The organism is Agromyces sp. CCNWLW213 (assembly GCF_037199545.1).
GTDB lineage: Bacteria > Actinomycetota > Actinomycetes > Actinomycetales > Microbacteriaceae > Agromyces.
Genome location: NZ_JBBBDX010000004.1, coordinates 55103 through 112773 on the forward strand (window position 1 = coordinate 55103; position 57671 = coordinate 112773).

General features: G+C 73.2%; 47 protein-coding genes (1 of these 47 cut by a window edge). 23 read left to right on the forward strand and 24 right to left on the reverse strand.

Annotated features, from left to right (window positions below):
* Positions 1-47 precede the first annotated feature (47 nt).
* Genes WBQ80_RS09640 through WBQ80_RS09655 form a run of 4 tightly spaced genes read left to right on the forward strand, consistent with a single transcriptional unit; the run spans position 48 to position 4482 of the window.
* Positions 48-1094, forward strand: coding sequence for a LacI family DNA-binding transcriptional regulator (locus tag WBQ80_RS09640; RefSeq protein ID WP_336570852.1), 1047 nt, complete (start codon positions 48-50; stop codon positions 1092-1094).
* Between the two features lie 27 nt (positions 1095-1121).
* Positions 1122-2357 carry a sugar ABC transporter substrate-binding protein gene (locus WBQ80_RS09645; RefSeq protein ID WP_336570733.1) on the forward strand — a complete coding sequence of 412 codons (1236 nt, stop codon included), beginning with the start codon at positions 1122-1124 and terminating at the stop codon, positions 2355-2357.
* 2 nt (positions 2358-2359) lie between these two features.
* Positions 2360-3571, forward strand: coding sequence for a carbohydrate ABC transporter permease (locus tag WBQ80_RS09650; RefSeq protein ID WP_336570732.1), 1212 nt, complete (start codon positions 2360-2362; stop codon positions 3569-3571).
* Positions 3568-4482 carry a carbohydrate ABC transporter permease gene (locus tag WBQ80_RS09655; protein ID WP_336570731.1) on the forward strand — a complete coding sequence of 305 codons (915 nt, stop codon included), beginning with the start codon at positions 3568-3570 and terminating at the stop codon, positions 4480-4482. The genes WBQ80_RS09650 and WBQ80_RS09655 overlap by 4 nt, the downstream gene beginning before the upstream one ends.
* A 67-nt stretch (positions 4483-4549) precedes the next feature.
* Here the strand turns inward: WBQ80_RS09655 and WBQ80_RS09660 are convergent, their stop codons facing one another.
* From WBQ80_RS09660 to WBQ80_RS09695, 8 genes are all read right to left on the reverse strand, one after another.
* Positions 4550-4966, reverse strand: coding sequence for a hypothetical protein (locus tag WBQ80_RS09660; RefSeq protein ID WP_336570730.1), 417 nt, complete (start codon positions 4964-4966; stop codon positions 4550-4552).
* Positions 4963-7203, reverse strand: a complete 2241-nt coding sequence (locus tag WBQ80_RS09665) for a multicopper oxidase family protein (protein ID WP_336570729.1) — start codon at positions 7201-7203, stop codon at positions 4963-4965. The genes WBQ80_RS09660 and WBQ80_RS09665 overlap by 4 nt, the downstream gene beginning before the upstream one ends.
* Positions 7204-7339: 136 nt before the next feature.
* Positions 7340-8248: a serine hydrolase gene (locus WBQ80_RS09670; RefSeq protein ID WP_442892664.1), complete on the reverse strand. Its 909-nt coding sequence runs from the start codon at positions 8246-8248 to the stop codon at positions 7340-7342.
* Positions 8249-8341: 93 nt separating this feature from the next.
* Complete coding sequence (locus WBQ80_RS09675) at positions 8342-10333, reverse strand: M13 family metallopeptidase (RefSeq protein ID WP_336570727.1); 1992 nt, start codon at positions 10331-10333, stop codon at positions 8342-8344.
* Between the two features lie 69 nt (positions 10334-10402).
* Positions 10403-11110 (reverse strand): potassium channel family protein, encoded by a 708-nt coding sequence (locus tag WBQ80_RS09680; RefSeq protein WP_336570726.1) that lies wholly within the window; start codon positions 11108-11110, stop codon positions 10403-10405.
* Positions 11103-12479 carry a TrkH family potassium uptake protein gene (locus WBQ80_RS09685; protein ID WP_336570725.1) on the reverse strand — a complete coding sequence of 459 codons (1377 nt, stop codon included), beginning with the start codon at positions 12477-12479 and terminating at the stop codon, positions 11103-11105. The genes WBQ80_RS09680 and WBQ80_RS09685 overlap by 8 nt, the downstream gene beginning before the upstream one ends.
* A 90-nt stretch (positions 12480-12569) precedes the next feature.
* A complete protein-coding gene (locus WBQ80_RS09690) occupies positions 12570-13250 on the reverse strand; it encodes a response regulator transcription factor (protein WP_336570724.1) in 681 nt (226 codons plus the stop codon).
* Positions 13247-15727 carry a DUF4118 domain-containing protein gene (locus WBQ80_RS09695; protein WP_336570723.1) on the reverse strand — a complete coding sequence of 827 codons (2481 nt, stop codon included), beginning with the start codon at positions 15725-15727 and terminating at the stop codon, positions 13247-13249. Before WBQ80_RS09695 ends, WBQ80_RS09690 begins: the two co-directional genes overlap by 4 nt.
* Positions 15728-15847: 120 nt before the next feature.
* On the opposite strand from WBQ80_RS09695, the gene WBQ80_RS09700 reads away from it, so the two are divergent.
* From WBQ80_RS09700 to WBQ80_RS09710, 3 genes are all read left to right on the forward strand, one after another.
* The gene (locus WBQ80_RS09700; protein ID WP_336570722.1) at positions 15848-16222 is read left to right on the forward strand and encodes a YccF domain-containing protein; all 375 of its coding nucleotides are present in this window, start codon (positions 15848-15850) and stop codon (positions 16220-16222) included.
* A gap of 50 nt (positions 16223-16272) precedes the next feature.
* Complete coding sequence (locus WBQ80_RS09705; RefSeq protein ID WP_336570720.1) at positions 16273-17658, forward strand: MATE family efflux transporter; 1386 nt, start codon at positions 16273-16275, stop codon at positions 17656-17658.
* A 146-nt stretch (positions 17659-17804) separates the two neighbouring features.
* Positions 17805-18527, forward strand: coding sequence for a head GIN domain-containing protein (locus WBQ80_RS09710; RefSeq protein WP_336570719.1), 723 nt, complete (start codon positions 17805-17807; stop codon positions 18525-18527).
* A gap of 113 nt (positions 18528-18640) precedes the next feature.
* Here WBQ80_RS09710 and WBQ80_RS09715 read toward each other — a convergent pair whose 3' ends face one another.
* The 3 genes from WBQ80_RS09715 to tdh form a co-directional block, all read right to left on the reverse strand.
* On the reverse strand, positions 18641-19717 hold the full coding sequence (locus tag WBQ80_RS09715; protein WP_336570717.1) for a LacI family DNA-binding transcriptional regulator: 1077 nt from the start codon (positions 19715-19717) through the stop codon (positions 18641-18643).
* 116 nt (positions 19718-19833) lie between these two features.
* Positions 19834-21027 carry a glycine C-acetyltransferase gene (locus WBQ80_RS09720; RefSeq protein WP_336570716.1) on the reverse strand — a complete coding sequence of 398 codons (1194 nt, stop codon included), beginning with the start codon at positions 21025-21027 and terminating at the stop codon, positions 19834-19836.
* A 2-nt stretch (positions 21028-21029) separates the two neighbouring features.
* Positions 21030-22073, reverse strand: coding sequence for an L-threonine 3-dehydrogenase (gene tdh / locus WBQ80_RS09725; RefSeq protein ID WP_336570715.1), 1044 nt, complete (start codon positions 22071-22073; stop codon positions 21030-21032).
* A 472-nt stretch (positions 22074-22545) separates the two neighbouring features.
* Between tdh and dacB the strand changes: the two genes are divergently transcribed.
* From dacB to WBQ80_RS09755, 6 genes are all read left to right on the forward strand, one after another.
* Positions 22546-24138: a D-alanyl-D-alanine carboxypeptidase/D-alanyl-D-alanine endopeptidase gene (gene dacB / locus WBQ80_RS09730; protein ID WP_336570714.1), complete on the forward strand. Its 1593-nt coding sequence runs from the start codon at positions 22546-22548 to the stop codon at positions 24136-24138.
* A 152-nt stretch (positions 24139-24290) separates the two neighbouring features.
* Complete coding sequence (locus tag WBQ80_RS09735) at positions 24291-25640, forward strand: MFS transporter (protein WP_337282532.1); 1350 nt, start codon at positions 24291-24293, stop codon at positions 25638-25640.
* A gap of 54 nt (positions 25641-25694) precedes the next feature.
* Positions 25695-26180 (forward strand): hypothetical protein, encoded by a 486-nt coding sequence (locus WBQ80_RS09740; protein ID WP_336573096.1) that lies wholly within the window; start codon positions 25695-25697, stop codon positions 26178-26180.
* Between the two features lie 101 nt (positions 26181-26281).
* Positions 26282-26977, forward strand: a complete 696-nt coding sequence (gene nucS / locus WBQ80_RS09745; protein ID WP_336573097.1) for an endonuclease NucS — start codon at positions 26282-26284, stop codon at positions 26975-26977.
* A 92-nt stretch (positions 26978-27069) separates the two neighbouring features.
* Positions 27070-27762: an HAD hydrolase-like protein gene (locus WBQ80_RS09750; RefSeq protein ID WP_336573098.1), complete on the forward strand. Its 693-nt coding sequence runs from the start codon at positions 27070-27072 to the stop codon at positions 27760-27762.
* A 217-nt stretch (positions 27763-27979) separates the two neighbouring features.
* The gene (locus tag WBQ80_RS09755) at positions 27980-30772 is read left to right on the forward strand and encodes an immune inhibitor A domain-containing protein (RefSeq protein WP_337282533.1); all 2793 of its coding nucleotides are present in this window, start codon (positions 27980-27982) and stop codon (positions 30770-30772) included.
* 57 nt (positions 30773-30829) lie between these two features.
* On the opposite strand, the gene WBQ80_RS09760 is transcribed toward WBQ80_RS09755, so the two are convergent.
* Positions 30830-31537, reverse strand: a complete 708-nt coding sequence (locus tag WBQ80_RS09760; RefSeq protein ID WP_336573100.1) for a TetR/AcrR family transcriptional regulator — start codon at positions 31535-31537, stop codon at positions 30830-30832.
* A gap of 143 nt (positions 31538-31680) precedes the next feature.
* On the opposite strand from WBQ80_RS09760, the gene WBQ80_RS09765 reads away from it, so the two are divergent.
* The 3 genes from WBQ80_RS09765 to WBQ80_RS09775 all read left to right on the forward strand — a co-directional run bounded on the left by WBQ80_RS09765 (position 31681) and on the right by WBQ80_RS09775 (position 35846).
* The gene (locus tag WBQ80_RS09765; RefSeq protein ID WP_336573101.1) at positions 31681-32619 is read left to right on the forward strand and encodes a PfkB family carbohydrate kinase; all 939 of its coding nucleotides are present in this window, start codon (positions 31681-31683) and stop codon (positions 32617-32619) included.
* A 258-nt stretch (positions 32620-32877) separates the two neighbouring features.
* Positions 32878-34596 (forward strand): hypothetical protein, encoded by a 1719-nt coding sequence (locus WBQ80_RS09770; RefSeq protein WP_336573102.1) that lies wholly within the window; start codon positions 32878-32880, stop codon positions 34594-34596.
* Between the two features lie 83 nt (positions 34597-34679).
* A complete protein-coding gene (locus tag WBQ80_RS09775; protein ID WP_336573103.1) occupies positions 34680-35846 on the forward strand; it encodes a hypothetical protein in 1167 nt (388 codons plus the stop codon).
* A gap of 6 nt (positions 35847-35852) precedes the next feature.
* Here WBQ80_RS09775 and WBQ80_RS09780 read toward each other — a convergent pair whose 3' ends face one another.
* On the reverse strand, positions 35853-36389 hold the full coding sequence (locus tag WBQ80_RS09780; RefSeq protein ID WP_336573104.1) for a DedA family protein: 537 nt from the start codon (positions 36387-36389) through the stop codon (positions 35853-35855).
* Positions 36390-36532: 143 nt separating this feature from the next.
* Positions 36533-37477: a cation transporter gene (locus tag WBQ80_RS09785; RefSeq protein ID WP_336573105.1), complete on the reverse strand. Its 945-nt coding sequence runs from the start codon at positions 37475-37477 to the stop codon at positions 36533-36535.
* A gap of 162 nt (positions 37478-37639) precedes the next feature.
* Between WBQ80_RS09785 and WBQ80_RS09790 the strand changes: the two genes are divergently transcribed.
* Complete coding sequence (locus WBQ80_RS09790) at positions 37640-39376, forward strand: MFS transporter (RefSeq protein WP_336573106.1); 1737 nt, start codon at positions 37640-37642, stop codon at positions 39374-39376.
* Positions 39373-40908, forward strand: coding sequence for a leucyl aminopeptidase (locus WBQ80_RS09795; RefSeq protein WP_336573107.1), 1536 nt, complete (start codon positions 39373-39375; stop codon positions 40906-40908). Before WBQ80_RS09790 ends, WBQ80_RS09795 begins: the two co-directional genes overlap by 4 nt.
* 28 nt (positions 40909-40936) lie before the next feature.
* Here WBQ80_RS09795 and WBQ80_RS09800 read toward each other — a convergent pair whose 3' ends face one another.
* The 9 genes from WBQ80_RS09800 to WBQ80_RS09840 form a co-directional block, all read right to left on the reverse strand.
* Positions 40937-41815: a MurR/RpiR family transcriptional regulator gene (locus WBQ80_RS09800; RefSeq protein ID WP_336573108.1), complete on the reverse strand. Its 879-nt coding sequence runs from the start codon at positions 41813-41815 to the stop codon at positions 40937-40939.
* Between the two features lie 52 nt (positions 41816-41867).
* The gene (locus WBQ80_RS09805; protein ID WP_336573109.1) at positions 41868-43118 is read right to left on the reverse strand and encodes a M20 family metallopeptidase; all 1251 of its coding nucleotides are present in this window, start codon (positions 43116-43118) and stop codon (positions 41868-41870) included.
* Position 43119: 1 nt separating this feature from the next.
* Positions 43120-43926, reverse strand: coding sequence for an amino acid ABC transporter ATP-binding protein (locus WBQ80_RS09810; protein WP_336573110.1), 807 nt, complete (start codon positions 43924-43926; stop codon positions 43120-43122).
* Positions 43923-44918 carry an amino acid ABC transporter permease gene (locus tag WBQ80_RS09815; RefSeq protein ID WP_336573111.1) on the reverse strand — a complete coding sequence of 332 codons (996 nt, stop codon included), beginning with the start codon at positions 44916-44918 and terminating at the stop codon, positions 43923-43925. Before WBQ80_RS09815 ends, WBQ80_RS09810 begins: the two co-directional genes overlap by 4 nt.
* Before the next feature lie 35 nt (positions 44919-44953).
* On the reverse strand, positions 44954-45931 hold the full coding sequence (locus WBQ80_RS09820) for an ABC transporter substrate-binding protein (RefSeq protein WP_336573112.1): 978 nt from the start codon (positions 45929-45931) through the stop codon (positions 44954-44956).
* A gap of 266 nt (positions 45932-46197) precedes the next feature.
* Positions 46198-46734, reverse strand: a complete 537-nt coding sequence (locus WBQ80_RS09825; protein WP_336573113.1) for a glutathione peroxidase — start codon at positions 46732-46734, stop codon at positions 46198-46200.
* A gap of 99 nt (positions 46735-46833) precedes the next feature.
* Entirely contained in the window at positions 46834-49791 is a 2958-nt protein-coding gene (locus WBQ80_RS09830) for a helix-turn-helix transcriptional regulator (RefSeq protein WP_336573114.1), read from the reverse strand.
* A 122-nt stretch (positions 49792-49913) separates the two neighbouring features.
* Entirely contained in the window at positions 49914-50123 is a 210-nt protein-coding gene (locus WBQ80_RS09835) for a hypothetical protein (RefSeq protein WP_336573115.1), read from the reverse strand.
* 360 nt (positions 50124-50483) lie between these two features.
* Positions 50484-51161, reverse strand: coding sequence for a pyridoxamine 5'-phosphate oxidase family protein (locus tag WBQ80_RS09840; RefSeq protein WP_336573116.1), 678 nt, complete (start codon positions 51159-51161; stop codon positions 50484-50486).
* 89 nt (positions 51162-51250) lie between these two features.
* On the opposite strand from WBQ80_RS09840, the gene pdxR reads away from it, so the two are divergent.
* The 5 genes from pdxR to WBQ80_RS09865 all read left to right on the forward strand — a co-directional run bounded on the left by pdxR (position 51251) and on the right by WBQ80_RS09865 (position 57402).
* A complete protein-coding gene (gene pdxR / locus WBQ80_RS09845) occupies positions 51251-52708 on the forward strand; it encodes a MocR-like pyridoxine biosynthesis transcription factor PdxR (RefSeq protein WP_337282534.1) in 1458 nt (485 codons plus the stop codon).
* A gap of 147 nt (positions 52709-52855) precedes the next feature.
* On the forward strand, positions 52856-53269 hold the full coding sequence (locus WBQ80_RS09850; protein ID WP_336573119.1) for a LysM peptidoglycan-binding domain-containing protein: 414 nt from the start codon (positions 52856-52858) through the stop codon (positions 53267-53269).
* The gene (locus WBQ80_RS09855; RefSeq protein WP_336573120.1) at positions 53266-53673 is read left to right on the forward strand and encodes a hypothetical protein; all 408 of its coding nucleotides are present in this window, start codon (positions 53266-53268) and stop codon (positions 53671-53673) included. The genes WBQ80_RS09850 and WBQ80_RS09855 overlap by 4 nt, the downstream gene beginning before the upstream one ends.
* Before the next feature lie 96 nt (positions 53674-53769).
* Positions 53770-55908 carry a S9 family peptidase gene (locus tag WBQ80_RS09860; protein ID WP_337282535.1) on the forward strand — a complete coding sequence of 713 codons (2139 nt, stop codon included), beginning with the start codon at positions 53770-53772 and terminating at the stop codon, positions 55906-55908.
* Between the two features lie 177 nt (positions 55909-56085).
* A complete protein-coding gene (locus WBQ80_RS09865; RefSeq protein WP_337282536.1) occupies positions 56086-57402 on the forward strand; it encodes an FAD-binding oxidoreductase in 1317 nt (438 codons plus the stop codon).
* Positions 57403-57548: 146 nt separating this feature from the next.
* Here the strand turns inward: WBQ80_RS09865 and WBQ80_RS09870 are convergent, their stop codons facing one another.
* On the reverse strand, positions 57549-57671 hold the 3' portion of the coding sequence (locus WBQ80_RS09870; protein ID WP_336573437.1) for a DUF1349 domain-containing protein. The gene runs 522 nt beyond the window's last position; only the last 123 of its 645 coding nucleotides appear in the window; its start codon lies beyond the right edge, outside the window; its stop codon occupies positions 57549-57551.

Below are 57671 nucleotides of genomic sequence, written 5' to 3' on the forward strand. Positions count from 1 at the left end.
TCATCGCAGACGATCCGCACGAGGCCAAGGGAGGCGCAGTGTCACGGATGCCGACCGTCGACGACGTGGCCCAGGCCGCCGGGGTCTCGCGCCAGACGGTGTCGAACGTGCTGAACAGCCCCGACATCGTGCGCGACGCGACCCGCGAGCGCGTGCTCGAGGCGATCGATCGGCTCGGCTACCGGCCGCACGCCTCCGCCCGCCGGCTGCGCACGCGCAAGTCGGCCACGATCGGCATCCGCATCGATCCGTGGCGCGACGGCATTTCCGGCGCCGTGCTCGACCGCTTCCTGCACAAGCTCACCGAGCACGCCGACGCGCGCAGGCTCCGCGTGATGGTCTTCTCGGCCGACGACCCGGCCGACGAGCTCGCCCGGATCCGCCGCCTCCGGGAAGGCTCCGACGTCGACGCCTTCGTGCTCACCGCGACCACGCACGGCGACGAGCGCATCCGAACCCTCACCGAGCTCGGCGTGCCCTTCGTGTCGTTCGGCCGCCCCTGGGACCCGGAGACGCGGGCCGTGCCCCACCGCTGGGTCGACGTCGACGGCCGCGCCGGCGTCGCCGCCACCGTGCGGCACCTCCGCGGCCAGGGCGCCGGGCGCGTGGGCTGGATCGGCTGGCCCGACGGCTCCGGGACGGGCGACGAGCGGCGGGCCGGATGGGAGGCCGAGTGCGGCCTCGACACCGGAGCCCGCGAACGCCTCAGCCGGCACACCGAGGACGGCGTCACCGAGGGCTCGCGCGCCGCCGCCGAGCTGCTCGCGCTCCCCGAGCCGCCCGACGCGATCGTGTGCGCGAGCGACTCCCTCGCGCTCGGCGCGATGATCGCCGCCCGCACCGCCGGGCGACCGGCACTGCCCGTCGTCGGATTCGACGACACCCCCGTGGCCGCGGCCGTGGGGCTCTCGAGCATCGAGCAGCCCCTCGACGACGTCGTCGCCGCGGCACTCGACCTGCTGTTCGGGCCCGAGGGCGACGACGTTCGCCCGAACCCGAGCAGCGACGAGGAGCCGGCGAACCGGCTCCTCGCGCCCCATCTCGTCGAGCGACGGCCTGGACACCTGGCGCTCGACGCGATCCCCGGCACCTGAGGCCGGCAATCACAGAAGGGATACATCGTGAGGACATCACAATGGAGCGCCGCCGCACTGGCGACGGGACTCGTCATCACCCTAGCCGCCTGCTCCCCGGGAGGCGGGGACGGCGACGGCGGCGGTGAGGCGAGCGGACAGGACCTGACGATCCTGATCGGCTCGTCCGGCGACGCCGAGACCACCGCGGTCACCGAGGCCGCCGAGGCGTGGGCCGAGGAGTCCGGCAACACCGTCGAGGTCGTCGCCGCGAACGACCTCGTGCAGCAGCTCGGCCAGGGCTTCTCGGGCAACAACCCGCCCGACCTGTTCTACATGCCCTGGGACCAGTTCCAGACCTACGCGGCGCAGGGCTTCATCGAGCCGTACGCCGAGGACCTCGAGAACGCCGACGACTTCCTGCCGGCGCTGCGCGAGCAGTTCAGCTACGAGGACCAGTTCTACTGCGCGCCGAAGGACTTCTCGACGCTCGCTCTGCAGATCAACACGGCCGCGTGGGAGGCCGCCGGCCTCACGGACGCCGACGTGCCGACCGACTGGGACGGCCTCCAGGCGGTGGCGGAGCAGCTCACGACCGGCGAGCAGGTCGGGCTCTCGATGGGCCGTGAATACCAGCGCATCGGCGCGTTCATGGGACAGGCGGGCGGCGGCGTCTACGCGGACGGCGAAGTGACCGCCGACTCCCCGGAGAACGCCGAGGCGCTGGAGTACCTGCAGGGCATGATCGACGCGGGCGCGCTCGCGTACCCGCAGGACCTCGAGGCCGGCTGGGCCGGTGAGGCCTTCGGCCTGGGAACCGCCGCCATGGTGATCGAAGGTCCGTGGATCAACGGCGCGATGGTCAACGACTACCCGGACCGCGAGTTCATCAGCGTCGAACTGCCCGAGGGCCCCGGCGGTCCGTCGACGTTCGCGTTCAGCAACTGCTGGGGCATCCCGGCCGGTTCCGAGACGCGCGACGCTGCGGTCGACCTCGTCGAGTACTTCACGGCCGACGAGCAGCAGCTGGCGTTCGCCGAGGCGTTCGGCGTGATCCCGTCGACCGAGTCGGGCTCCGCCGCGTACGCCGAGCAGTTCCCGGAGAACGAGGCCTTCGTGGCCGGCGTCGAGTACGCGCAGAGCCCGGTGGCCTTCGCGGGCGCCGCCGCGGCGGTGGCGGACTTCAACTCGTCGCTCGAGACGCAGGGGCTCGCCGACCCGGCGGCCGTGCTCGGGCCGTTCCAGGAGAACCTCCAGGCCGCCGCCGACGAGGCGAACGGCTGATCATGACCGGCACCGCGTCCGGGTCTCGTCGCGGCGGAGGCATCCGCCGCGGCGAGGCCCGCGCGGGCTGGCTCTTCGTCACGCCCGCCGTCGTCATCGTGGTGGTGTTCCTCGCCGTCCCGATCCTGCTCGCCCTCTGGGTGAGCTTCAGCGACTGGAACGGCTTCCGGTCGCCGCTCAACCCGAACGTGAACTTCGTCGGCCTCGAGAACTACGCCGCGATCACCACGGAGCCGGGGCTCGACCAGCAGAACTTCGGCCGGGCCGTGCGCAACAACCTCTGGTACGTCGTCTTCGTGGTGCCGCTGCAGACGATCGTGGCGCTCCTGCTCGCGGTGCAGGTCAACCGCGCGGCGCTGCGCGGGCGCGGCTTCTTCCGCACCGCGTTCTACTTCCCGTCGGTCACGTCGACCGTGGCGATCGTGATCGTCTTCCAGTTCCTGTTCACCGCGTCGGGCGCGATCAACGCCGTGCTCGGCTTCTTCGGCATCAGCGGACCCAACTGGCTGAACGACGCGAGCGGCGTGTTCCACAACGTGCTCGCCGTCTTCGGCGTCACCAGTCCGCCGGAGGCGCTGGCCCAGGACGGACCGCTCGGCGTCACCTGGTGGGAGTGGCTCGCCGGTCCGTCCGTCGCGATGAGCACGCTGATCATGCTCGCGATCTTCACGACCTCCGGAACCTTCATGCTCCTGTTCCTCGCCGGACTGCAGGCCATCGGCGGCGAGATCGACGAGGCCGCGCGGATGGACGGCGCCGGCCCCGTCCGCACCTTCTTCTCGGTCACCGTTCCCATGCTCCGGCCGACGCTGTTCACCGTGCTCACGCTCGGGCTCATCGGCTCGTGGCAGGTGTTCGACCAGATCTACGTGCTCGGCGGGTCCACCGCCGGCGGAACCATCAAGACGCCCGCGTTCCTGGCCTACGAGACGTCGTTCGACGAGCTCAAGTGGGGGCAGGGCGCCGCGATCGCGTTCATCCTGTTCGTCTTCATCATCGTGCTCACGCTCCTCCAACGCTGGTGGCTGCGCGAGCGCGACCCCAAGGAACCGAAGCGGCGCGGACCGGCTCGCGGCGGTGCCCCGGGAGGCCGCGACGAGCCCGACGTCTCCTCGGCGGTGGTCGGCGCCGACCCGACCGATCGGGCGCTCCTCACCGGCGCGGACGCGTCGGACGAGACGGGCCGCACGACACGCGACGGGAGCCGGCCATGAGCGACCTCAGCACGAGATCCGTGGTCACCGAGGGCGCCGGCGCGTCAGCCGCCCGGCCGGCCCGACGGCGGCGCGGCACCCCGGCCAAGGTGCGGGCGGGACTGTGGACGAGCTACCTGATCCTCATCGGCCTGGCGCTCATCTACATCTACCCGTTCATCCTCTCGGTCGCGGGGAGCTTCAAGACCGACGCGGATGCCACGCAGAACGGCCTCTCGCTCATGCCCGAGACGGTCACGTTCGCGGCGTACGAGCGGCTGTTCTCCGACTCGCCGTTCCCGCTGTGGTTCGGCAACACGCTGCTCGTCACCGTGATCGTCACGATCGGGCGCGTGTTCTTCGACTCCCTCGCGGGGTACGCGCTGTCGCGGCTGCAGTTCCGGGGACGCGCGTTCGTGTTCCTGTTCTTCATCGGCGTGCTCGCGGTGCCGGGCGTGGTGCTGCTGATCCCGCGGTTCCTGATCCTGCAGCAGCTCGGCCTGTACGACTCGTACGCGGGCATGATCATCCCGCTGCTGTCCACGGCTGCCGGGGTGTTCATCATGAAGCAGTTCTTCGACTCGATCCCCGTGTCGATCGAGGAGGCGGCGCGCATCGACGGCGCCGGGCAGTTCCGCAGGTTCTGGTCGGTCGTGCTGCCGATGGCGCGTCCGGCCCTGGTCACGCTCATCATCCTGAGCTTCCAGGGCTCGTGGAACGAGTTGCAGCACTTCATCGTGTCGCGGCAGAGCCCCGAGCTGAACACGCTCACGACGGGTGTCGCGTCGCTCGTCTCGGGACAGCTCGGCTCGGGCAACCAGTTCCCGCTGCAGCTCGCGGCGGCCGTGCTCATGACGATCCCCGTCGCGGTGCTGTTCTTCATCTTCCAGCGCCGGATCATGAACACGACGGCGGGCGCCGAGAAGGGCTGACCGACCCCGGTGCAGGGGCGGGGGCGGATGCCGCGGCGAGCACGCTGCGGCATCCGCCCCTCGTTCGTCAGCCCTGCTCGGCGCGCCGTCGCCGGATCGTCGAGTCAGCGTGCGGGCACGCCTCGTCGAGTGCCGCCTGGACCTCCGGCTCGAGCACCATGTCGCCCGGCGACGGGAACCAGACGAACTCGGGCCACTTCGACACCCACTCCTCGCGGCTCGGCGGCGGTGGGTTGTCGTAGCCGTTCGCCGCGTAGCAGGGCGCGGTGAACTCGGTCAGGTAGTCGAAGATCCAGCCGAGTTCGGCGTCGTTCGGGCCGCCCGAGACCACGCGGACCGGATGCGCCGCGTCGCAGGCGTACCCGGCGACGGCCTGTGCCTCGGTCTCCGGCAGCGGATGCACGCTCAGCACCGGGCCGCTCTGGTCGGCGCTTCCGTACCCGCGCTCGACGGGCACGCCGGCGGCCTCGAGGCACGCGGTCATGACCTCGACCCGCTGGTCGTCGGTGAGGTAGCCCTCGAACGGATCGGCCGGCCGGACCGCGTCCGGCCACGTCTGGAGGAGACAGGACCAGCTCTGGTCGGCCGCCTCGAGCCGCTTCGCCTCCGACTCGGCCTCGGAGAGCGGCGGGTCGGGTTCGGGCACCGGCCCGAGGTCGGGCATCGGGATGGTGACGGCGAGCGGGGTCGGCTGTGGCAGTGCCAGACGAACTGGCCGGGATGGTCGAACCGTGCGCGCACGCGCGTGACCTCGCCCGGGTAGGCGATGACCGTGTCCTTGAACCCGGTCTCCCAGGGTTCCGGCGGCCGGATGTTCCCGTCGGGCTGCACGGGCTGCGCGACCTCGTCGCCGTCGAGCACCAGCCCCTCGCGGTCCACGACCTCGAACGCGACCTCGTGGACGTGCATCGGGTGGGCGTCGCCCGTCGCGTTGACGAACTCCCACACCTCGACGGCGCCCACCTGCGGGTTCTCGGTGACCGCCTCGCCCCACATGCGCTCGACCCAGACGCCCCCCTGGATGTCGCCGAGCAGGGCCTCCACGGGCCCCTCGACGGGAAGGCCCGCGGCATCCACGCCCTCGCCCATCTTCTCGATGAGCGCGAGGGGACGCGTGGCGGTCTCGGCGGGCAGCGGCGTGATCGGCGGCAGCACGAGGAACTGCGGCGGGGTCGTCGGGTCGGGGGCCGCGGCCGGCACCACCCGGAACTGCATGACCTGCCCCGTCGAGTCCGGGTCTGAGACCGGGAAGTCGTCGCCGGGGATTCCCCCGCCGAACGGCTCGTCGGGACCGACGTTGGCGAGCACGTGGGAGCCGACGGGCACGTTCGTGAAGTCCACGACGAGGTCGGCCCGTTCCGCGAGCCCGAGGAGGACGCGGTTGCCGTGCGCCGCGGTGAGGTTCACCGGCGCAGCGAGGAACCCGCCCTCGTTGCCGATCTGCCAGACCTCGACGCCCGGGATGCCGCCGAAGTCTAGGATGAGGAAGCGCGACTGGCAGCCGTTGAGCACCCGGAACCGGTAGCGGCGCTGCTCGACCGCGTGGAACGGCCAGGTGCTGCCGTTCACGGTGAGCATGTTCCCGAAGAACTCGGGCTGCCAGATCGGCGAGAAGTCGCCCGCCGGGAGGTAGTCGCCGACGATGCCGTCGAAGAACGCGCGCGTATCGGGGTAGAACAGCTCGCCGTCGGCGTCGAACGAGCGATCCTGGATCGCGAGCGGGATCTCGAAGTACGTCTTGTTCGAGGGGAACCGGTCGCCCTCGATCGGCGCGGGCCCGGGAAGCACGGCGGTGGTTCCGGTCCGCGCATCGAGGACCGCCTTCTCGCCCTCGGGCCCGCCGCGCACGATGAAGAAGCCCGCCGGCCCGGCGTAGACGTTCAGGCGCGTCATCCCGAGCGCGTGGTCGTGGTACCAGAGCGTCGACTCGCGCTGGTCGTTCGGGTACTGGAAGACGGCGTACCCGGGGCCCCACGTGGCGCCGAACCCGTCGGCGGCCTTGCCGGCGAAGAAGTCGTACCAGGTGCCCTCGGTCGCGTACTCCACCGGGATGCCGCCGCCGTCGGGGAGGTACCAGGCCTCGGCGTAGCCGTCGCTCTCGTCGCCGACGCCGGCCGCGCCGTGCACGTGCGTGACGATCGGCACCGGGCCCGTGTACGGACCGGGTGTCGCCCCCGTGAAGGTCGGCCGGCTGTCGCGATGCGCCGTGCCGCCCGGCGGGTTCGCCCAGTGCAGCGTCGGATCGACGGGCAGGAGGTGCGGCAGGCATGTGCCGTCCGGGCCCACGAGGTCGTTGATCCACTTGATCCGGACGGGGCGGTTCCACGTCGTCTCGATCGTGAGGGACGGGGCGTGGTGGACGAGCAGGCCCCTCCTGCTCGCCGACGTCACGGCGCCGTAGCCCCACACCGTCGTCGCGGGGAGCGGCGGCGGCAGCACCTGCTGCGCGAACTGCCGCATCGAGATCTCGTAGTAGTCCACCGGCTTGCCGCCACGGCGTCGGATCGTCCCGGCGCGCGGCATGACCGGCGGCACCAGCAGCGGCGTGACGAATTTGGGCACCTCGGCGGGCGCGAGCGTCCCGCCGGGGATCTCCGCGAGCGCGACGCGCTCGCCGCCCGGCAGCAGGCTGTAGAGCATGAACCCGGCGCCCGCGGCGCCGGCTGCGGCGATGAACGCGCGACGGCTGATCGGGCGGCCCGTCGGGATGGACTCGGACATCGTCGTCCCTTCGTGTTCCCGTCGCCCTCCTCGGCGGACGGGGACGTGGGGACGGCGGGTGGCATGTTCTGGGGATCGGGTGGTCCCAGTGTCGTCCGTGAGCGGGGACGCCGGAGGGACCGAAGTCCCCCGCGACTCAGTGCACGTACTCGAGCAGGTCGGCGCCCACCTGCCGCATGCCGTCGAGCACCGCGAGGCGCGTGGCGAGCTGCGTGTCGGCGTAGTACATCGAGACGGCGTACGCGACGCTCGCGCGCGGCCCGCGCAGCACGCCGACCTCGCTGCGGACGCCCCCGTCGGTGCCCGTCTTGTTCATGAGCAGGAGCCCGTGGTCGGGCATCCGGTGCGCGAGCGGGTCGAGGCCGAACGCCGAAGCGACCATCGAGAGGTCGGCGTTGAGCGACAGCCACCCCACCACGCGCTGCGACACCTCGGGGCTCACGATCTCGCCGCGAGCGAGGGCGGCGAACAGCCACGTGAGCTCCTTCGCGGAGCCGATCGAGAGCTGCGGCGCGTCATCCGGACCGCGGTGGTCGCGCACCAGGTCGAGCAGCGCCGTGCGCGTGAGGCCGAGGGTCTCGGTGCGGGCGCGCACCGCCTCGAGCCCGATGTGGCGGATGAGGACGTTGGTCGCGAGGTTGTCGCTCGTCGCGCCGACGAGCGTGGCGAGGTCGGCCATGGGCAGCGACGGCGTCTGCAGGTGCTGCCAGATGCCGGAGTCGCCGACCGCGTCGCGGGGATCGCGATCGAGCACGGTGAACGCCTCGGCGCTCGTCGTGCCGAGACGCGTGGCGACCTCGACGAGCAGGAGCACCTTGCCGATGGACGCGGTGGGCATGACGACGTGGTCGTCGACCGAGAACAGCACGCGCCCCGTGGCGAGGTCCGTGGCGCGCGCCGACACCTGCACGCCCGCGATCGCGAGCTCGCCGAGCGCGTCGAAGCCGCGCGAGAAGTCCTCGATGTGCTCGTCGGTGCGGTGGCGACCACGTCGGAAGCCGGCGTGCCGAGCACGGCGCTCGGAACCCTGCGACGAGGTCACCACGGTGGCTGGACGGACTTCCTGTACGGGGCCGGGCGCTCCCCACCGCGGCATCGCGGTGCGCTCGACGGGATCGGACGGGGGCTGGGGCGGGTGCTACCAGATGCGGACGCGCTCGGCGGGGTCGAGCCAGAGCGCGTCGTCGGGAGTCACCTCGAAGCCAGTGTAGAACTCGTCGATGTTGCGCACGATCTGGTTGCAGCGGAATTCGTTCGGCGAGTGCGGGTCGATCGCGAGCAGGCGGATGACCTCCTCGTCGCGGCCCTTCATCTGCCACGCCTGCGCCCAGGAGAGGAAGAAGCGCTGCGCGCCCGTCATCCCGTCGACCACCGGCGGCTCGGCGCCGCCGAGCGAGAGCACGTAGGCCTTCCAGGCGATCGCGAGTCCGCCCAGGTCGCCGATGTTCTCGCCGATGGTGAGCGCGCCGTTCACGTGGTGCGGCGCGCCGCCCTCGCCCTCGGGCGCCCCGCCGTCGAGCTGCAGCGGCACGAGCACGTCGTACTGGTCGATGAGCGCCCGGGTGCGCTCCTCGAACGCGGCCCGGTCGGCCTCGGTCCACCAGTCGATGAGGCGCCCGTCGCCGTCGAAGCGCGACCCCTGGTCGTCGAACCCGTGGCCGATCTCGTGCCCGATGACGGCGCCGATCGCGCCGTAGTTCGCCGCGGCGTCGCGTGCGGCGTCGAAGAACGGGAACTGCAGGATCGCCGCCGGGAACACGATCTCGTTGAACCCGGGGTTGTAGTACGCGTTGATGGTCTGCGGGGTCATGAACCACTCGTCCCGGTCGATCGGGTCGCCGATCTTGCCGAGCTGCCGCTGGAACTCGAACTCGGCGGCCGCGCGGACGTTCGCGATGAGGTCGGCGGCATCGACCTCGAGCGTCGAGTAGTCGCGCCACTTCACCGGGTAGCCGATCTTCGGCGTGAACTTCTCGAGCTTGTCGAGCGCCTTCGCGCGCGTCTCCTCGCCCATCCAGTCGAGGCCGGCGATCGACTGCCGGTAGGCCTCGACGAGGTTCGCGACGAGCTCGTCCATCGCCTCCTTCGCGGCGGGCGGGAAGTGCCGCTCGACGTAGATGCGCCCGACGGCCTCGCCCATCGAGCCCTCGACGAACGAGACCGCCCGCTTCCACCGCTCGCGCAGCTCGGGCGTGCCCGTGAGCGTGCGGCCGTAGAAGTCGAAGTTCGCGTCGACGAAGTCCTTCGAGAGGTACGCGGCGCTCGACCGGATGACCTGCCACGCGAGCCAGTCGCGCCACGCCGGCAGCCGGTCGACGGTGAGCAGGCGGCCGACGCCCTCGAGGAAGCTCGGCTGGCGCACGACGAGCTCGTCGAAGGCGTGCGCGGGCACGCCCATGGCGTCGCGCCAGCGGTCGAGGTCGACGGATGCCGCGGCCGCGACGTCCGCCCACGGCATGAGGTTGTACGTCTTCTGCGAGTCGCGCGACTCCACGTTGGTCCAGTGGGTCGCCGCGATCTCGGCCTCGAGGTCGAAGACGCGCGCGGCCCGCGCCGCGACGTCGTCGAGCTTGGCGAGCCCGAACATCCGCTCGAGGTGGGCGCGGTACTTGTCGCGGATGGCGGCGAAGCGCTCCTCGCGGAAGTAGCTCTCGTCGGGCAGGCCGATGCCGCCCTGCTCGGCGAACACGAGGTAGCGCTCGGGGTCGCCCGGGTCGTTGTCGACGAACAGCTGCACGAACCCCGAGATGCCCTGGCGCTCCAGCCGCCCGACCGCCTCGAGCAGCTCGTCCACCGTGCCGGGCAGCGACGCCTCGACGAGCTGCGCGGCGATCGGGGTCGCGCCGAGCAGCTCCGCGTGCTCCTCGTTCATGAACGACGCGTAGAGGTCGCCCACCTTGCGCGCCTCGGTGCCCGGCTCGGCGCGCTGGGCCTCCTCGATGATCTCGCGGACGGCCCGCTCGGCCTCCTCGTAGAGCACGATGAAGCTGCCGTAGCGAGCCTTGTCGGCCGGGATCTCGGTGCGTTCGATCCACCTGCCGTTGACGTGCCGGAACAGGTCGTCCTGCGGACGCACCTGCGGGTCGAGCTCGTCGAGGATGATCCCGGAGGGCTTCGTCGCGTCGGTCATGCCTTCCACCCTAAGCGGGCCCGCCGCGTCGGACGGCGACACGGATGCCGCGGCATCCGCTCGACGCGTTCAGCGCAGCTGGGCGAACCCCTCGGCCTTGCGGGTGGGCCCGACGATGAGGATCATGTCGCCCTCGGCGAGGACCGTGTCGGCGTCGGCGTTGTGCCACTCGGCGCCCGGCTTCTTGTACGCGGCGACGGTCACGCCGAACTCCTTGCGAAGGCCGCTCTGCCCGAGGGGCACGCCGTGCAGCCGGGCGGGCGGGGCGGACTTCACGATCGCGTAGCCGGACTCGATCTCGATGTAGTCGAGCGCCGCGCCGCGGACGAGGTGGGCCACGCGCCTGCCCATCTCGGCCTCGGGCCGGATGACGTGGTGCACGCCCAGCTGCTCGAGGATGAGCGCGTGCTGCTCGGTGACCGCCTTGGCCCAGATCACGGGCGTCTTCATGCCGAGCAGCACCGAGCAGGTCAGGATGGAGGCGGTGAGGTCGGTGCCGATGGCGACGACCACGCGGTCGAACTCGTCGACGGCGAGCTGCGCCAGCGCCTCGGCCTTGGTCGAGTCCGCCCGCACGACCTGCGTGAGCTCGCCGTTCAGCGACTGGACGATCTCCTCGTCGGCGTCGATGCCGAGCACCTCGGTGCCGGCCCGCATGAGCTCGAGCGCGAGCGAGCTTCCGAACCGGCCGAGCCCGATGACCGCGACGGAGTCGGCCTCGGCGATGCGGCGGGACGTGTCGGCGGCGCCGCCGCCGAAGATCGAGAACCTAGCCAATGGCGGGCCTTTCCTTGGGGAGCTGATAGAGGATGCGACGCTCGCGGAGCGCGATCGCCGAGCCGAGCGTGAGCGGGCCGATCCGGCCGAGGAACATCAGCAGCACGAGGACGACCTCGGCCGCGGGCGGCAGGTTCGCCGTGATGCCGGTCGAGAGGCCCACCGTCGCGAACGCCGAGATCGCCTCGAACACGACCACGTCGAACGTGAGTCCGGTGAGGTGCATCAGCAGGAGGGTCGCGGCCATCACGGCCCCCATCGCGACGAGCACCACGGTGATCGCCTGGCGATGCACCGCGCGGGACAGCCGCTTCCCGAAGATGTTCACGGCGCCCTCGCCCCGCAGCTCGGTGAGCAGGATGAAGTACAGCACCGCGAACGTGGTCACCTTGATGCCGCCGGCGGTCCCCGCCGGCCCGCCGCCGATGAACATCAACGCGTCCATCGCGACCCAGCTCTCGTCGTGCATGAGTCCGACGTCGACGCTGTTGAATCCCGCGGTCCTCGTCTGGACCGAGGCGAAGAACCCCGCGAGCAGCTTCGCCGCGGGATCGAGCGGACCGAACGTGTCGGGGTTGTCCCACTCGACGAACGTCAGGTAGGCCGTGCCGACGACGAGCAGCACGGCGGTGCCCCACAGCACGAGCCGGGTGTTCATGGACCAGTGCAGCGGGCGGGTGAACTCCTTGCGCAGCTGCATGATCACGGGGAACCCGAGGCCGCCGAGGACGATCGCCGCGCAGATCGGCAGGCAGATGAACGGGTCGGCGACGTAGCCCGTCAGGTTGTCGGAGTACAGGGCGAAGCCGGCGTTGTTGAACGAGGACACCGAGTGGAAGAGCGCGTGCCACGCGGCATCCGCAGGGCTGAGGTCGTACGAGAACAGGAGCCGCGGGAACAGGAACGCCCAGGTCGCCCCCTCGATCGCGAACGAGATCAGGACGATGCCGCGGACGAGCCCGCGCACGTCGTCGTACCCGACGGCCTTCGCCTCGGCCGCCGTGTTCAGGCGCGCCCGCACCGACAGCTTGCGTGCGAGCAGCAGGCCGATGAGCGAGGCGAAGATCATGATGCCGAGGCCGCCGAGCTGGATGAGCAGGAGGATGACGACGTGACCCAGCGGCGTCCAGTGGAGCTCGGTGTCGACGACCGTGAGGCCGGTCACGCACACGGCGCTCGTGGCGGTGAACAGCGCATCGACGAAGCTCGTGCCGCCGGGCGCGCGGGTCATCGGCGGCAGCCACAGCAGCAGGGCGCCGCCGATCACGGCCGCGGCGAATCCCGCGACCACCGCCTGCGCGGGATGGAGGCGGAATCCGCGTCGGACCCCGAGCCGTCGCGGGAGCCGCGCCGTCTGCCGAATGCTCACCGATCGATTCCAGCCCGGAGCGGGCGTGGCCGGTGTCAGGGCGATGTCAGGATGCCGCGCCCGGCCGTTCGGATTCCGTTAGGACCGACGTCACGGGTCGAACCGGTAGCCCATCCCGGGTTCCGTGACGATGTGGCGCGGCTCCGACGGCACGGGCTCGAGCTTGCGCCGGAGCTGGGCGATGTAGAGCCGCAGGTAGCCGCCGTCGTTCGCGTGGTACGGCCCCCACACCTCGCCGAGGAGCATCTGGCGGGTCATCAGGCGCCCCGGGTTGCGCAGCAGCAGCTCGAGCAGGCGCCACTCGGTGGGCGTCAGCCGCACGGCGCTCGGGGCGCCCTCCGCCGTGCGCACCGTGCGGGCGGCGAGGTCGACCACGAGGTCGCCGACCCGGACGGATGCCGCATCCTCCTCGCCGGTCGGCCGTCGCGACCGGGCGCGGATCCTCGCGAGGAGCTCGTCCATCGCGAAGGGCTTCGTGACGTAGTCGTCGGCGCCCGCGTCGAGCGCCCGGACCTTCTCGGTCGAGTCGGTGCGGCCCGACAGCACCAGGATCGGCACGCTCGACCACGAGCGGACGGCGCGGATGACGTCGATGCCCTCGACGCGCGGCATGCCGAGGTCGAGCACGATGAGGTCGGGGTGGCCCGAGGCCGCGAGGTCGATCGCCTCCGCGCCGTCACGGGCCTGCAGCACCTCGTAGCCGCGTGCGGTGAGCGTGATGCGGAGCGCGCGCTGGAGCTGGTCGTCGTCGTCGACCAACAGGATCCTCATGCCGCCTCCTCCGTCGAGGGGAGGGCGATCACCATGGTCACGCCGCCGCCCGGGGTGTCCTCGACCTCCAGTGTGCCGCCCATCCCCTCGACGAAGCCCTTGGCGATCGCGAGGCCGAGGCCGAGGCCCGTGTCGTTGTCGGTGTCGCCGAGCCGCTGGAACGGCGTGAACACCTCGTCGCGGCGCTCGGCCGGGATGCCCGGACCGCGGTCCAGGATCCGGAGCTGCACGGACCCGCGGAAGCCGCTCGCGGCGACGCGGACCCGCTCGCCGCGGGGCGAGTAGCGCAGCGCGTTCGCGAGCAGGTTCACCGTCACGCGCTGCAGCAGCACGGCGTCGGCCAGGACCGCCGGCGTCCCCTCGGGCAGGTCGAGCTCGACCTCCGACGGACCCGCCTGCAGCTCCTCGAGCGCCGGGAACACGACGTCGGCGAGCTCGGTGCGGGCGAGCGTCACCCCGAGCGCGCCCGCCTGGACGCGGCTCACGTCGAGCAGGTCGGTGACGAGGGCCGCGAGCGAGTCGAGGCTCTCCTTCGCGGTCTCGAGCAGCTCGCGGCGCTGGGCCGGCGTGAGCTCCACGTCCTCCGCCCGAAGGGCGCTGACGGCCGCGTTCGCGGCGGTGAGCGGGCGCCGCAGGTCGTGCCCGACGGCCGCGAGCACGGCGGTGCGCACCCGGTCGGTCTCGGCGAGCGAGTCGGCCGCCGACGCGGCCGACGCGAGCGCGCCCTGCTCGAGCGCGGCGTCCAGTTGCGTCGCGATGACCCCGAGGAGGCGCCGCTCGGACGCCTCGAGCTCGCGGCCGTGCAGCTCGAGCACGCCGCTCGTACCGATCGGGATCGTGACGTGCCGGTCATCGCGCGTCGGCTCGCCGTCGGCGACGCGCACGCGGCCGTCGACGAACAGCCGCACGCCCGCGAGGCCGAACGCCTCGCGGGTCCTCGTGACCATCGCCTGCAACGCGTCCTCACCGCGGATGACGCTGCCGGAGATCGCCGCGAGCAGCTCGGACTCCGCGGCCGACCGCCGCGCCTCCCTGGTGCGACGCGCCGCCTGGTCGACCACGTAGCTCACGAGCAGCGCGTTCACGACGTAGAACACGAGCGCGAGGAGCTGCCGCGGCTGCCCGATCGAGAACGTGTACCGGGGTTCGATGAACAGGAAGTTCAGCGTGATGCCCGAGAGCACGGCCGCGAACAGGCCCGGCCAGAGCCCGCCGACGAGCGCCACGATGATCACGAGCAGCTGGTACGCGAGCACGTCGCTCGTGATGGACGCCTCGGAGCGGAGGCCCCAGAGGATCCAGCTGAGCAGCGGGCCTGCGACGAGCGCGACCGCGAAGCCCGCGAGGCGGCGCCGGCGGCTGAGCGCCCCGCCCAGGCGGGGCAGCGAGAAGCCCGACCCGGCGGCGGCGTGGGTCACGATGTGCACGTCGATGTCGCCCGACTCGCGGATCACCGTCGCGCCGATCCCGGGACCCGTGAACGCGGCCGCGAGGCGCGAGCGGCGGCTCACGCCGATCACGAGTTGCGTGGCATCCGACGCGCGCGCGAAGTCGACGAGCGCGCGCGGGACGTCCTCGCCGACGACCTCGTGGAAGGTGCCGTCGAGGCGCTCCACGAGCGTGCGCTGCCGGTCGAGGGCGTCCGGATGCGGCTCGTGCCGTCCGCCGGCGCTCGTGACGTGCACCGCGAGGAGCTCGCCGCCCGACGAGCGCGACGCGATCCGCGCGCCACGGCGGAGCAGCGTCTCGCCCTCCGGACCGCCGGTGAGCGCGACCACGACGCGCTCGCGCGCCTCCCACCGGCGATCGATGCCGTGCTCGGCGCGGTACGCGCGGAGCGCCTGGTCGACCTCGTCGGCGAGCCACAGCAGCGTGAGCTCGCGCAGGGCGGTCAGGTTGCCGAGCCGGAAGTAGTGCGACAGGGCCGCGTCGACGCGCTCGGCCGGGTAGACCGATCCGCTCGCGAGGCGGTCCCGCAGCGCCTGCGGAGCCAGGTCGACCACCTCGACCTGGTCGGCGCCGCGGAGGACCGCGTCGGGAACCGTCTCGCCCTGGGGCGCGCCGGTGATGTCCGCGACGACGTCGCCCAGCGACTCGATGTGCGACGTTCCCACCGTGGAGACGACGTCGATCCCGGCGGCGAGGAGCTCCTCGACGTCCTGCCATCGCCTGGGATGCCGCGCTCCGGGCGGGTTCGCGTGCGCGAGCTCGTCGACGAGCGCGACCTGCGGCCGCCGCGCCAGGAGGGCCTCCAGGTCGAGCTCGCGCGAGTCGGCACGGCCCGGATGCGCGCGCGGCGGCACGACCTCGAGGCCGTCGAGCAACGCGGCCGTCGCGGCGCGGCCGTGCGTCTCGACCGCGCCCACCACGACATCCTGCCCCTCGTCGCGGAGGCGGCGTCCCTCCTCGAGCATCGCGGAGGTCGTGCCGACGCCCGGGGCGGCGCCGAGCAGCACGCGAAGCCGGCCCCGTCTCATGCACGCCAGTCTCGCACCGGCACCCGGTCCGTCGCCCCGTTCGCCAGGCATCCGAACGGATCCCTAACGCCGCGCACGGCCGTCGCGGCGGATCCCGTTCGGTGCGAGGATCGACCCATCATGAACACGCTGCTCAACATCATCTGGTTCGTGCTCGCCGGAATCTGGCTCTGGATCGGGTACATGCTGGCGGGGGTGCTCATGTGCATCCTCATCGTCACCATCCCGTGGGGCCTCGCGTCGTTCCGCATCGGCAACTACGCCGTCTGGCCGTTCGGGCGCGAGGTGGTCTCGAACCCGCGCTCCGGCACGTGGTCGTTCCTCGGCAACGTGATCTGGGTGATCCTCGCCGGATGGTGGCTCGCGCTCGAGCACCTCATCACGGGCGTCATCATGTGCCTCACGATCATCGGCATCCCGCTGGGCATCGCGAACTTCAAGCTCATCGCGGTGTCGCTCGCGCCGCTCGGCAAGGAGATCGTCGACTCGAGGTGAGGATGACGCGCGCCGGCCGCGTCGGCGGCCGCGCGTAGGCTCGATCCGCCATGAGCTCCTCCCCCGCCTCCGCACCGGCGGTCGCGCGCCGCGTCGTCGACCGCGACATCCTGCGCCTCGCCGTGCCCGCGCTCGGCGCGCTCGTCGCCGAGCCGCTGTTCCTGCTCGCCGACACGGCCATGGTCGGCCACCTCGGCGCGACGCCGCTGGCGGGGCTCGGGCTCGCGAGCGCGGTGCTGCAGACGATCGTCGGGCTCATGGTGTTCCTCGCCTACGCCACGACCCCCTCGGTCGCCCGGCGGCTCGGGGCCGGCGACGAGCGCGCCGCCGTGGCATCCGGCATCGACGGGCTGTGGCTCGCGCTCGGACTCGGCGCACTGCTCGCGCTCGGCGGCTGGGCCGCCGCGCCCTGGCTCGCCGGCGCCTTCGGAGCCTCGGCGGCCGTCACCGCCGAGGCGATCGTGTACCTCTCGATCTCGATGATCGGACTGCCCGCGATGCTCGTGGTCTTCGCCGCGACCGGCCTCCTCCGCGGGCTGCAGGACACGCGCACCCCGCTCTACGTCGCCGGGCTCGGCTTCGGGGCCAACATCGTGCTCAACGCGGTCTTCATCTACGGCCTCGGGCTCGGCATCGCCGGGTCGGCGATCGGCACGGTGATCGCGCAGTGGGGCATGGTGGCGGTCTACCTCGTGGTCGTCGCCCGGCACGCGCGACGGGCAGGGGCGAGCCCGTGGCCGCATCACGCGGGCGTGCTGCGCGGGGCCGCCTCGGGCGGGTGGCTGTTCCTGCGCACCGTCAGCCTGCGCGCGGCGCTGCTCGTCGCGACGTGGTCGGCGACGGCGCTGGGATCCGACGAGCTGGCGGCGTTCCAGGTCACGATGACCCTCTACGCGACGCTCGCGTTCGCGCTCGACGCGCTCGCGATCGCCGCGCAGGCGCTCGTCGGCAAGGGCCTCGGTGCCGGCGACGTCGCGCAGGTGCGCGCGGTGCTGCGGCGCTGCATCGAGTGGGGCGTCGGGGCGGGCGTCGTGCTCGGCGCGCTCCTCGCCGCCGGAGCCTGGGCGCTCCCGGTGCTGTTCACCTCGTCCGTGGAGGTGCGCGACCTGCTGCCGCTGTCGCTCGTCGTGCTCGGCGTCTCGACCCCGCTCGCCGGCCTCGTCTTCGTGCTCGACGGGGTGCTCATCGGCGCGGGCGACGCCCGCTACCTCGCGTGGACGGGCCTCGTGAACCTCGCCGCGTACGCCCCGATCGCGCTGGCCGTCGTGTGGTGGGCGAGCGGCGGGGCGGATGACGCGGACGCGCCGGTCGCGGCACCCGTCGCCCTCGCCTTCGTGACCGGCGCCTTCGTCATCGCGTACCTCGCGGCGCGCGCCGTGACCCTCTCGCTGCGGGCGCGCGGGCGCGCGTGGATGATCACCGGGGCTCCGGCCTGAGGCCGGCACGGTCGCGTGCGCGCCCCTGGGCGGGCGGTGTCGGGACCCCGTGCCGGAGTGACCAACGGCCCTCCGGTCGGACGGGCCCGGCGAGTACGCTCGGCCGGGCGCTCCCGCTCGGACGCGGGGGCCGGGAGGGGCCGACCATGCATCCCGCATCCGTACGCCGACTCACCGTGGCAGCGGTCGGCACCACCGTGCTCGCCACGCTCACCGCGTGCTCGCCGTTCGTGACCGCGGGCGACACGCGGACCGAGGACCGCGACATCGACGACGCCTCGTCGGTCGAACTCCGCACGGGCGGCGACGTCGACATCCGCCTCGGGGACGAGCCGGCGCTCACCGTCACGGGCGGCGAGAACGTCCTCGAGCGGCTCGTCACCGAGGTCGACGACGGACGGCTCGTCATCGCGGTCCGCCGCGGCCCGCTGATCATCGGCGAGCGAGGCCTGCAGATCGACCTCACCGTGACGTCGCTCGAGTCGGTGGCCATCGACGGATCGGGCGACGTGACGGCGGAGTTCGGCGACGCCGAGGAGGTCACGGTCGACATCGGCGGGTCGGGCGAGATCGAGGCGGGCGACCTCGACGCCCGGTCCGTGCGCGCGTCGATCAGCGGATCCGGCACCATCGAGGTGTCCGGCCGGACCGACGCGCTCGTCGTCGACGTCAGCGGCTCGGGCGACGTCGAGGCCGATGAGCTCGAGGCGTCGACCGCGCAGGTCGTGCTCTCGGGCTCGGGCAACGTGGCCGTGAACGCCTCCGACGAGCTCGACGTCACGCTGTCCGGCAGCGGCGACGTGCGCTACTCGGGCCGGCCGGAGGTGCGCAGCAGCGTCTCGGGCTCGGGCGAGGTCGCGCCCGACTAGCGGCGGCCCGTCGTCCCCCGAGGCGCGGCGTCGGCGTCCTCTCATCGCCGGCGAGCGGGCCGGCAGGGCCGACGCGGGCGGCAGCCCATCGGCGCGCTCTCAGCCACGCCGCCTCAGCGGCGCGGCGGCGCCGTCGTGTCGCCGACGTGCAGCGTGCTCGTGAAGGCGGTGCCCGCGGCATCCTCGCCCGACAGCATCTGCACGATCGCGTCGCCGGCGGCCCGGCCCTTCGCCACCGACGGCTGCACGAGCGTCGTCAGGTCGTGCTGCAGCCCGTCCACGCGGATGCCGTCGAAGCCGACGACGCTGAGGTCGTCCGGCACGGAGAGCCCGAGTTCCTCGGCTGCCTGGATGACGCCCGCCGCGAGCAGGTCGGACTGGGCGACGATCGCGGTCGGCCGGGTCGCGGCATCCGCCAGCAGGGCGCGTGCGGCCTCGAGTCCCTCCTCGATCGAGCTCGCCCCGGCCACGTGGGCGCGGAGGCCGGGGTACACGTCGCGCGCACCGCGCAGGCGCTCGAGCGACGTGTCGACCGTCGCGGCCGCCTCGATCTCGGGCGTGAGCGGGCCGCGCACGCGGGTCGGCTCGAACGGCAGGGTCACGGTCGCCACGTCGGTGTGGCCGAGCTCGCGCAGGTGCTCGGCGCCGAGCCGGGTGGCCTCGCGGTTGTCGATGGTGATCTCGGGCACGCCGCCGCCCGGCGCGCCCTCGATGGCGACGATCGGGATGCCGCGGCGCTGGAGCCGCTCGGTCTGCCGATGGAACTTCGGACTGCAGCCGATCAGCACGACCGCGTCGAGCGGGGCGGTGTCGAGGCTGACCGGGGCGTCGGGGTCGCCGGAGTCGGTGAGCAGCAGCAGCGCCGCGCCGAGCGGCGCGATGCCCTCGGTGAGGCCGTCGAGGGTCTGGATCTTGACGGGGTCGAGGAAGGCCGCGCGCACGCGCTCCTCGAGCACCACGCCCACGATGCCCGAGCGGCCGCGGCGGAGCGAGCGCGCCCGGGGGTCGGGACCGGCGTAGCCGAGCTCGGATGCCGCCGCGAGGACGCGCTCCTTCGTGGCATCGGACACCGGGCCGGAGCCGCTGAAGGCGAGCGACGCCGTCGAGGCGGACACCCCCGCGAGCGCCGCGACGTCGGCGAGCGTCACGCGCGGATTGGCGGCGGTCGGCGCACTGGAGTCGGTCTTCACACCACGATTGTACGGTCGAATCGATTCGAGTCGGGCGAAGCACTGCCGGAGGTGCCGTTCTCGCCGGGTGCGCGGCACTCCGACCCGGCGGAGACGGCATCCCGACGGGGCCGGGCTCAGGCGGGGGCCGCCGCGAGCACGGCGTCGCGCGCCTCGGCGAACGCGGCGACGCACCGGCGGATCTCCTCCTCGCTGTGCGCGGCCGAGAGCTGCACGCGGATGCGCGCGCGCCCCTTCGGCACGACCGGGTACGAGAACGCCGTGACGTACACGCCCCGCTCGGCGAGCGCCGCCGCGATCCGCGCGGTGAGCGCCGCGTCCCCGAACATCACGGGCACGATCGGGTGCTCGCCGGGCAGCAGCTCGAAGCCGGCCTCCGTCATCAGCTCACGGAAGAGCGCCGCATTCGCCACCAGCCGCTGCCGCAGCTCGCCCGACTCGGCGACGAGGCGGAGCGCCTCGAGCGTGCCCGCGACGATCATCGGCGCGAGCGTGTTCGAGAAGAGGTAGGGCCGCGCGCGCTGGCGCAGCAGGTCGACGATCTCCTGCCGGGCCGCGACGTAGCCGCCGGATGCCCCGCCGAGCGCCTTGCCGAACGTGCCGGTGGTGATGTCGACGCGGCCCTCGACGCCGCACAGCTCGGGAGTGCCGCGCCCGTTCGAGCCGACGAACCCGACGGCGTGCGAGTCGTCGACGAACACGAGCGCCTCGTACCGGTCGGCCAGGTCGCAGATCTCGCGGAGCGGGGCGATGTACCCGTCCATCGAGAAGACGCCGTCGGTGACGATCACCCGGCGCCGCGCGCCCGACGCGGCGACGAGCTGCGCCTCGAGGTCGGCCAGGTCGCGGTTCCGGTACCGGTACCGCTGCGCCTTCGACAGCCGGATGCCGTCGATGATCGACGCGTGGTTGAGCTCGTCGGAGATGATCGCGTCCTCCGGCCCGAAGAGCACCTCGAAGACGCCGCCGTTCGCGTCGAAGCACGACGAGAACAGGATCGTGTCGTCGTAGCCGAGGAACTCGGAGACGCGCCGCTCGAGTTCGAGGTGCAGCTCCTGCGTGCCGCAGATGAAGCGCACGCTCGCCATGCCGTAGCCCCACTCGTCGAGGCCGCGGTGCGCCGCGGCGACGATCCGCGGGTCGTTCGCGAGCCCGAGGTAGTTGTTCGCGCAGAAGTTGAGCTCCTGGCGGCCTGCGACCTCGATCTCGGCCGACTGCGGGCCGCGGATGCCGCGTTCGCGCTTGGTCAGCCCCGCGGCCTCGATCTCGTCGAGCTCGGCGCGCAACTGCGCCCTCACGGTTCCGTACATGCTCAGACCTCCGTCCAGTCGAGGATGACCTTGCCGGCTCCGCCCGACGCGGCGGCGTCGAACGCGGCGCGCCAGTCGCGTGCCGGGTAGCGGTCGCTGATGATGGATGCCACGCGCCCGCGCAGCTCGCCGCTGGTCTGCAGCATGGCGCTCATCGAGTTCCACGTCTCGAACATCTCGCGGCCGTAGATGCCCTTCAGCGTCAGCATGTGCGTCACGACCTTGCCCCAGTCGATCGCGAACGGCTCGCTCGGCAGGCCCAGCAGCGCGATGCGGCCGCCGTGGTTCATGTTGTCGATCATCTCGGGCAGCGCCTTCGCGGAGCCCGACATCTCGAAGCCGACGTCGAAGCCCTCGCGCATGCCCAGGCGCGGCTGCACGTCGCGGATGCGCTCGCGCGACACGTCGACCGTGGCATCCGCGCCCATGCGCATCGCGAGCTCGAGCCGGGCGGGCGAGACGTCGGAGGCGACGATGAAGCGAGCGCCGACGTGGCGGGCGACGGCGATCGACATGAGCCCGATGGGCCCGCAGCCGGTGACGAGCACGTCCTCGCCGACGACCGAGTACGTCAGGGCCGTGTGCACGGCGTTGCCGAACGGGTCGAAGATCGCGCCCACCTCGGGCGCGACATCCGCGTGGTGCACCCAGACGTTCTCGCCCGGGATGACGACGTACTCGGCGAACGCGCCGTCGCGGTGCAGGCCCAGGCCCTTGGTGCGGATGCACATCTGCCGGCGCCCGGCGCGGCAGTTGCGGCACATGCCGCACACGATGTGCCCCTCGCCCGAGACGCGGTCGCCGACCGCGACGTCGTGCACGAGTTCGCCGACCTCGACGACCTCGCCGTAGAACTCGTGGCCGGCGATGAGCGGCGTGCGGATCTCGGACGAGCACCAGTCGTCCCACTGGTCGATGTGCAGGTCGGTGCCGCAGATACCCGTGCGCAGCACCCGGATCTTGACGTCGGCCGGGCCGGGTTCTGGCTCGGGGCGGTCGACGAACTCGAATCCCGCGCCGGGCGCGGACTTGTACAGGGCCTTCATCGGCGGTGCCTTCTGCGTACGGGCGCCCGCGGGGTGGGCCGGCGCCGGCTTCGTGCGCCGAGGGTCACGGCGCATCGTCGAGGTGACCCGCCCATCGTAGTCGCGGGCAGCGGGCGGATGCCGCGGAGCCCCTGCCGCGGAGCCGCTGCCGCGGAGGCTGGACGAGGACGGCAGCGGTGCGGGCCGCCGTCCTCGATTGGGCTGATCCTCACATGGGGAGCGCTTCCTCCGCCAGTCCCCCTTTCCTCCGACTTGACGGATGGCGCGAGGGGTGGGCGCGGGCCTGGGCCGGACCAGGACCGTGCTCGTCTTTACGGCACGTAAGTGCCGTATCGTTGGCGGTCTTTCAAGGAATTCGAGCCCGCGCGACCCAGGGATGCGAAACCTATGCTGGCGCAACCCTGCTCCGCTCCGGCAGACTCTCTCCCGTGCGCCGGCAACGTCGCCGGGCACGCACGGGAAGGGGAATCGCTTGTCCAGAACACCACGCGCCCGCCTCACGCTGGGCGGTGCGACCGCTGCCGCCCTCGTCGGCGGGCTCATCCTCACCGGAACGACGACCGGCCCGGTCGAGGCGGCCGGGAAGGGCTCGCCCGACATCTCGTCGGCGCTCGACATGGTCCTCTCCGACGCGCGACTCGACGGGGCGGTGGTGGCCGCCCAGGTCCGCGACGCGGCGACGGGCGAGGTGCTCTACACCCGCAACGCCGGCACCAGGCTCGTCGCGGCCTCGACGACGAAGCTGTTCTCATCGGCAGCGGCGGTCGGCCTGCTCGGCTCGGACCACCGCTTCACGACCGACGTCCTCGCGAGCGGCGACGTCGTGGACGGCGTGCTCGCGGGCGACCTCGTGCTGCGCGGCGGGGGCGACCCCACGACCCTGGCCGCGGACTACGAGGCGCTGGCCGCGGAGGTCGCGGCGAGCGGCATCCGAACCGTCAGCGGCGACCTGGTGGCCGACGACTCGTACTTCGACGACGTGCCGTACGGGCTCGGCTGGGCGTGGGACGACGAGCCGTACTACTACAACGCCGCGACCTCGGCGCTCACCGTCGCGCCCGACACCGACTACGACTCGGGCACCGTCATCGTGCGCGCCGCACCCGGGCCGAACGTCGGCGACCCGGTCGTCGTCGGGCTGACCCCGAGCACCGGCGTCCTCGACATCGAGGTGCGGGCCACGACGGGCGCCTCCGGATCGGCCGACACTCTCGCGATCGAGCGCGTGCACGCGTCCGACACGGTGCTCGTCACGGGCAGCGTCCCGCTCCGCGGCTCGGCGACGAGCGAGTGGGTGACGGTCGCCGATCCCACCGAGTACGCCACCGACGTGTTCGCGCGCGCGCTCGAGGACGCGGGTGTCGCGATCGAGGGCGAGCGGCTCGAGGGCGCGACGCCGGACGGCGCGCGCTCGGTCGCCGCGCACGAGTCGATGACCGTGGGCGAACTGCTCACGCCGTTCCTCAAGCTGTCGAACAACCTGCACGCGGAAGCGCTCGTCAAGGCGGTCGGCGCCGAGCGCGCGGGCGCGGGCACCTGGCAGGCGGGCCTCGCGGAGATGCGGACCTGGCTGGGCGGGCAGGGCGTCGACACGGCCGGCATGCGACTCGTCGACGGGTCGGGACTCTCGCGGATGGCGGGCATCCGCGCGGACGACCTGAACGACCTCCTGGTCGGCGTGGGCGACGAGCCGTGGTTCGACACGTGGTACGCCGCACTGCCCGTGGCGGGGGAGTCCGACCGCCTGGTGGGCGGGACCCTGCGCAGCCGCATGCTGAAGTCGGCGGCGGCCGGCAACGTGCACGCCAAGACGGGATCGCTGACGGGCGTCAGCGCGCTCTCGGGATACGTGTCGAACCGCGACGGGCGCGAGCTGGCGTTCACGATCATCACCAACCAGAACCTCGTGAGCGTGCGCCCCATCGAGGACGCCTTCGCGATCAGCCTCGCGGACTGGTCCGCCTCGACGAAGCCCACGGCAGCGGCTCCGAAGGCCGAGCCGCGACGGCACGAGGAGGCGGCCGAGCGGGCGCACCTCGAGTGCAGCTGGGCCAGGGCCTGCTAGGCCGTCGACGCCGTCGACGCCGTCGCGCGTTCGGGCCGGTCCGGAATGGGCCGGCCCGAACGCGCTTGCGACGAGGACGACCCGTCGCTATCGTGGTCGAATCGATTCGAGTCGAATCGATTCGACCCGCCCACTTCGACGACGAGGCAGTAATGTCGCACCAGCCGGACACCGGAGCCGCCATGGCCGAGAACCTCGACCCGCACGCCACCGCCCCCGACGCCGCACGCGCCGGGGCCGACGCCGCGAGCCCGCCCGACGACGCTCCCGTGCGTCCCCGCCGCGAGCTCGTCGCCTGGCGCAACGCGATCTTCGCGATCTTCTTCCTCTCCGGGCTCAGCCTCGCGAGCTGGGTCGCCCGCCTCCCGGCCGTGCGCGACGACGTCGGCCTCAGCACCCAGGGCGTCGGGCTCATCATCCTGGCCGGCTCGATCGGCTCCATCGTCGGCCTCATCGCCGCACCCGCCCTCATGGCGCGGTTCGGCGCCCGGCTCGGGATGTCGGCCATGCTCGTCACGGTCGCCGTCGGCCTCGTGCTCGTCGGCATCGGCGGGTCGATCGCGCCCAGCGTGCCGGTCGTCGCGATCGGGCTCGTCCTCTTCGGCTTCGGCAACGGCGGGGTCGACGTCATGATGAACGTCGAGGGCGCGGAGGCCGAGCGCGAGCTCGGCAAGACCGTCATGCCGCTCATGCACGCCTTCTTCAGCTTCGGCACCGTCGCCGGCGCAGGACTCGCCGCCGTGGCATCCGCCCTCGACCTCATCGTCGCGGTGCACCTGGGCGTCGTCGCCGCCGTGATCGCGGCCGCCGTGATCCTCGCGGTGCGCTTCGTGCCGCTCCGCGCCGAGCTCGGCGACGACACCCATGCCGACGCACCCCGCGACCCCTGGACCGTGCGCCTCAGGCGCAGCCTCTCGGTCTGGGCCGACGTGCGCCTCCTCCTGATCGGCGTGGTCCTGCTCGGCATGTCGTTCGCCGAGGGCAGCGCCAACGACTGGCTCGCGCTCGCGGTCGTCGACGGCCACGGCTTCGACGAGACCGCCGCCGCGGCGATGTTCACGGTCTTCACCGTCGCGATCACGGGCGCGCGCGTGCTCGGCGGCCCGTTCATCGACCGCTTCGGCCGCGTGGCGATGCTGCAGTCCCTGGCGGCGATCGGCGTCGTCGGTCTCGCCCTGTTCATCTTCGGCTCGGAGCCGTGGGTCCTCGTGGTCGGGACGCTCCTGTGGGGAATCGGCTGCTCGCTGGCGTTCCCCGTCGGCATGTCGGCCGCCGCCGACGTGCCCGATCGGGCGGATGCCGCGGCCCGCGTCTCGGCCGTCGCCATGATCGGCTACTGCGCGTTCCTCGTGGGCCCGCCCCTCATCGGCTTCCTGGGCGAGCGGTTCGGGATCCTCAACGGACTCCTGCTGCTCCTCGGGCTCATGATCGTCGCGGGCCTCGCGGCGCCGGCCGCCCGCGAGCGCACCCGGCCGCGCGCGCGCGGCCGCCGCGCAGCCTGAGCTCCCTCCGGCAAGGGGTTCCGCCGCGCGGCATCCGCTCGGCATGATGCACGCATGAGCGAACGCGACGACACCGCCACCGACGTCCTGCGCGACGACGAGCCGCTGCCCGAGCACACCCGGCCCGAGGGCGTGTCGGATGCCACGGTCGAGGCCCTCGGAAAGTACTCCGAGGCGCTCGAGGTGATCGAGGACGCACGGGGGTCGCTGTACCGCTTCCACCGCCTCACGGGCAAGGCCGACCTGGCGATCGGCGAGGCGGTCGAGCTGTTCCGGAAGGCCGGGCACGACGAGATCGCCGACCGGATCGATCGCGAGATCATCGGCCGCAACGTCCTCGAGGGGCGCTGGACCTTCCAGGTCATGGAGGAGTACGACGACGGCTACTACGCGGCGGTGAAGGCGTCCGAGCGCGCGGCGCGCGAGGAGCTCGCGGCCGGGCGGCGGCACGTCTACGAGGCGGAGATGAAGGAGCGCGAGCGCACGCGCGGCCTCCGCCACCACGAGGCGCGTCCGCACGACGCATCCGCCGCCGAGTGATACCCCTCTCCTCGAGTGATGCCGCCGCAACGGCATCACTCGACGCGAACGGCATCACTCGCCCGGGCATCGAGTCCGCGACCCCGACGTAGACTCGCAGGGTGCGTCTCGTCATCGCCCGCTGCTCCGTCGACTACGCCGGCCGGCTCTCGGCGCACCTCCCCCTCGCGACGCGCCTGCTCATGGTCAAGGGCGACGGCAGCCTGCTCGTGCACTCGGACGGCGGCAGCTACAAGCCGCTCAACTGGATGAGCCCGCCGTGCACGCTCGAAGCCGCCGAACCCGACGACGAGCAGCGCGCCGCCGGCATCGCCCAGGTCTGGACCGTCACGCATCGCAAGACCGCCGACCGGCTCATCGTGTCGATCCACGAGGTGCTGCACGACTCGGCGCACGACCTCGGCGTCGACCCCGGCCTGCAGAAGGACGGCGTCGAGTCGCACCTCCAGCAGCTGCTCGCCGAGCAGATCGAGGTGCTGGGCGACGGGTACCGGCTGGTGCGGCGCGAGTACATGACCGCGATCGGCCCGGTCGACATCCTGGCGACGGATGCCGCGGGGCGCTCGGTCGCGGTCGAGCTCAAGCGCCGCGGCGACATCGACGGCGTCGAGCAGCTCACGCGCTACCTCGAGCTCATGAACCGCGACCCGCGCCTCGCGCCCGTCGCCGGGGTGTTCGCGGCCCAGGAGATCAAGCCGCAGGCGCGCACCCTCGCGGAGGACCGCGGCATCCGGTGCGTGGTGCTCGACTACGACGCCATGCGCGGCGTCGACAGCGGACACGCTCGCCTCTTCTGAGCCGGCCGAACGGGGCGCGACGCGGCACCGAGGCACGGCACTCCGAACGTTTCCTGAGTGTTCCTCGAAACACGGGGACGTAGGATGACGCGGTGACTTCCCCGCTCTCCACGACCCCGACCACCGCGGCGCCCCCGCGCGCGTGGTCCGCGGTGCTGTTCGACCTGGACGGCACGATCGTCGACTCCGCGAGCGAGATCATGGACTCGCTCGCGCACATGTTCACCGAGATGGGCGTCCCCGTGCCCGACGCCGACACCCTCCGCTCGTACGTCGGGCCCCCCCTGCTCGACAGCCTCCAGATGACGGCCGGGTTCAGCGACGTCGAGGCCTGGGAGGCGCTCAACGTCTACCGCGACCACTACGACCAGCACCTGCTGCGCTCCCCCGTCTTCCCCGGCGTCGAGGGCGTGCTCCAGCGCGTTCAGGCGGCGGGCATCCCGCTCGCGCTCGCGACGAGCAAGCCCGAGACGATGGCCCGCGAGGTGCTCGAGCACAACGGGCTCGCGAAGTACTTCACCGAGATCGCCGGGGCGAGCGACGACGAGAGCCGCAGCACCAAGGCCGACGTCGTGGCCGATGCGCTCCGCCGGCTGCAGGCCCGCGGCGTGGACACGACCGACGCGGTCATGGTCGGCGACCGCGGCTACGACATCCTCGGCGCCGCCGCGCACGGCGTGCCGACGGTCCTGGTCGAGTGGGGCTACGGCTCCCCCGCCGAAGCCGGCGACGCCCTCGCCGTCGTGCACTCCGCCGACCAGCTGCGCAGCCTCCTCATCGGCTGATCCCGCAGGGACTGCGGCATCCGTCGCGCCCCGTCGCACGACACGCGCGCCTTCGGCGACATCCGTGAGGATGCCTCGATAGCAACGATTCCACTTCTCCCTTCCGCCGCCGCTTCCGCCCGCCCCCGTCCGGGGGGCAGGATTCCCCCTACGTCCGCCCACCGGCGGACGACGATCGTGCCTGCGGCCACCGCCGCCGGCACTCGGAGGGAGAACCATGGCTGGAACCAGCTCGCGCGCGCGGAAGCGCGCCGCGGCAGCCCTGCCGGCGCTCGCCCTCGTCGCATCCGGACTCGCGGCCACGGGCGCGGGCGGGATGGCGACGGCGGCACCGCAGGGGGCCGAGACGTCCATCGACGGCTCGGAGTACTACATGAACTACGTCGAGCCGCGCGCCGAGGAGGCGTTCGGCACCGACGTCGAGGCCGTCAAGGGCGTGGAGGCGCAGAAGGCCGCCATCGCCAAGGCGACGGCGGTCGACGAGAAGTTCGCGTCGGGCAATCCGGTGGCCGCGCGCGGCCTCGCGAAGCTCGAGGCGAAGTCGATCGAGACCGGCAAGAGCCCCAAGGAGCTGAAGGACCGCTTCAAGGGCGCGAAGTCGACGCAGGAGGCGAAGCTCCTCACGATCCTCGTCGAGTTCAACGACCAGGCGGACGACGACTTCACCGACGTGCAGGTGCCGACCGCGTTCGGCGCGACCGACTGCAAGCCGGGCAGCATCCAGAACGGCCCGCTGCACAACAACATCCCGAACCCCGCCGACGCGTCGATGCCCGACAACAACTCGATGTGGGTGCCGGACTTCTCGCCCGAGCACTTCGACGCGATGCTGTTCAGCGACGAGGGCATCACCGAGCGCGTGCGCACGGACCTCACCGGTCCCGACGGGAAGCCCGGGTTCGACATCTCCGGCTACTCGATGAAGAACATGTACGAGGAGATGTCGCGCGGCGCGTACACCGTGACCGGCAAGACCACCGAGTGGGTCGAGGTGCCGCACTCCGAGGGCTGGTACGGCGCGAGCGTCTGCCACCTCAACGACGAGGGCGTCTACGAGGCCGGCGCGATCCAGGACATGCAGGGCCACCCCGACAACCCGCTCGGCGCCGGCCAGCTCGCGATCGACTCCGTGAAGGCGCTCGCCGAGCAGCAGCCCGACTTCCCCTTCGCCGACTACGACATCGAGGACCAGGGCGACCGCGACGGCGACGGCAACTTCTACGAGCCCGACGGCGTGATCGACCACGTCGTGCTCGTGCACGCCGGCGAGGACAAGTCCGGCGGCGGCGGGGCCGAGGGCACCTACGCGCTGTGGGCGCACTCGTCGGCGGTCGCCGGCGGCGCCGACATCCCCGGCACCGACCTCAAGCTGTCGAACTACATCGTGCAGCCCGAGGACTCGGGCGTCGGCGTGTTCGCGCACGAGTACGGCCACGACCTCGGCCTGCCCGACCTCTACGACACCTCGGGCGCCGGCAACTCCGACGTCGACTTCTGGGACCTCATGTCGTCGGGCTCGCACGCCGGCCCGATCTTCCAGTCGATGCCCACGCACATGGGCCTCTGGGACAAGTGGGTGCTCGGCTGGGCGAACCCGAAGCAGGTGAACCCCGGCGACGACGCGCTGACCGTCAAGGTCGGCCAGAACTCGCGCCCGCTCAAGGGCACGCAGGACGGCGTCAAGATCAACCTGCCCGACAAGGTCGTCACCCTCACCACGCCGCACAGCGGCGAGAACGCCTGGTACACCGGCGCCGACCAGGACTGGGCCGACATCACGCTGTCGCGCAGCCTCGAGGTGCCCGCCGACGCCAGGTTCTGGATGTGGAACGACTACGTCATCGAGCAGGACTGGGACTACGGCTTCGTCGAGGTCTCGACCGACGGCGGCGACTCGTGGACCGAGCTCAAGGTCTACGACGAGGCCGGCGCCGAGGTCACGACGCCCGACGGCTACGCCGACCCCAACGGCAACATGGCCACGTTCGGCGACAAGAAGTACGGCCTCACGGGCGACTCGCACGGGTGGCAGCACCAGTACGTCGACCTGGGCGCGTACGCCGGCCAGACGGTCGACCTGCGCCTGCGCCAGACGACGGACGCCGCCTACCTCGACCGCGGCTGGTTCGCGGACGACTTCTCGCTGACGAGCGGCGCCGAGACCGTCTGGTCCGACGACGTCGAGTCGGGCGACAACGGCTGGACCCCCGCGGTCTCGACGTTCGTCGACACGACCGGCCCCGGATGGCGCACCGACTCGGGCACGTCGTCGAAGGCGCACTACTACCTCGTGGAGTGGCGCAACTTCGACGGGTTCGACGAGGGCCTGAAGCACGCCTACGACACGGTGTACAGCACCGACGCGTGGAAGGTCGACAAGATCCAGTACAACGCGCCCGGCGCGCTGGTCTGGTACCGCGACACGACCTACGGCGACACCAACCACGTCACGGCGAGCTCGACCGCCATGCCGAGCGCCGGCGCCAAGGGCGGCCTGCTGATCGTCGACAGCCACTTCGACCCGCTGCGCCGCACCGGCGAGGCGGCGGCGAAGGACCCGTCGACGCTGAAGAACCTGCCCTCGCGCGCGCAGTCGTCGAACGCGGCGTTCGGCCTGCAGGACACGTACCCCTTCACGGAGTGCATCGTCGACGCGGCGTTCGCCGAGTACTGCACCGAGATCCCGGCCCTCCCCGCGGTGAGCACCTTCACCGACGACCAGGGCTGGGCGCCCGGACTCGAGTTCCGCGACGGCCGCCTGTTCTGGCGGCACATCGACGGCTCCGCCGTCGTGCCGTCGGTCGACAACCAGCCGTACACGACCCGCATCGTCGACCCCGAGGGCAACCTCGTGACGTCGCTGTTCGGGACGGACCTCGGCTTCACGAAGCTCGGCACGGGCAACCCCGCCGACGCCGGAGTGAGCTACGGCACCGTCGTCGAGGTCAAGAAGACCCTCGACGGCGACAGGACCGCGCTGATCGCGATCACCCCGCCCACCGCGGGCTGATCACCGTCGCGCACCGGCGAGGCGCCGGCCCCCTCGGGGGTCGGCGCCTTCGTCGCGTCAGGCCGAGCGGACGGCGGCGAGCAGCCCGTCGAGCAACCGGTCGAGGCCCCACGCGAAGCGCTCCGCGGGGTCGTCCGCGAACTCGCGGCGCCGCTCCGAGAGCGGGAACGACTCGAGGTCGTCCCAGAGCGTGTCGGATGCCGCGACGGGCGCGGGTCCCGCGTCCGGGTCGTGCGACGTCCCGCCGGTCGCGCGCGCCGCCTCGACCGCGTCGAAGGCGACGGCGCCGAGCACGTGGATCCGGACGGCGTGCGCGGCGCGGCCGGCGGCGACGAGGTCGAGCCCGGCGCCAGTGAACGCGGCGAGCAGCTCCTCGTCGAGCCGCGCGGCGTTGGGGCCGTCGAGCGGCGTCGCCAGCAGGAGACCGACGGCGCCGGGGCGCTCGACGAGCAGCGTGCGCAGGTCGCGGGCGAGCACCTGCACGCGCTGCCGTGCATCGGGTTCCGTCGCCGAGTGCTCGCCGCCGGCGGCATCCGTCGTGGCACGGTTCGCGCCCACCGGCAGCCGCCCGAGGACCTGCTCGACCATGCCGGCGAGCAGCGCCTGCTTGTTCGGGTAGTAGGTGTACATCGCGGTCGGGGTGAGGCCGAGCGCGCCGGCCACGCCGCGTACCGAGACGGCGTCGAAGCCCCTCGACTCGAGCAGCTCGAACGCGGCGTCGAGGATCTCGGCGTGGGTGAGGCTGCGTCTGGGTCCGGGTCTCATGGGGCCTTCCGTGCGAGGGGACTCGACACACCGTACAGCGTTGCGCGGGCGGGTCCGGCATGGACGACGGCGCACCCCCGTGACACGCTGGTGACGCATCGGAAGGTCCCCCGCGGGGCCGGCGAGAGGAAGAGGTCGAGCGGATGGCGCAGCCCAGCGACTCCCGGAAGCGCGTCACCGTGGTCGGCGACGCCCTCATCGACGAACTGCGCGACCCCTCGGGCGCGCGCGAGTTCGTGGGCGGGGCGGCGCTCAACGTCGCCGTCGGCCTGGCGCTGCTCGGCGACGACGCGACGCTCGTCGCGATGCTGGGCGACGACGAGCCCGCGGAGCACATCCGCACCTTCCTCGACGACTACGCCGTGCGACTCGTCGCGAGCCCGTCCGAACGCGGCACGTCGCGCGCCGTGTCGATCCGCACCGACGGCGAGCCGCGCTACGAGTTCAACGAGGCCGCGCAGCACCGCCGGCTGCGGTTCGACGCCGCCACGCTCGACGCGCTCGACCGGGCCGACCTGGTCGTGGTCAGCTGCTACCCGTTCGACGACGACGAGCAGGTCGAGCTGCTGCTCGGGGCGATCGCCGATCCCGGGCACCGCCTCGTGGTCGACGGCAACCCCCGCTCGGGCATGCTGCACGATCGAGCGCGGTTCCTCGCCAACTTCGAGCGCGTCGCCGCCCGCTCGCTGCTGGTCAAGGTCGGCGACGAGGACGCCGACCTGCTGCTCGGGGCGCCCCTCGCCGAATTCGTGCGGCGCCTGCGGGGCGACGGGTCGGCTCCGGATGCCGCGGGGCCGGTCGTGCTCGCCACGGCGGGCCGCGAGGGCGCCTCCCTGCACCACGCCGGGCTCGAGGTGCACGCCGACATCGTCTCGCTGCCCGGACCGGTCGTCGACACGATGGGCGCCGGCGACGCGACCCTGGCCGCGGTCGTCCACCGCATCGCGGAGGACGGGGTGCCGCAGTCCGCGGACGGCTGGACTCGGGCGCTCCAGGAGGCCATGGGGATCGCGGCCGCGACCGTCCGGCACGAGGGCGCGCTGCTGCGCACGGGGGTCGCGCCCCCGCAGCTCGGCAGCTGACCCGTTGCGCGCCGGCTCCGCGAGACCCGGAACTGGGTCTTGCGGTGCGCCCAGTGCGTCGTCGTAGACTCGGGCGCATCCGTCGGGTCGCACCCGGCCCGCACGTCGAGGAGCGCGACGCCATCCCAGGGGCGCCGCCCTCGTGGGCCGAACCGGACACGACGGAGAGCAACCCCGATCGCGCCGATTCACGGCGCACCCCCGGACGGGCAGCGAGACCCCGCCTCCCGTGCGTCCGGTGGATGGAGAGGAGTGGACGTGGACGACGCGGCCGACCGCGCACCGTCACCACTCGACCCACCCCTCGTGATCGAGAACCCGACCGACACCGAACTGGTCGACGCCGCCCGCACGGGCGACTCGTTCGCGATCACCCGCCTCTGGCAACGCCACCTCGCCGTCGCCTGGCGTGCCGCGCGCGCCGTCACGGGCCGGCCCGATGCGGAGCCGGTCGTGGTCCGCACGGCCGAGCTCCTGGTCGCCGAGCTCGGCGAGGGCCGCGGGCCCGCGGGCGCCGTCCGGCCGCACCTGCTGGCGCTCACGCGCGCGGCGGTCGCCGACGAAGCCGCGGGCGGCGCGCCCGCGGAGCCGGCCGCAGACGGCGCCGACGCCCGGCCGACGCCCGGACTCGCACCGGCCGAGACGTACCGGGACCTGCTGCCCGACGGGATGGGCGACGGGTCCGCTGCTGCCGCGGCCTTCGCGTCCCTCCCCACGCGCTGGCAGGAGGCCCTCTGGCTGGCGGAGGTCGACGGACTCGCGCCGGCCGAGGTCGCGGCCGAGCTCGGGCTCACCGCCGAGGCGGTCGACACGGTGCTCGCCGACGCTCGCTCCGCGCTCCGCACCGAGTGGTCCTCGCTCCGGCTCGCCGACCTGCCCGACGAGGCGGAGTGCCGCGCGGTCGCGGGGGCGACCTCCGCCGGGCGCCGCGGTCGGGCGCACCTCGACGACTGCGCCGGATGCCGCGTGGTCGCCGCGCCCCCCGAGCTCGTCGCGCGCCGCGCGGTCGCGACCCTGCCGCTCCTGCTCCTCGGCGCCGGAGGCGGCATCGCCTTCCTCGAATCGCTCCGGCCCGGTGCCTCCGGGGCCGCCACCGAGCCCGTGCCCTCGCTCGCGGAGTCCGACGCGGCCACGGCGGAGGCCGATGCCGAGGTCGCAGCCGCGGCCGCGGAGGCCGCGACGGGCGCCTCCGCTCCCCACCTGCGTGCGGTCGGCCTCGCCGGCGCGTTCGGTGCGGCGGTCCACGGCGTCCGCCGCCGACCCGGCTTCGCGGTCGCCGCCACGCTCGGCGGGATCGCGGCGACCACGGCGCTCGTCGCCGCCCTGTCCGGGTGGAGCGGGGGCCCCGGCGACCCGTCGCGCTTCCTCGCCGACGCCGGCTCCACGACCGACGTGGCCGAACCCGCGCCCGAAGTGCTCCCCCCGGTCGTCGTCGCGACCGAGCTGCCCGACGCCCCGGAGACGGACGCACCGGCTCCCGTCGTGCCGGACGCCGTCCCGGACGCGTCGCCCGCACCGTCGCCGACCGCCGACACGGCGCCGCCCCCCGCGAGCGTCGACCCCGGCGGCGAGTTCGACGACCCCGCCGGCCAGCCCGAGCCTCCGCGCAACGGCATCTCGGCCCCCGCCGACGGCGGCGGCAAGACGCCCGTGTCCGCTCCGGCGCCCCCGACCTCGCGCGCGCCCCTCGAGGCCGTGCTCGGCAAGCCCGGGGCCAACGGATGGCGCACCCTCACGGTGACCGGCGAGCCGGGTTCGGCCTTCACGGTCTCGAGCGCGGGCGAGCTGCTCTTCTCGGGCGTGCTCGATGCCGGCGGCACCGCCGTGCTCCAGGTGCGCGGCCTGGCCGGCGGCGTCCAGTCGCTCGGCCTCGCGTACGACGACGCGGGCGGCACGTCGTACGCGCTCACCGACGAGACGCCCGGCTCGGTCGAGACGGCGCGGCGCTCGGGCCCCCCGTCCCCGCCTTCGCCCTGACCCGCTCCGCACCCCGCGCCGTGATCCGCCACACGGGGACCTTGGTCCGGTGGGGGCGGAGGGCGCGGCCCTAGCCTGTACGCATGTCACCATCCGTGGCACCGGCGCGAGGCCCGGGGCAGGCGGTCCCGACGCGGGCGACCGCCCCGTCGGCGGGTCGGGGTGCGGCCTCCAGCCATCGCCGGCTGGCCGTCGAGACCGAGGCCCTCATCGCCGGCGTCATCGCCGCCGTGGCCGCCGGGCTCGTGGGCGCGGTCTTCTTCCGTGGGCTCGTGTGGCCGCTGTGGGGCAAGTGGTCGGTCGGCGCGGTCGCGGCGATCAGCGTCGCGATCGCCGGCATCGTCATCGCCGCCGTGAGCTACCGGCGTTCGCGCGACCTGCCCGGGCAGGAGTGGCGTCGCCGGCTCCGGCCGTGGAAGTCGGCGCTCGACGTCGCGGCGGTGGCGACGGTCCACGCCGTCATCGCCGGGATCCTCGCCGTGGTGGTGTTCACGACGCTGCAGCGCGCCTTCGAGGGCATCGTCGTCGACGCCCTGACCGCCACCGCGGCGGCGGCGACGTCCGCCGGGCTCGCCGGCTACTGGATCTCGCTCTCGGCCTCGGCGATCACCACGAGCCGGATGGCCACGCTCCTCGTCGTGTTCATGGCCTCGTCGGTGCTCGCGAGCATGGCGACGGCCCAGGACCCGGCGTGGTGGGAGTACCACTTCAGCGAGCTCGGCACGGGTGACGACATCTCGAGCTCGCTGTTCAACCTCGCCGTCCTCGTCGGCGGCGCCTTCGTGACCACCTTCGCGATCTACGTGCATCGCGACCTCACGACGCTCGTTCGGCAGGGCGTGCTCGTGCACGGCTGGACCCCGCGCTTCGTGTCGACCGTGTTCATCGTGATGGGGACGATGCTCGCGTGCGTGGGCCTCTTCCCGCTCGACGTCAGCGTCCTGCTGCACAACCTGTCGGCGATCGGGATGTCGCTGACCTTCCTCGGACTGCTCGCCTCGACCCCCTTCACCCTGCGGGGCATGCCGGCGCGGTTCCTGTGGTTCTGCGCGGGCGGCATCGTGCTGCTGCTCGGGGGCGCCGTGCTCTTCGAGCCGCTCGGCTACTACAGCCTGACCGCGTTCGAGCTCCTCGCATTCGCGATCATCTTCGGCTGGATCTCGGTCTTCATCCGGTTCATCGACGCGCTCGCCGAGCGCGGCGCGGCGGCGGCGACCGCCGTGCAGCGTTCCGACGACTACTCGGTCTGACGGCGACTACTCGGGGCGGCCGGCGTCCTCGGGAAGGCGCGGATCGTCGGAGTTTGAACGCGCGTGCGCCGCCGCGAACGCCACCCGCGCCCGCCGCGTCGCGAACTCGACGAGCACGAGGAGCGCCACCACCGCGAGCGCGCTGAGGATCGCCGCGACCGGGTCGCGCTGCGCGGCGCGGATGACCGCGTTCACGGTCGCGAGCCCGAGCACGCCGTAGAGGGTGGCCCACATGGCGCCGCCGACGACCAGCGCGGGCACGTACTTGATCAGCGGCATCCGCAGCACGCCCGCGGCGAGGTTCACCGCGGTCTGGAAGCCGACCGTCAGGAACGACAGGGCCACGACCGGGGCCCCGAAGCGCTCGATGACGGCCTCCGCGCGGGCGAGCTGGGGCGCCATGCGGCCGCGGCGCTCGAGCAGCCGCCGCACGCCGGCGCGGGATCCGCGCCCGAGGGCGTACGTGCCGCCCGCACGCAGCAGCACGATCACGAACAGCACGCCGATGGCCGCCGGAAGCGGCCAGCCCTCGAAGATCTCCACGTCACCCGCCTGTCGCCGTCATCGACCGCGCCGGGCGGCCGACCTCGCACGCCCCCGGACGTCGCGGTCGTGGGTTCACGCGAAGTCTAGCCGCGAGGGTTCCGAGACCGCCGGGACGAAGGTCTCGGGCGGGCCGTGCGGCGCTACTCGGCGAGCGACGGATCGGCGGTGAGCTCGACGGTCGCCCACACGTCGTACGGGAGCGGCGCGAGGGCGGCGATCACGGAGCGCCGGACCTCGTCCTCCTGGCCGATCGTGGCGGTGTCGTGGTCGAGCACGTACACGACGTCGACGTAGAGCTTCGCCCCGAGTCTCGTGACCCGGACCTCGGCGCCCGGGAGGTCGAACCGGCCGGTGACGCCGTCGATCGCCCGCTCCACGGCGAGCAGCGTATGCCCGTCGGGCTGGCCCTCGAGCAGCTCGGCGACGCCGCGTCGCAGCATCCGGACGGGGAGGGGCGCGATGAGCGCGCACGCGACGAGCACGAGCACCGGGTCGATGTAGTCGAGCGGCCATTCGATCCCCGCGAGGGCCAGGAGGGCGGCCGCGGCGGCGCCCGCCGCGATCACGAACCGGCGGATCGCGGCCGCGTTCCACTGCGCCGCCTCCGCGGCGAGGAGCTCGCTTCCCGCCGCGGTGCGCCGGAGCCAGGCGGCGAAGGCGACGGATGCCACGGCCGCGACGAGCGCGTACACCGCGACGGTCAGCGCCGCCACCCGCTGTCCCCCGGCGAGGATCACGATCACCGCGTCTGCCGCGGCGTACACGATGGTGGCCGAGACCGCGAGTCCCTGCACGGCGATGATGAGCGGCGTCAGGCCGTCGCGGCCGTACGGGTACCGGTCGGTCGGCCCCGCGTCGGCCGCGCGCGAGGCGCGGAGGGCGAGCCACGACATGGCGACCCCGATGACCCCGACCGCGGCGACGAGCACGAGCACGCGCGACCCGGCCCAGATCCCCAGGCCGATGGCCGAGACCGACAAGGCGGCCGCCAGCCACATCGACGCCGGGAGGCCGCGCTCCTCGGCGAGCGCCGCGGCGACCGACGCCTCCGCCCGCGAGTCGCCCGGCTCCCGTCCTGTCGTCATCGACTTACCCTCTCGTCACCGGCCCGGCGTCGCGATCCGACGCGCCGGGACCACCCCACCTGCGGAACGTACCGCAGCGCGGGCGCCGGCGACAGCCCGCCTCGCCATGGCTCCCGTTCGGTGCTCTACCGCTTGTCGATCCCGCGGGTTATGGTCGGTGCGATGCCCGGTTCCCCGCGCCGGGCCGGTCCGGGGGTCGAGATGGGTTCCAGCACGAGGGCGGCCGCTTCCACCGCCACGACGGATGCCTCGGCCCCGGCCTCGTGGCTTCCCCTGATCGTCGTCGTGCTCACGCAGATCCAGGCGTCGTTCGCGGTCAACGCGCTCACCGTGTCGATGGCCGGCATCACGGGCGACCTCGACACGGCCGCGTCGTCGGTGGGCGTGGCGATCACGGCCGGCACGTTCTCGATGGCGGCCTTCATCCTGCTCGGTGCGAAGGTCGGCGCGCGCTACGGAACGCGCCGCGTGTTCCAGATCGCGGTGGCCGTGCATGCGCTCGCGATGGCCGGCGTCGCGCTCGCCCAGTCCCCCGCGGTGCTCTTCATCGCGCAGGCGTCGTCGGGCGCGGTCATCGCGCTCATCGCCCCCGCCCTGACCGTGTTCATCGCCTCGAACTACCACGGCGCGCAGCAGGCGCGCGCGATCGGGCTCCTGGCCGCCGCGATCCCCGCGGCGGGGGTGCTCGCGCTGCTCATCGCCGGCCAGTTCGCGACCACCATCGGCTGGCGCTGGTCGTTCGCGCTCATGGTCGCCCTCGGCGTGGTCAACCTCCTGCTGAGCTTCCGCCTCAGGAAGGTGCCGGCGCAGCCCGGGCTCACGATCGACTGGACGGGCGCGCTGCTCGCGGCCGCGTCCATCATCCTGCTCAGCTTCGGCTTCTCGGGGCTCAACTCGTGGGGCGTGTGGGAGGCGACCGCGCAGGCCCCGTTCGACGTGCTCGGGGTCTCGCCCGCCCCGATCCTCATCGTGCTCGGGCTCGTGATCGGGCAGGCGTTCTTCCTGTGGCTGCGACGCCGCGGCGCCGCGGGCCGGCCGCGCATCTTCGACCTGCGCGTGCTGGCCACGGGCGCCGAGCGGGCGGTCACCGCGTGCATGGCCACGATGCTGTTCGTGGGCACCGCGGCGAACTTCCTGATCCCGCTCTACATGCAGGTGGTGCAGGGCCTGTCGGGGATCGAGACCTCGTTCTCGATCATCCCCTACACGCTCTCGATCTTCCTCGCCTCGACCTTCATCGCCACCCTCTACGGCCGGTTCACGCCGCGGGTGCTGGGCACCGCCGGGTTCGTGGTGGTCGCGGCCGCGCTGACGCTGCTCGCGTTCACGGTGCGCGGCGACTGGGGCCAGGCGTTCGTCGTCATCGGGCTGATCCTGCTCGGCCTCGGGCAGGGCTCGATCGTCGCCCTGGTCTTCAACACCCTGCTCTCGGCGGCGCCGCGGCAGCTCGCGGGCGACGTGGGCGCGTGGCGCGGCCTCGTGCACAACCTGTCGGGCTCGGTCGGCATCGCCGTCGCGACCGCGTTCGCGGTGGGGGTGCTCGCATCCACGCTCGCGACCTCGGCGGCCGCGAATCCGGAGATCGGCGAGGACCTCATCAGCGAGGTGAACTTCGACGACGCGGACTTCCTCACCAACGCCCAGGTCGAGGAGGTGCTCGCCGGCACGTCCGCGACCGAGGCGGAGGTGGCCGCGGCGATCGAGGTCAACGAGGACGCCCGGCTCCGCGCGCTGCAGGTCTCCCTGCTGGGCCTGGCGCTGCTGTCGGTCCTCGCCATCGTTCCGGCGATGCGCATGCCCGACTACCGTGAGGGGGAGCTGCCCGCGAAGCTCGAGCCCGACGACGACGACCCGATCGACGAGGTCGTCGATCCCGACCACCTGGAGGCCCGCCCGTGACCCGAAGCCCGCACAAGCTCATCGCCGACGACTTCTCGCCCGTCCCCTCGCTCGACGCCTACGACGCGATCGAGGTCGCGGCGGTCGACGAGTTCGGCGGCGGAACCGGCGGCGCCGGACTCGACGCCATCGGCGTGGTGGTCCACGACGCGGGTCCGCTGCCCGAGGGGATCGGGCTCGATCGCGACGCGCTCCAGCGCGCGGGCTTCGAGGCGAAGCCCGGCCAGACCCTGCTCATCCCCCAGGCGGGGAGCACCCTCATCGTCGTCGTCGGCGCGGGTCCGGCCGACGACGCGACGGATGCCGGGCTCCGCGATGCCGCGGCCGCATTCGTGCGCGCGGTGCCGAAGGCGGCCGCCGTGGGCCTGCGGGTGCCCGCCCTCGGCTCCATCGACGCCGAGGTCGCCGGCCGGGCGCTCGCCGAGGGCGCGACACTCGCCCGGTACCGCTACGACGCGCTGAAGTCGGAGCCGCGCGATGCGCGGCTCACGCGCGTGGAGTTCCGCATCGACGGCGCCGACCGCGACGCGGCATCCGCCGGCATCGCCACCGGGCTCGCGGCCGCACGCGCCACGGCCGTCGCCCGCGACCTTGCCAACACGCCGCCGAGCCACCTCACCGCCGCCGACATGGCCGACGTCGCCGAGCTCCTGGGCGGCCGCTTCGGCTTCCACGTCGAGGTGTTCGACAAGCGGCAGCTCATCGAGCTCGGCTGCGGCGGGCTGCTGGGGGTCAACGCCGGCAGCGCCGAGGAGCCGCGCATGGTGGTGCTGCGCTACGCCCCCGAGGGCGAGCCGACCGGGCACCTCGGCCTCGTCGGCAAGGGCATCATGTACGACTCCGGCGGCATCAGCCTCAAGCCGAGCGACCCCATGCACCTCCTCATGAAGATGGACATGGGCGGCGCGGCGGCCGTGCTCGGCGCGTTCACGGCGCTGCGAGACCTCGGCACGAGCGCGAAGGTCACCGGCTGGCTGATGTGCACCGACAACATGCCGTCGGGTTCGGCGTACAAGCTCGGCGACGTGCTCACCGCACGGGGCGGCACGACCGTCGAGGTGAAGAACACCGACGCCGAGGGCCGGCTCGTCATGATGGACGCCCTGGTGCTGGCGACCGAGGAGGGCGTCGACGCCATCGTCGACATCGCGACCCTCACGGGCGCCGCGCTGCGGGCGCTGGGCGAGACCCACTCGGTGGTGCTCGGCACCAGCCAGCCGCTGGTCGACCGGGTGCGCGACGCGGCGCAGGCGGTGGACGAGCCGACATGGCAGTTCCCGCTCGTGCGCAAGTACCGCAAGCTCATGGATTCCGACGTCGCCGACATCGCCAACCTGGGCGGCACGAACGCGGGGGCCACGACCGCGGCGCTGTTCCTGGCCGAGTTCGTGGGCGAGACGCCCTGGGCGCACCTCGACATCGCGGGCACCATGAACGCCGACTCCGACGAGGCGTGGCGCTCCAAGGGCGCCACGGGCTACGGCGCGCGGATCCTCGCCGAGGTGGCGCAGAGCTTCACGCCGGTCGGCTGAGCGCAGCGATCCGGCGGGGCGCGCGTCGTCAGTACAGCCCGAGTTCGGCGCCCGCGGCCTCGATGCGCCGCATCCGCTCGGACGCGTCGTCGCCGAGGCGCTCGAGACAGCCGGCGATGACGGACTCGACGAGCGCGAGCACGGGCGTCATCGCGTCGAAGGCCGAGGGCGACCCGGTCTCGCTCGGCAGCACGACGTCGGCGTCGGAGGCGATCGGCGACAGCCACGAGTCGGTGAAGAGCACCACCTGCGCGCGCCGCTCACGCGCCGCGGAGGCCACCTGCAGCGTGCGCTCCTCGTAGCGCCGGTAGTCGAACAGCACCACCGCGTCGCCGCGGCCGAGCCCCGCGATCGCCTCGGCCCGCCCGCCCGCGTCGTCGGGCAGCATCGCGACACCGGGGCGCATGAGCTGCAGGTGCTGGGCGAGGAATCGCGCGAGCAGTCCGCTGAAGCGGCCGCCCGCGATGAGCACCTGCCCCCTCGCGGTGGCGAGCGCCTCGACGCAGCGATCGAACTCGTCGGGAGCGAGGTTCGCGAAGGTGCGCTCGAGCGTGGCGCGCATGATCGCACCGGCCTGCTCGAGCCGGCTCCCCTCGCCGCCGAGCGCGGTGCCCTGCCCCCGGTCGTAGAGCGCGAGCGGCGACGCGGACCGCTCGTCGAGGTCGTCGCGCAGCGCCTGCTGGAACTCGGGGAAGCCGCGGTAGCCCATCCGGTTCGCGAACCGCAGCACGGTGGGGCCGGAGACCCCGGCGCGTGCCGCGAGCTTCGCGACGGTCTCGAAGCCGGCCGAGGGGTACGACGAGAGCAGCACGCGGGCGACCTTGCGCTCGGCGGGCGAGCAGTCGGCCATGCCGCGCCGGATCGCCTCGGCCACCGAGGCCGGGTGCGCGCCGGCGTCCACGGTCATCAGCGACCCCCTTCCGCCTCTCACCGTACTGCCCTCCCCCGGCCCTCGCGGCTCATTCCGGCCGGGACGCGTCCGAGACGGCGACGACGAGTCCGGCGAGCAGGGCGACGCGGTCGGGCACGCTCGCGAGGTCGAGCCACTCGTCGACCCCGTGGTCGCCGCCCCCGACCGGACCGAGGCCGTCGAGCGTGGGAACCCCGAGGGCGGCGACGAAGTTCGCATCCGAGGCCCCGCCGGTCGCGGCGACGTCGAACGCGAGTCCCAGCCGGTCGCCGACCTCGCGCGCGAGCGCGGCGAGCTCGTCGGTCGCGGCGCGCTCGAGCGGCGGGCACACGTCGAGCCGCGTCACGTCGATGCGCGCTCCGTCGACGAACGGATGGCGCGCGCGCTCGTCGATCGCGTCGAGCGCGGCGACGAGCTCGGAGAGGCCCGTGGCGCGGACCTCGACGTGCAGCTCGGCCGACTCGGGCACGATGTTCGGGCGCGATCCGGACGCGACCTTGCCGACGTTCACCGACAGTCCGGGCTCGACGCCCGACAGCGCCTGCACGTCGAGCAGCAGGCGGGCCGCCTCGACGGCGGCGTTGATGCCGCGCTCGGGCTCCACACCCGAGTGCGCGGCGCGTCCGCGGATCGAGACGAGCACGTCGGCCACGCCCTTCCGGGCCCCGACCAGGTCGCCGTTCTCGCGGGCGCACTCGAGGCAGAGCGCGGCATCCGCCCCGCGGGCGATGTCGGCGAGGATCTCGCGGCTCGCGGGCGAGCCGATCTCCTCGTCGGGCGTCAGCGCGACGACGAGCTCGCCGTACCCGTCGTAGCCCAGCCGTTCGAGCACGCGGGCCGCCGCGAGCCCGGCGGCGATCCCCGCCACGTCGTCGCAGACGCCGGGGCCGTACGCGATGCCGTCCGTGATTCGGAAGGGCCGCTCGGCCGCCGTTCCCGGGGGGAACACCGTGTCCATGTGCGCGAACAGCACGACGCGCGCGGTTCCGGTGCCGCGACGCCGGGCGACCACCACGGGGCCGTGACGGCGGCCGTCGCGCTCGGGCGTCGGCACGGTCTCGACGTCGAACCCGTCGGCCGCGAGCGTTCCCGCGGCCCAGGCCGCGACCCGCGCCACGCCCTCGGGATCGTGCGAGCCCGAGTCGATGCCGACGAGGTGCGCGAGGTCGTCGCGGTACCGGCCGTCCACCGCGTGCGCTGCGCGACGCAGTTCCTCGGCGGTCGGCGCCCGGAACCCGGCGGTGCGCGCGTCGGCGACGGCGGGTGCGGCGGCCGGCGGTCGGACGGAGGTCCCCGCCACGTCAGAGCACCTTCGACAGGAACGAGCGCGTGCGCTCCTCGCGCGGGTCGCCCAGGACCTGTGCGGGGTCGCCGGCCTCGACGACGACGCCGCCGTCCATGAACACGGCCACGTCGCCGACCTCTCGTGCGAAGCCGATCTCGTGGGTCACCACGATCATGGTCATGCCGCTCTCGGCGAGCCCGCGCATCACGTCGAGGACATCGCCGACGAGCTCCGGGTCGAGGGCCGAGGTGGGCTCGTCGAAGAGCATCACCTCGGGCTCCATCGCCAGGGCGCGTGCGATCGCGACGCGCTGCTGCTGTCCGCCGGAGAGCTGGGCCGGGTAGGTGTCGGCCTTCTCGGCGAGTCCGACCTGGGCCAGCAGGCGCAGCGCCTGCTCCCTGGCATCCGCCTTCGAACGACGGGCGACCTGCATCGGCGCCTCGATCACGTTCTCGAGCGCGGTCATGTGCGGGAACAGGTTGAAGCGCTGGAACACCATGCCGACCTTGCGGCGCTGGGTCGCGACCTCCTTCTCGCGGAGCTCGTACAGCTTGCCGTTCTTCTCCCGATACCCGACCGTCTCGCCCCCGACGCGGATCATGCCCGCGTCGATCTGCTCGAGGTGGTTGATGCAGCGCAGGAACGTCGACTTGCCCGAGCCGGACGGGCCGAGCAGGCACACGACCTGCCCTCGCTCGACCGACATGGTGATGCCCTTCAGCACCTCGAGGCTGCCGAAGCGCTTGTGCACCTCGACCGCTTCGACCATGGGTCGCTCGGACGTCGCCGCGAGCGGCGAGGCCTGGGGGATGGTGGCGGTCATGAGGCCGACTCCTTCTTCGACGCGCGCGCGGTCCGGGCCGGCAGCGCGATGCTCTGCGTGAAGGTGGACACGCGCGAGCCGATGGTGGGACGCGCCCCGTTGAACCCGCGGCCGTACCGCCGCTCGAGCCACATCTGGGGGATCGACAGGATCGAGGTGAGCGCGAGGTACCAGATCGCCGCGACGATGAGCAGCGGGATGATCTTGTAGTTCTGCGTGTACGCCTCGCGAATGTTCGACATGAGGTCGTCGCCGGCGACGATCGCGACGAGCGACGTGCTCTTCAGCATCGTGATGGTCTCGTTGCCCATCGGCGGGATGATCACGCGCATGGCCTGCGGCAGCACGATGCGCCGGAGGGTTCTCGCGGGCGACATGCCGAGGGAGTGCGCGGCCTCGGTCTGCCCCGGGTCGACCGACTGGATGCCGGCGCGCACGATCTCCGCCGCGTAGGCCATCTCGTTGAGGCCCAGCGCGAGCAGCGCGGCGACGGTGGCGGGGATGAGCTGGCTCGTGTCGAACGACCAGAACTCGACCGACGTGAACGGGATGCCCACCACGATCTTGGGGATGAACGCGCCGATGAAGCCCCAGAAGATGAGCTGCAACAGCAGCGGCGTGCCGCGGAACACCCAGATGAACAGCATCGCCGCGACCGAGAGCACGGGATTCGGCGAGAGGCGCATCACGGCGACGACGATGCCGCCGAACACGCCCATGAGCATCGACGCGACCGTGAGCCAGATCGTGATGATGACGCCGTTGATGGTGAGCGGCTTGAAGAGGTACTCGCCGACGGTCTCGAGGTCGAGATTCGGGTTCTGGAGGATCGAGTACAGCGACCCGATCCCGACGGCCAGGACGAGGACGGCGGCGATCCACCGGCCCGGGTGGCGGACGGGCACGGCCTCGATGGGCCCGGGGCGGGCGGCGCCCGAGGGACCCGAGGGTCCTGCGGGCGCCGCCGTGGCTGACGGCTGCGTTGCGGTCATGGGTGGTGCTTCCGTTCCGATCGTGCCGAGGATGGTTACTTGGCCTCGGCGGCGCCGTTGATCGTGGCCTCGTCGATGCCGATGCCCGTGACGCCGTACTCGTCGAGGATCGCCTCGTAGGTGCCGTCGTCGATGAGCGACTGCAGGGCGGCCTGGATGGCCTTGGCGAACTCCCCGTTCTCCTTCAGCACGCCGATGCCGTTGAGCGTCGCGTCGTAGCCGTTGGGGGACTCGGGGTCCTCCACGACCTCGAAGGTCTCACCGTCGTTCGTGGTCTTCGCGACGTAGCCGGCGCTCGGCTTGGTGAGCAGCGAGGCGACGGCCTTGCCGCTCGTGATGGCGAGCTGCGCGTCGGCGTCCGACGGGAACTCCGAGAGGTTGATCGGGTCGAGGCCCTCGGCCTCGCACTCGCCCTGCCAGACGCCGGTGGCGAGGTCGACCTGGTTCGTCGCGGCCTGCACCGCGACGTCCTTACCGCACAGGTCGAGGTAGTTCTCGATGCCCTCGGGGTTGCCGGCCTCGACGAGGATGCCGGTGCCCGACGCGGAGTAGTCGATGAACGTGAGCACGTCCATGCGCTCCTCGGAGGAGGTGAGTGCGGCCATGACGACGTCGTACTTGGCGGCCTGGAGGCCGGGGATGAGGCCGTCGAACTCCTGCTGGCTGAACTCGAAGTCGACGCCGAGCTTGGCGCCGATGGCACGGCCGAGGTCGACGTCGACGCCGGTGAGCTCGTCGGAACCCTCCTCGACGAACATCTCGAACGGCGCGTACGGGGCGTTGGTCGCCACCTCGACGGCGCCGGCCTCGGCGATCTCCTCGGGGAGCAGCTCGGCGGCGGCCTCGTCGACGGTGATCTCGACGCCCGCGATCTCGAGGCCCTCCGATCCCGATCCGGCCTCCTCGGCGTCGGATGTGGTCGCGCATCCGGCGAGGACGAGGAGGGAGCCGGCGGCGAGCGCGGAGGCGGCGATCGCGCGGCGGGCGGGCGAGCGCGGGGGGAGTGCAGTCATGTGGGAGCCCTTCGTGCGGGTCGCTCGTCCGTGAGCGACGTCTGCGCACGAGTATGTAACAGATGTTTCAGGATTACTAGTGCTTCATCAACTTGTAACAATCAGCACAGCTGAGCAAAGCACGGGTTGAGTCTACGTCCCGCCGCGGATCGCTCCCGGTCGTCGTCCTCGCCGAGCCCGCGGCGAACGAGATCGCCCGCGGAGGGAACAGCCGGCCGGACGCGGGGTCGGCGGGGTCGGTGCCGTCGCCGGACACCGATCGACCCTCAGGCCGTCGCGCCCGAGCCGCCGGCCGCGGCATCCGCTCGACCCGCACCCGCACCGGGCAGCGCCGCCTCGATCGCGCCCACGATGGCGGGGTCGTCGGGCTCGACCGGCGGACGGAAGCGTCGGACCTCGCCCGACGGGAGCACGAGGAACTTCTCGAAGTTCCACACCACCGGTCCCGCCAGGCCGGCCGAGTCGGGCGACCGCTTGAGCGCGGTGAACAGCGGGTGCGCGCGGCGCCCGTTCACGCGGACCTTGTCGAGGATCGGGAACGTCACGCCCCAGGTCGCGGAGCAGTACTCGGCGATGTCCTCGTTCGACGACAGCTCCTGGAAGAACTGGTTGCTCGGGAAACCGAGCACCGTGAAGCCGCGGTCGCCGTAGCGGCGCTGCAGCTCCTCGAGCTTGGCGTACTGGGGCGAGAGCCCGCACCGCGAGGCGACGTTGACCACGAGTCGGACCTGGCCGGGCCAGTCGCCGAGCGTGCGGGTGTCGCCCGCCATCGTCTGGAACGGGATCGTCTCGAGCGAGGTCATTCCGCTGGTCTCCTTCGTACGCCATCGTCGGCCCGGCAACGGAAGCCACGCTAGCCGCAGGGGCTGGGAAGCCGCTCCGGATCGGTTCCGCCCGCGGGCTCAGTGCAGCGCACGGGCGCGGTACACGGCCTCGGTGCGGCTCGAGGCGCCGAGCTTGCGGAGGATGGCGGACACGTGGACGCTCGCGGTCTTGCCGCTGATGTACAGGCGCTCCCCGATCTGCCGGTTGCTGAGGCCCTCGGCGATGAGTTCGAGCACCTGGCGCTCGCGCGAGGTCAGCTCGGCGACGCCGTCGGCCGGGTCGTCGGCGCCGGCGACCCCGCCGGTGCCGCGGAGCGCCTCACCGCGCGTGGCGCGCTCGAGGGCGAGGCCCGCCTGCATGGCCACGTGGGCGGTGCGCGACTGCACGGCCACGACCCCGCCGGCGACGGCGGCGTCGTACGCCTCCTGCAGCGCGTCGCGCGCGGCCTGGCGGTCGCCCGCGTCGAGCAGCGCCTCGCCGAGTCGCAGCAGGGCGTACGGACGGAGGAATCCCGGCGCCGTCGCGGCGGAGGCCGCGTCGACGGCGGTGCGCCAGGCATCCGCGGACGGCGCCAGCTCGGCGTCGACGAGCGACGACCAGAGCGGATGCGTCGGCCAGAAGTCGAGCCGTCGGATCACCGCGCGCAGTGCGGGCTCGGCCTCGAGGATCTCGGCCGCCTCGGTCTCCGAGACGCGCGCCGGATCGTCGCGCACGGCGGCGATCACGCGCGCGAGCGCCCACAGCAACGGCTCGGCGTAGCCGGGCAGCGGGACTTCGCGCTCGTTCAGCACGACTCGCCCGTCGCGCCAGGCCTGGGAGAGGTCGCCCGTGGCGAGGCCGACCTCGGCCGCGACCCGCCCGACGCCGAGGCGCGTCTGCATCTCGACCTCCATGACGGGGGCCATGGTCGGGCGGAAGGCGCGGAGCAGCTCGGCCGCGCGCTCGGGTTCGCCCCGCCACACGAGGGCCCAGATCTTGGCCCGCTGCAGGTACACGCGGAACGGCGCGGAGGGTTCGAGCGCGAGCGCACGGTCGATCAGTTCTCCGGCGCGGTCCCATTCGCCGAGCGCGAAGAGGGGGTCGACCGCGTTCGAGGCCAGGATGACGCCCGAACTGCGCTCCACGCCCTGGCGGCGGGCCCGGTCGAGCCCCTCTTCCGCGAGGCGCACCGCCGCGCGGAAGTCGCCGACCAGGTAGGACAGGTCGGAGGCGTTGACCCAGTACCGGAGGAGCGCCGCACCGTCGCCCGCCGCGACCTCGCGCGCGTGCTCGAGGTCGGCGAGGGCGCGCTCGACCTCGCCGCGCGAGGCGCGGCAGACGGCCCCGACGTTCATCGCGATCGAGGCGTACCGCGGGTAGCCGATCGCCTGGGCCAGCTCGAGCGCCTCGTCGGCCACGCGCACGCCCTCGTCGATGTGCGCCTCGATCATGAGGCGGCCCGCGAGCCCGGTGAGCACCGTGACGCGGAGCTCGTCGGCGCCCTCGGCGGGCAGCGCCGCGAGCGCCTCTTCGAGCAGCGGGATCGAGCCGCCGCGGCCGACCATCGCGAGGTAGAGCGCCTTGTCGCGCAGCAGGCGCGGGTACTGCGGATCGTCGCGCGGGCACTCGGCGAGGGCGGCCTTCACGAGCGCGAGGCTGCGCTCGCCCTCGCCCGCGTGTCGCAGGTGCGACGCCGTGCGGCCCATGAGCTCGAGCCGGGTCATGCCGGCGACCCGCTCGGGGTCGGGCACGAGGCTCCACAGCTCGAGCGCGCGCTCGCCCAGCTGCGCGGCCGAGGCGTAGGCGACCGCCGCGCGCGCCTCGCGCATGGCCTGAACGGTCGCCGGGAACGCACGGACGGGGTCGCGGGCGCCGAGCCAGTGGTACGAGATCTCGGCCGCCAGGCGTCGCCCGCCTGCCGCGGCCTGGGCCTCGTACGCCTCGGCGTACCGGGCGTGGTATCTGGCGCGCTCGCCCGGGAGCAGGTCGGCGAGGATCGCCTCACGCACGAGGGCGTGCCGGAACGCGTAGTCGTCGCCGTCGATCTCGATCACGCCGTACCGCACGCTCTCGCGGGCCGCGGTGTCGAGGGCGGCCTCGTCGCCGCGGTGCACGGCGGACAGCAGCGCGTGCGGGACCCTGACGCCCCCCGTCGAGAGCAGCCGCAGGAACTCCTGCGCGTCGTCGGGCAGCCGCTCGTAGCGCGCGAGGAGGAGGTCGCGCAGCGTGTCGGGGACGAAGCCCTCGTCGCGGCATCCGTCGATGCCGACGAGCTCTTCGACGAAGAACGGCACGCCGTCGCTGCGGAGGAACACGGCGTCGAGCACGCGCTCGCTCGGGGTCTCGTCGACGATGAGCGACCGGACGAGGTCGCGGACCTGCGCCTGCGACAGCCGGGTGAGCTCGCGGCGCTCGACCCAGCGGTCGCGCTCGGCCTCGGTGAGGAAGCCCCGGAGCGGATGCCCGCGCGGGACGTCGTCGGTGCGGTAGGTCAGGAGCACGAGGAGCCGGCTCGACCCGAGCGACCGCAGCAGGAACCGCAGGAGCGCGAGGCTCGCGGCGTCGATCCAGTGCAGGTCCTCGAGGACGAGCACGATGGGCTCGTCTCGCGACAGGGTCTCGAGGAGCACGGCCACCGCCTCGTGCAGCTGGCCGCTGCCGGCGCCCCCGGGGGTCACGACGATCTCGCCCGTGCCGTCGGCGACGGAGGCCGCGAGCTCGGGCAGGAGCGCGACGAGCGCCGCGCGTCCGGGCCCGACCGCCTCGAGCGCGCGCTCGGCGCCCACCTGCGCGACGAGCTGCCGCAGCGCCCCCTTCACCGGGGCGTACGGCGCGGCGACGTCGCCGAGGTCGACGCACTGGCCGCGGATGAGCCGGACGTCGGGACCGAGGCCGCCGGTGAACTCGGCCACCAGCCGGCTCTTGCCGATGCCCGCCTCGCCGCCGATCACGGCGGTCGCGGGCGTGCCGGCCCGCACCGTCTCGATGAGGCTGCGGAGCCAGTCGAGTTCGGTGTCGCGGCCGACCATCGCGGGGCTCGACGGAGAGCTGGTCACCGTCCCATCGTCCCACCGACCGACGACATCGGCGCCGGGTCCTTCGACTCGGCGCCGCTGCGTCGGAGCGGGTGCGGCGCGGGCGTCCGCCGGCTCTGCGGCCGCCCGGTCGCCTCGGGCCCTCACCGGGCGAGGAGCGCCGCGTGGCGGCCGGCGTGGCGGCCGCGCGCGGCGCGGAGCCAGGCGCCCCTGGCCGGCGCGAGGCCGGTCGCGTCGGGGCCGGCGCCGGCCGCGCGCTCGGCTGCGGCCCGCTGGAGGGCGATGCGCTCCTCCGCCCGGCGCACGTCGGCAGCGTGCACGTGCATGGCCACGAAGCCTGCGGTGTAGTCCATGGTGTCCTCCTGATCTGGGCGATGATCCGAGCCTGCGCCCTGAGGCGGGGGCGGTTCATCGGGAGATGTGCCTATTTCTCAGGTCCGGGCGGTGAGGGGGCCTCAGACGGACGGTGCGGATGTCCGGGTCGCGCCGGCCTCAGTGGGCGAGGGTGGCCGTACGGCGGTATCCGTCGTTGCGGAGCTCGACCACGGCGGCCGACACGGCCCACACCGAGATGAGGGCGAGCACGAGCATCGCTGCGAACATCACGCACCTCCTTCCGTTCGTTTCCAGGTGGCCCGGGCGTACCCGCTCCGGGATGCTTCGAGACTCGTTCCTGAGGCACCCTCAGGACATCGGGCGATCGACGTAGTCGCCTACCTCAGATTCGCGGCCGCGACGGCGCGGGTCGCCAGAGCGATCACCGAATCCGGCACGGGAGTGCCAGCAGGGGTGAGCCCTGACGGGATCGGGGCGCCCCAGCGCCGCTCGAGCGGGAGCACTCCCGCCCAGGTCGAGTGGTCCTCGCCGTCGTCGCCCTCCTCGGAGGGGCCGCCCGAGCGCTGCTTCACCACGACGTCGTCGAGGCCCAGGCGCAGGACGCGCGTGGCCGCGACCTCCTTGCGCCGCGTGGCGCGGACCTCGGCGGGCCGGCCGGGCATGAGCCGCTCGGACAGGGCGAGCAGTGCGGCGTCCGCCTCCTCGGCCGGCACCGCCTCGAGCACGCCCTGCACGGTGGCGCTGCGGTAGTTCATCGAGCTGTCGAAGAGGCTGCGCGCGTACACGAGTCCGTCGAGCGCGGTCACCGAGAACGCCACGGGCAGGCGAGCGGATGCCGCGCGCAGGGCGAATCCGCCGCCGGTGGAGCCGTGCAGCAGCACGTGCTCCCCGACGCGCGCGTAGCCCATCGGGACGATGACGGGCACGCCGTCGACCGCGACCGCGAGGTGGCCGACGAGCTCGGTGTCGAGCAGGTCGAACAGGGCGAAGCGGTCGGTGGTCTGGCGGTCGGGCAGTCGGCGGATGCGGCGCGCGGGGGTCGTGGCGGTGGTCATGCCATCCAGCATGCGAGCCACGCTGGTATGGTTGGCAGACCAGTTCCCGCGCATCCGACCAGTCCAGTGCACGTTCGAAGGAGGATCCCGTGGACGGACCGCTGCTCGTCATCGACCGCGACGACGCCCGCCCGCTCGGACAGCAGCTCGTCGACGGGCTGCGCCGCGGCATCCTCGACGGGCGGCTGCGCGCCGGCGACGCCGTTCCGTCGACGCGATCGCTCGCGGACGAGCTCGGCGTCGCGCGCAGCTCGGTCGTCGCCGCCTACGACCAGCTCGCCGGCGAGGGCTACCTCGAGCTCCGGCAGGGCGCTCCGACGCGCGTCGCGCCCCTCGTGCGCGCCGAGGAGCGCGCCCAGCGCGCCCCCGTGGGGATCGAGGAGCGCGCCCAGCGCGCGTCTCGAGATCCCCACGACCCGCCGGAGGCGACGGCGCTCGAGCTCCGGCCCGGACTGCCCTCGACGGCGCGGCTCGACGAGCGCGCCTGGCGGGCCGCCTGGCGGGCCGCGGCGAAGCACACGGTGCCCGGCGACATCCCGCCCGTCTTCGGGTCACCGCGCCTGCGCGTCGAGGTCGCCGACCACCTGCGGCACGCGCGCGGCCTCTCCTGCTCGCCCGATGACGTCGTGGTCACCGCGGGCACGAGCGACGCCGTCGCGCTGCTCGCCTCGGCACTGCGCGTCCTCGTCGACGGAACGCCCCGGGTCGCGGTCGAGCACCCCGGCTACCCGTCGGCGCGGCGGGTGGTGCAGCGACGCGGCGCCCTCGAGACCGTGCCCGTGCCGGTCGACGCCGACGGGATCGACGTCGCGGCGCTCCGCGGCATCCGCCCGGCACCGCACGCCGTGATGGTCACCCCGCACCACCAGTACCCGCTCGGCGGCCGCCTGCCCGTCGCGGCCCGGCTCGAGCTGCTCGAGTGGGCCGCGGCATCCGGTGCCGTCGTCATCGAGGACGACTACGACAGCGAGTTCCGCCACGTCGGCGCGCCCCTGCCCGCGCTCGCGTCGCTCGATCGCGCCGGGCGGGCCGTGCTCGTCGGGAGCTTCTCGAAGGTCCTCACGCCGTGGCTCCGGCTCGGGTACCTGGTCCTGCCGGCGGACCCGGCGCTGCGGAGCGCGGTCGCGGCGGTGCGCGACGACGAGACCTGCCCGGTGCCCGGCATCGCCCAGGAGGCCATGGCCGAGCTGCTCGCCTCCGGGGCCGTGCGGCGCCACATCGCCGCGGCCCGGCGGGACTACGCGCACCGGCGCCGCCTCGTGCTCGAGGCGCTGGCGGGGATCCGCGGGGCCGACCCGACGGGCCTCGACGGCGGCCTCCACGCGGTCCTGCGCCTGCCCGCGCACCAGGTCTCCGCGCGCGTGGTCGCGCGACTCGCGGACGAGGGCATCGCCGTCTCGTCGCTCGCCGACTACTCCGCCGTGCCCGGCGAGGGTCCCGCGGGGCTCATCCTCGGGTACGGATCGCCGACCGACGTGCAGCTCGTGCAGGCGCTCGCGCGCGTCCGGGCGGCCGTCGAGGCCGAGCTCGCGGCATCCGTCACCTGAGGCCCTGTGCAACCGCGGCCCCGCGGCGATACAGTGAGCCCGTTCGCGGCCCCGAACGCCGCGGCGAGACGGGGGCGGGAAATGCGTCATCGGCGACCCGGAACACCTGCGGCCCTGCTCGCAGCCGGACTCCTCTCACTCTGCGGCGTGCTCACGCTGCTCGCCGGCTGCGCCCCGCCCGAGCGCATCGAGGCGGCGCCCGTGACGGTCACCGTCACGGAGACGGTCACCGAGGTCGTGACCGCCACGCCCGCCGCGCCCGCGACGCAGTCGAGCTCGCCGGACCCCGTGCCGAACGAGGCCGCGCCGGTCATCGAGTGGGGCCCGGCCTGGGACCTCGGGTCGCGCACCGGCGCGACGGGCACGCCCGAACTCGACGCCGACGGCGAACCGGAGCGCTACGTCATCGTCGCGGGCGACAGCTTCTTCGACGTCGCCCAGCGGTTCAACCTCCCGCAGCAGCAGCTGCTCCGCATGAACCCGCAGGTGCACGGGTTCGGCGAGACGGTCTACATCGGCGACGTCATCAACCTCGACTGGCAGAAGGCGGGGGTCGGGTGAACGAGGTCGTCACGCTCGAGCCGTGGAGCCCGTGGCCGCTCGTGTTCCCGGTGGCCGTCGTGCTCGCCGGCGCCGCGGTCTCGATCGCGGGCACGCGTCGGCGCAGCAAGCCCCTGCGCGAGACCGGCTACGTCGCGATCGTGTTCGGGGCGCTCGCGGCGGCCGCGATGACGTACTCGATGTCGGGCATCTGGGACACGCAGCAGCGCACCGACGCCCTCGTCTCGCTCGGCTACGAGACGCCCACGTTCAGCGGGGGGACGAGCCTCGCCGGCGGCGAACTGCCGCCCGTCGCCTTCCAGGCGGTGCGCGACGGCACGCGGGTCCGCGGCGTGATCGTCCAGGTCGAGGGCGACCGGTGGGAGGTCCGCGAGATCGACGAGGACGACGATGCGGAGCGATGACCCGGCCCGCCTCGCGACCGGCCCGCGGCATCCGCTCGCCCCCTGATCGCTGTGAGCGGATGCCGCGGAGCGGGCGGGCCGCGTAGCGTGGAGGTCGTGCTGACTCCTCCGGTGACCGAGAAGCGACCGACCGAACGCACCCACCACGGCGACCTGGTGATCGACCACTACGAGTGGCTGCGCGACAAGGACGACCCCGCGGTGATCGCCCACCTCGAGGAGGAGAACGCCTACACGAAGGCGAAGACGCGGCGCCTCGCGATCCTGCAGGAGCAGGTGTTCGAGGAGATCAAGCGCCGCACGAAGGAGACCGACCTCAGCGTCCCGACGCGCGAGGGCGACTGGTGGTACTACTCCCGCACCGTGGAGGGGCTGCAGTACGGCATCCACTGCCGGGTGCCCGTGCGCGGCGCCGACGACTGGGAGCCGCCCGCCATCCCCGAGGACGGCTCGCCCCTGCCGGGCGAGCACGTGCTGCTCGACGACAACGTCGAGGCGAAGGGGCACGAGTTCTTCTCGCTCGGCAGCTTCGACCTCACCGCCGACGGCTCGACGCTGCTCTACGCGGTCGACGTCGAGGGCGACGAGCGGTACACGATCCGGCTGCGCGCGCTCGACGGCACGGGCCGCGTGCTCGACGACGAGCTCCCCGGCACCGCGGCGGGCGCCGTGTTCGAGCCGTCGGGCCGCTACCTCTTCTACGCGACCGTCGACGACGCGTGGCGCCCCGACACCATCTGGCGGCACGAGATCGGCACGCCCGCATCCGCCGACGTGCAGGTGTTCCACGAGCCAGACGAGCGCTTCTGGCTCGGCGTCGGGCTCATGCGGAGCCGCCGGTACCTCGTGCTCGAGGCGGGCTCCCACGTCACGAGCGAGACCTGGCTGCTCGACGCCGCCGACCCCACCGGCGAGTTCCGCGTGGTGTGGCCGCGGCGCGACGGCGTCGAGTACGACGTCGAGCACGTGGTCGCCGGGGGGCGCGACCGCCTGCTCATCGTGCACAACGAGGGCGAGGCCGTGAACTTCGAGCTGGTGAGCGTCGCGGCCGACGATCCGCAGGGGCCGCGCCGGATGCTGCTCCCCCACGACCCGCGCATGCGCATCGAGGCGGCGCACGCGTTCCGCGACTTCGTCGCGCTCGAGTACCGGCGCGACGGCCTGCCGCGAGTGGCGATCGCCACGGTGCCGCCGCAGGGCCTCCCGGCCGATGCGACGCCGGACGACACGCTGCACGAGCTCGTGTTCGAGGAGGAGCTGTGCTCGGTCGGCGTCGGCGGCAACCCCGCGTGGGAGCAGCCGTCGCTGCGCCTCGGATACGGCTCGTTCGTCACGCCGTCGACGGTGATCGACGTCGACGTGGCATCCGGCGCCCGGACGGTGCGCAAGCAGCAGCCGGTGCTCGGCGACTACCACCCCGAGCGCTACGCCCAGAGGCGCGAGTGGGCGACGGCACCGGATGGCACGAAGGTGCCGATCTCGCTGGTCTACCGGCACGACCTGGTGACCCTCGGCGAGCCGGCGCCGACGCTGCTCTACGGGTACGGCTCGTACGAGCACGCGATCGATCCCGGGTTCGGCATCCCGCGCCTGTCGCTGCTCGACCGCGGGATGGTGTTCGCCGTCGCGCACGTGCGCGGCGGCGGCGAGATGGGCCGCCTCTGGTACGAGCACGGCAAGAAGCTGCACAAGAAGCACACGTTCACCGACTTCATCGCGGCCGCCGAGCACCTCGTCGAGCGCGACATCACCGCGCCCGACCGGCTCGTCGCGCAGGGCGGCTCCGCCGGCGGGCTGCTCATGGGCGCGGTCGCGAACCTCGCGCCGCGCCTGTTCTCGGGGATCGTCGCCGAGGTGCCGTTCGTCGACCCGCTCACCTCGATCCTCGACCCGTCGCTGCCGCTCACCGTCATCGAGTGGGACGAGTGGGGCAACCCGCTCGACGACCCCGAGGTCTACGCGTACATGAAGTCGTACGCGCCGTACGAGAACGTGCACCCGGTGACCTACCCCCGGATCCTCGCGATCACGTCGCTGAACGACACGCGCGTGCTCTACGTCGAGCCCGCGAAGTGGGTGGCGCGCCTGCGCGAGGTCGGCGCCGATCCCCTGCTCAAGGTCGAGATGGCGGCCGGGCACGGCGGCGTGTCGGGGCGGTACGCGGCCTGGCGCGAGCGCGCGTTCGCGCAGGCGTGGATCATCGACGCGGCCGGGGCGCACCCGAGCGGCGAGTAGCGGCATCCGGCCCTCGCCGCCACGCGGTGGAGTGCCGTTTCCGCGGTGAAGTCCCGCACGCTCGGCCCTCGAACGCGGAAACGGCGCTCCGACGCGAGCAGGAACGGCGGGATGTGCACGATTCGTGCCCTGATCGGGGCTCGCCGGATGTCGGCGGCCGGGTCCAGACTGTCCCCCATGTCGTTCATCACCGAGCTGAGTGAACGGATGCCGCAGCGCGTGCACGCGCCCGGCACCCCCGAGTACGAGACCGGGGCCGCGGTGTTCGCGGGCCCCGGCACGCCCGAGGCGGTCGTGCGCCCCTCGTCCGCCGCCGAGGTCGCCGACGCCGTGCGCGCCGCCGTCGCGGCCGGCACCCCGATCGCCGTCAAGAGCGGCGGCCACGGCTCCGACCCGGTCACCGGTGGGGTGGTGATCGACCTCGCCGACCTGAGCACGGTCGAGCCGGCGGGCGACGGCAGCCGGCTCGTGCACGTCGGCGCGGGCGCGCGCTGGGGCGACGTCGCGTCGGCGCTCGCCCCCCACGGGCTCGTGGTCACGTCCGGCGACACCCTCGACGTGGGCGTCGGCGGGCTCGCGCTCGGCGGCGGCATCGGCTGGCTCGCACGCACGCACGGGCTCACGATCGACATCGTCCGCGAGGTCGAGCTCGTGACCGCCGCGGGCGACGTGCTGACGGTGAACGCCGACTCGCACCCCGACCTGTTCTGGGCGCTGCGCGGCGGGGGCGGCAACTTCGGCGTCGTCACGCGCTTCACGTTCGAGGCCGCGCCGGTCGACGGGCTCGTCGGCGGGCACGTGCACTTCGACCAGTCCGACGTGCGCGCGGTCGTCCGCGCCTGGCGCGACGTGTTCCGCGACGCGCCCGACGAACTCAACTCGACGCTGCTCGTCATGCCGCAACTCATGCCCGAGATGCCCGCGGGTCCGCAGATGTCGGTCGCCCTGGTCGGCACGGAGGACGAATTGCGCCGGCTGCTCGAGCCGCTGCTGTCGCTGCCGTCGGTCACCGACGTCTCGCTCGGCCCGGTCGCCTACGCCGACCTGCTCGAGGAGGGCCCGCCCGGCAAGCCGCCGTTCCAGTTCGTCGGGGGCAACGGCTTCGTGCCCGACCTCTCCGACGCGGCGCTCGACTCGTTCGTGCGCGCGCTCGACCGCGAGGTGCCCACCATGCTGCTGCTCCGAGCCCTCGGCGGCGCGTTCTCCCGGGTCCCCGCCGATGCCACCGCCATCGCGCAGCGCGACGGCCAGGCGCTGCTCGCCGTCAACGGCATACTGCCCGACGACGCGAGCGACGACCAGGTCGCCGCCGCTCGAGCGGGCGCCGCGGAGGCGGTCGCCTTCACGAACGGCCGCTACTCGAACTTCACGCCCGAGTTCGGCGACGACGTCGCCGAGATCTACCCGCCCGCGACGCTCGAACGCCTCCGCGCCGTCAAGCGCGCGGTGGACCCCGGCGACGTGTTCCGGGCGAGCCATCACATCGCGCCGTGACTATCCGACCGGTGAGGTGAGCCGGGCGAGCTCGGCGGCGATCGCCGCGCGCACCACGCCCTCGCCGCCGAGCACGACGACCTTCGCCGGCTCGAGCCGGCCCGCTCCCGCGCGGCGGGCGACGGGCGACGGGCGACGGGCGGCGCTCAGGCGGCGGGCGGGTCCTCGTGCAGGTCGACGTCGGCGGGGACGAAGGCCCACCTGGTGAATCGCACCTCGAGCCCGGGCCGCGTGGGCGCGCAGATCATCGGGCCCGCGGTCGCCGCGTT

Coding starts and splice junctions, on each gene's coding strand:
- WBQ80_RS09640 (WP_336570852.1), top strand. CDS start 48: ATGCCGACCGTCGACGACGTGGCCCAGGCCGCCGGGGTCTCGCGCCAG.
- WBQ80_RS09650 (WP_336570732.1), top strand. CDS start 2,360: ATGACCGGCACCGCGTCCGGGTCTCGTCGCGGCGGAGGCATCCGCCGC.
- WBQ80_RS09655 (WP_336570731.1), top strand. CDS start 3,568: ATGAGCGACCTCAGCACGAGATCCGTGGTCACCGAGGGCGCCGGCGCG.
- WBQ80_RS09660 (WP_336570730.1), bottom strand. CDS start 4,966: ATGACCGCGTGCCTCGAGGCCGCCGGCGTGCCCGTCGAGCGCGGGTAC.
- WBQ80_RS09665 (WP_336570729.1), bottom strand. CDS start 7,203: ATGTCCGAGTCCATCCCGACGGGCCGCCCGATCAGCCGTCGCGCGTTC.
- WBQ80_RS09675 (WP_336570727.1), bottom strand. CDS start 10,333: ATGACCGACGCGACGAAGCCCTCCGGGATCATCCTCGACGAGCTCGAC.
- WBQ80_RS09690 (WP_336570724.1), bottom strand. CDS start 13,250: ATGAGGATCCTGTTGGTCGACGACGACGACCAGCTCCAGCGCGCGCTC.
- WBQ80_RS09695 (WP_336570723.1), bottom strand. CDS start 15,727: ATGAGACGGGGCCGGCTTCGCGTGCTGCTCGGCGCCGCCCCGGGCGTC.
- WBQ80_RS09700 (WP_336570722.1), top strand. CDS start 15,848: ATGAACACGCTGCTCAACATCATCTGGTTCGTGCTCGCCGGAATCTGG.
- WBQ80_RS09705 (WP_336570720.1), top strand. CDS start 16,273: ATGAGCTCCTCCCCCGCCTCCGCACCGGCGGTCGCGCGCCGCGTCGTC.
- WBQ80_RS09710 (WP_336570719.1), top strand. CDS start 17,805: ATGCATCCCGCATCCGTACGCCGACTCACCGTGGCAGCGGTCGGCACC.
- WBQ80_RS09720 (WP_336570716.1), bottom strand. CDS start 21,027: ATGTACGGAACCGTGAGGGCGCAGTTGCGCGCCGAGCTCGACGAGATC.
- tdh (WP_336570715.1), bottom strand. CDS start 22,073: ATGAAGGCCCTGTACAAGTCCGCGCCCGGCGCGGGATTCGAGTTCGTC.
- WBQ80_RS09735 (WP_337282532.1), top strand. CDS start 24,291: ATGTCGCACCAGCCGGACACCGGAGCCGCCATGGCCGAGAACCTCGAC.
- WBQ80_RS09740 (WP_336573096.1), top strand. CDS start 25,695: ATGAGCGAACGCGACGACACCGCCACCGACGTCCTGCGCGACGACGAG.
- WBQ80_RS09755 (WP_337282533.1), top strand. CDS start 27,980: ATGGCTGGAACCAGCTCGCGCGCGCGGAAGCGCGCCGCGGCAGCCCTG.
- WBQ80_RS09760 (WP_336573100.1), bottom strand. CDS start 31,537: ATGAGACCCGGACCCAGACGCAGCCTCACCCACGCCGAGATCCTCGAC.
- WBQ80_RS09765 (WP_336573101.1), top strand. CDS start 31,681: ATGGCGCAGCCCAGCGACTCCCGGAAGCGCGTCACCGTGGTCGGCGAC.
- WBQ80_RS09775 (WP_336573103.1), top strand. CDS start 34,680: ATGTCACCATCCGTGGCACCGGCGCGAGGCCCGGGGCAGGCGGTCCCG.
- WBQ80_RS09785 (WP_336573105.1), bottom strand. CDS start 37,477: ATGACGACAGGACGGGAGCCGGGCGACTCGCGGGCGGAGGCGTCGGTC.
- WBQ80_RS09790 (WP_336573106.1), top strand. CDS start 37,640: ATGCCCGGTTCCCCGCGCCGGGCCGGTCCGGGGGTCGAGATGGGTTCC.
- WBQ80_RS09800 (WP_336573108.1), bottom strand. CDS start 41,815: ATGACCGTGGACGCCGGCGCGCACCCGGCCTCGGTGGCCGAGGCGATC.
- WBQ80_RS09810 (WP_336573110.1), bottom strand. CDS start 43,926: ATGACCGCCACCATCCCCCAGGCCTCGCCGCTCGCGGCGACGTCCGAG.
- WBQ80_RS09815 (WP_336573111.1), bottom strand. CDS start 44,918: ATGACCGCAACGCAGCCGTCAGCCACGGCGGCGCCCGCAGGACCCTCG.
- WBQ80_RS09820 (WP_336573112.1), bottom strand. CDS start 45,931: ATGACTGCACTCCCCCCGCGCTCGCCCGCCCGCCGCGCGATCGCCGCC.
- WBQ80_RS09825 (WP_336573113.1), bottom strand. CDS start 46,734: ATGACCTCGCTCGAGACGATCCCGTTCCAGACGATGGCGGGCGACACC.
- WBQ80_RS09835 (WP_336573115.1), bottom strand. CDS start 50,123: ATGGACTACACCGCAGGCTTCGTGGCCATGCACGTGCACGCTGCCGAC.
- WBQ80_RS09840 (WP_336573116.1), bottom strand. CDS start 51,161: ATGACCACCGCCACGACCCCCGCGCGCCGCATCCGCCGACTGCCCGAC.
- WBQ80_RS09865 (WP_337282536.1), top strand. CDS start 56,086: ATGTCGTTCATCACCGAGCTGAGTGAACGGATGCCGCAGCGCGTGCAC.